Below are 57,671 nucleotides of genomic sequence, written 5' to 3'. Positions count from 1 at the left end.
TTCTTATGTCCTTTATCAGCAAGAAATTCGCGCTACGATTTTGCAACGGAATTCCGGTTTCCGGTACCACCACACCGGAGCAGAATCCTATGTAGTTCGACTGGACCATCGACATCATTATCCCCGCGGCGTCGGGGGCTGTCAGGTACACGGTGCCACCATTGGTGGGTGCTGGCGGATGCCGGTTTCGCCTGCTTGCGGTCGATCAGTGTCGCACGTTGTTTCATATACTCCGTATCCAACAGAGCGTTTTTGTCACAGCGAAATGTGGTCGATATCGGCTACATAGGCCTGCGTGTCGGTGAAAATCAGCTTGACTGCTTGGATTGTCCAGATGCACGATGTCGGCGGAATCTTCTGGAAAAGAAGACATGTCGAATTTTTACAGGATTCTCAGTGCTATCAATGCCACTGAATGCCACTGTCCCCTGACCGTTTGGCTGTAATTTCGTGGATACCGCATCCGCGTTCGGTTCTTTTGATTATGCCACTTCAGTTGGTGCGATGAGCCGCCAGACCACTGGAACACAAAATACCAACATTAACTGTAGCATATGCCTCGAGTCTGTACGCCAGTTCTCTGCGCTAGAACGTGTCACCGTGAGTTGAGCCGATCAGCTCGAGGTTGGCTGCTTGCTCGGGAAAATGAACAGCTCACCGGAGTTCGGCTACCGCCTGGACCGCAGAAACGCTTCGGTGAATCCCGGCTGGGCTATTAAACAGCGGTACCTGTGTCTCCCATTGCTCCGCGACCGTTGATGAGGCCAGAAAATTGTTGTGGCCGTGGGAGATCGTAAGCTCGAAAATCCTCTAGAATAATAGTTTCACAAAATTTAGCATGCAAATTCAACCCAGACCGGTGCCACTCCAGGCACGGTCACCGAATTCTATTTAAGATCAGGAAAACTATTGTCGCCGAATTACTTTGGCGTTTATGTAGCAAAAGAGCGATTCGAAGCGTTGATTCCGTGCAATTTCTGTCCCTCTCAGACGATGGCGAAGATGTCCGAGCTTATGTTATTTAGATACCGGTTCCACCGTGGTGAATCTGATGGCAGTGGCGGCTGCATCAACGGCGTTGCCGCCTTCGGTGAGCATCCGAAGACCTGTCTTAGCAAGTCAGCGGTTGTGACGTGCACACAACGTTTGCCTTTAGGACAGGCTTTCGTGGCCAGGTGTACAGAAGGGGGCGAGTCCTAAGGGAGCGCTTCACCGTCAGATTGTCGCGCGCTCTGCCCCGGAGCCCAAACGTCGGCGATTATGCAAGAGAGGCATCGTCCGTCCGGGAATTTGATATCGCATGCGCTATCAAATTCTCGAATGGCACACCTACATTCTACACGGTGCTGAAGTGCTAATTGTGATAGCGCCTTAGGCAATCGGCAGCGGTGCCGTCCAGGTCGGTTCGGCCGGCAGCTGTGAGCTCTAGCAGCCCCCCGTTGTGCCCGCCAGGAGAGAAACCTTCGGTAGGCGGGTGCGGCAATTGAGCTATGAACTATTTGGTTGCCTGGTAGAACTGATCGCTATCTTCTATCGTCGCAATCAACTCGGATCGGGATGGACGTCAGCGCGGGCAGTCTGAACACTGAGTTTGCCGACCAGTCATCGGGAACGTCGAATGCTCCGGGTGCTGCTGTTCTGAGGGACAAGTCACAATGCCGGGCCTACCGCCCATCGCTGCGGTACGTGCGGGTGTCTAACCAGCCACTGAGCAGCAGTGCCCCTTAGCCGCTGTTGACTAGCTCAAGAACGCCACCCGTGAGGTGTTGAGATGCCGCGTTGCCCGCAGTGGGATGAGTTCGTTTAGCACTCTAGTTCGGCCAGTTCTCGCCGGAAGCTTTTTGTGTCAGTAGATGCAGTTTCCGTCGATGGAGGCTACCACCAAAGGTGGTAACCCCGCGTTGACGGTTTGCGCCAGGCCTTGCTTTACGCCGCCGGCCATCACATTGGATGCGTTGCCGCCTAAGCCGTGCAGCGCGATCATCGGTAGCAATGCTGTGGTTTGGCCCGGCGTGCGGGCGATCGCCCAGTCGGTCGTTAGCCTGCCATGTGCCCGCTGACGCGAATGAGCTGGTAGCCATGGCGGGCGCTGTCTGAGTTGGTTCAGTTGACACCAGTTAAACCTAGCTGCCCGCCGTCGGTATCGGTATTGCTTCTGATGGTTAGGGCGGGGACAATACGTCAAGCCAGTATAAGCCGATCGCGCCAACGGCCACGTTGGCACCCAGACCGAGTACAGCGCTACGGATTAAATTTGGCATGCGGGCCATCTTCATGTTATGGCTTTTTGGTCGAAATGGCAATGCAGTATGGTGCTGACTGGCACCAGGGGGTGGTCATGACGGTATCAGGAACTCATAAAAGAACAGGAGAACGGCGACGGTGTGTGCTTGTTAGCTCCGCCGTCGAGCTGCTCGGCGAGGGTGGGTTCGAATTCGAAGCAGTGTGACATCGGGCGGCCGTGTGGCGGTCCGGGCTGTCGTTGGCGTCTAAGACTGAAACTGTTTTTGGTTTCCCGACGATTTGATTGCGTGAGCGGTTGGAATATATCGAGATGACTCGATATCGACCAGCTGCGGGCCCAGGCCAGTGTCTTGTCGTGGCTGTGTCGGGGTCCGAGACCACCGTTGGAAGTATATTTTGACTTGTTGGGGGATGTGTCGGGTTCAGGACTTGCCGAGCAATTGATCCCGCGATATTGAGTGCTATTTTGCTAGTGAACGTTTAGGCACGTTGCGTTGGACTTTGCGTCGCAACCTGTGGCAGCGCGTCGAAGCTGTGGTTGAGGCCATCGTAACGATCGGTTCATTCCGTGCATAGTCGAGCTGGTGTGCATGCTGATCTGCTGCGTGCGCTGGTGTTGTGGTCTTGGTGCTGGTGGAAGGACGGGATCCGTGTGCTGCTGCGCTGGGTATCATTATCTACTTTATCGACGTGCTCGCACCCGTCTGCCAGCGACCCGTGAACATCTGATCCGGCAGGTATACTGAATTGTATTTAGACTGTGGGCATTTATTGCCCGATTTTCGTCGCGGCATCGAAAACAATTGCGAAACATGCAGAAATCTGGGTGGATCTGCGAGATCTACCGGAAGATTTACTCCCTAACGGGATTGGGCGACCGGAGTAAATCCGCGGGCAGTGAAGATGTCACGATGTAGTTTGGTGGCTAAGTCTCCTTAAATCGTCACGGCGGGCAGTCAATGCTGAGCGTACAGCGTCACGTGAGCGCAAACAACAGAGTCGGCCGTATCCTCCGTTGCGCAGCTCGCTCTTGCGCTGCGCTCTCGACCATCTGCTGGCGCAGCTCGGCTCATGCATCGTAACTGGACCGATGACCGGCAATGTGCAACGGCACTACCGCGTGGCCAAGATCATCGACGCTGTCCATCAACAACAACAGCCCCGACTTGAGCTGGTCATGGCTGTGGCCGGGTTGGTCCTTGTGCTTAAATGTGCGCGGCAACCGGATCAATGCCGTGATTCCCCGGATGAGGCTAGACTGCGATAGCGCTGCAGATGACCAGGGAGCTATGTCAAGGTCCAAGTGCTTGTGCCAACCGCGCTCCGCGTTGGATGTCGGCGAATTCGGGTTTGCCGGTGTTGGCAGGGTGCGCGCAGGGGTCGAACCGGCGGAAGTCACGGTTGAGAGCGGTCTCGGTTGGTCGTTGGCCGGTGCGGTTGGTCACCATCAATGGCGAGTCGAAGGCGACCAGGTAATAGCCGGTCACGTAAGGCCGCAAAGCGGCTAGCATCTCGACGTTGTCGCGGACTGTGCCTACATGCACCAAACAGCTGTCGTGATCGAGTACCGCGATACCGGTTGGGTTGCGCTCCTCTCAGGTGAGGTTCACACCCGCAAAATACATCGGTCTATTAGAGTATCGGACGAGCTTGCATGGATGTTCCCGTTTTGCAGTGCGAACCCGACCGTAAGCTGTGCTTCTGTGAGCATTCCGAATGTTCTAGCCGCCCGATACGCCAGCGCTGAATTGGTCGCGATATGGTCTCCGGAAGCCAGGGTTATCGCGGAGCGGCAGTTGTGGCTGGCCGTGCTACGAGCACAGGCGGAACTGAGTGTTCCGATGCCTGTTAAAGCGATCGCCGACTACGAGCGGGTGCTTGGCGAGGTCGATTTGGCTTCGATCGCCGCCCGCGAACGTGTGTTGCGTCACGACGTCAAGGCGCGCATCGAGGAATTCAACGCGCTGGCCGGCCATGAGCAGGTACATAAGGGGATGACCAGCCGCGACTTGACCGAGAACGTGGAGCAACTGCAGATCCGGCGGTCGTTGGAATTGGTTTTCTGCCATGGTGTGGCCGTAGTAGCACGGCTGGCCGAATGCGCGGTGTCCTATCGCGACCTGGTGATGGCCGGACGCAGCCATAACGTTGCCGCGCAGGCCACGACATTGGGCAAACGCTTCGCGTCCGCGACGCAGGAAACACTGATAGCGTTGACTAGGCTGCGCGAGTTGATCGACCGCTACCCACTGCGCGGTATCAAGGGCCCGATGGGTACCGGGCAGGACATGCTCGACCTGCTTGGCGGTGACGCTGCGGCGCTAGCAGAACTTGAGCAAAGAATAGCTGAATTCCTAGGATTCACAAAGGTTTTAGCCAGTGTCGGGCAGGTATATCCGCGTTCACTAGACCACGATGTGATTTCAGCGTTGGTGCAGCTCGGTGCCGGCTCTTCCTCGTTAGCGCACACCATACGGTTGATGGCAGGTCACGAGCTCGTTACCGAAGGCTTTGCACCGGGGCAGGTTGGCTCGTCAGCGATGCCACACAAGATGAACAGCCGCAGCTGTGAACGGGTCAACGGTCTGCAGGTGGTGTTGCGCGGTTACGCCGCAATGGCAGCCGAACTAGCTGGCGCGCAGTGGAACGAGGGCGACGTTTTCTGCTCAGTAGTACGTCGAGTTGCTTTGCCAGACAGCTTCTTTGCCATCGACGGCCAGATCGAGACGTTTTTGACGGTGCTCGACGAGTTTGGTGCTTACCCGGCAGTGATCCGCCGCGAGCTGGACCGCTATTTGCCATTCCTGGCCACCACCAAGGTGCTGATTGCGGCTGTGCGTGCTGGTATGGGTCGCGAGGCCGCTCACCACGTGATTCGCGAACACGCGGTGGCGACGGCGCTGGCCATGCGGGAGTGCGGTGCCGAGCCTGACCTGCTGGACCGGTTGGCTGCCGATGGGCGGTTGCCGCTGGACCGAGCGGCGCTAGACGCCGCGCTGGCCGACAAGAAGGCGTTCACCGGCGCCGCGGCAGACCAGGTAGACGAGGTTGTCGCGATGGTCGACAAGCTAGTGGGCCGCTACCCGGAAGCAGCCAAGTACACGCCGGGTGCTATCCTGTGACGCTGGTTGGCGCGCTTTCGGAGATCGACTTGACCTATACTGGATAACTTTGCTAGCGGCTTCTCGCATGAGTTGTTTGCTATCCGTTGGCGGGAAGCGTCAGTTTACTGGCATGAGCCGACTGACAACACTCCCGACGCGGAAAGCTTCTGGTCCGTCGTTGTGTAGGCGGAAACGTTTGTGGTGCTGTTACAGGAATTGGTGGTCGCGGGCTAGGTACTCAACGTGATGGACGACCTGCGGCATTCGCAAAGCGGCATTAGCAAATTCAGAGACTCGTGAGCTTACGGACTGACACCGCAGTTGATCCGTCGCGTTGAGGACGATTTGCGGGCCCATACGCGCCGGCTACTGGACGTGGCGGTGTCCGGTGAACCGTTCGACTTCTGGTTGACATTTTCACCGAACTGTCAATGCAGGTGGTCTGCATTCTGCTGGGAATGCCGGATTCCGAACGACCTTGGTTATTCTAGGCGATCGAGCTCCAGTTCGATTGCGACAGATCGTGCAATGCATCTCTGTCGCAGATGTTCGTTTCGGCAAGTGGTGTGGAGGCCGGTTCACCGAATGTATATCTACGGTCACTAGTTGATCGCGTCGAGTCGAAGCGTACCGAGCTGACTGACGATATGTTGATCGGTAGTCGTGAACGAGAAGATGTACGATCCAGTTGTGTCGGCCCTGTCGGGTCTCGAGTTGCACTTGTATTCTTTAGTCTGCTGTTTAGCGTCGGTGCGGAAACAACGTGCAATGCGGTTGTGGGCGGGCTGCTGGTCCTGGCTGGTCATTCCAGGCAATTGTACGTTGCGTAAGAAGCTCGTCATGTTGTCAGCGGCGATTGAGTAGATAGTGTGGTGGACGTAGCCGTCGCCATCCAAGCGGCGCACCGCTACACGTGATGTCACGCTTAGGTTAATGCACACGAAGCGTGATCCCGGACGATTGCAGTTCGAGTGCGGCAAGACCGCGGATGGTGCCGGGGTCCTCACGGCGCCACCCGCCGACCGGATCTGCGCTCACGGCGGCTAGCTTGCTCGGCGACCGGAGAGTCAATGCGCGCAGCGCCAGGAGTTGTTTGCCGGCCGGGGTCGCGGCCAGGGTGGTCACCGTCCATTTGTGCCGGAAAAACCAGAACCGCAGGACCAGCCACGGCACCACCGCTACCAAGATCGGCAACGCGATGACTGCTAGCGCGAGTAACACCGCTAACCAGCTCGCTGTGGTGTTTAGGCTATGTCCGGCGTCTGCGATGTCGAGCGCTGCCGCGCTGGTCAACGTCAAGGGCTTGCTCACCGCATTGCCCAACACCGGGATGAGTTGCATGCCATGGCTTGCTGACGCCAGGTTGTCGGCGATCCCGTGTGCGCCGCTCTCGACTTGCGCGCCGGTGTCGGCGATTGTCGAGATGGTATTGTATACGGCTATACCGACTAGTACCCAGAACGTTGTCCACATGACGACGGCGATGTCGCTGAGCAGCTGGATCGTAAGCCGGCCGGGGCTAGTAGCGTAGGGTAAAAACCGTGAGTTCATAGTTCTGATCCCAACACAGAGCCAGTCTGAAAGCGCGTTTGGGGGTTCCGGATAGGCTAAGCCTTATGCGTCCCGCATTGTTCGACTACCGGCATTTGGCCAGCGGCAAGGTCCGCGAGATATACCGCATCGACGACGAGCACCTCTTAATGGTTGCGTCGGATCGGATATCGGCGTTCGACTACGTTCTGGACAGCACGATTCCGGACAAAGGCCGGATCCTGACCGCGATGAGTGTGTTTTTCTTTAGCTTCGTAGACGCTCCCAACCACCTGGCCGGGCCGCCCGACGACCCGCGCATTCCCGAGGAGGTGCTTGGCCGCGCGCTGGTGGTTCGGCAGCTGGACATGCTGCCGATGGAGTGTGTAGCTCGCGGTTACCTGACCGGTTCGGGACTATTGGATTATCAGGCGACCGGGAAGGTTTGCGGCATCCCGTTGCCGCCAGGCCTGGTCGAAGCCAGCAGGTTCGCCGCTCCGCTTTTCACCCCGGCTATGAAAGCTGTTCTAGGAGAACATGATGAGAACATTTCGTTTTCCAGGATGATTGAGATGGTGGGTGTGGTGCGTGCCAACCAGCTACGCGACCGGACTTTGCAGATTTACCTTCAGGCAGCTGATCACGCACTGAAGACCGGAATAATCATAGCTGACACTAAGTTTGAATTTGGTATCGACCGCGACGGCAACCTGCTTCTGGCCGATGAGATTTTCACACCGGACTCCTCGCGGTACTGGTCAGTCGACGACTACCGGGTCGGTGTGGTTCAGAGAAGCTTCGACAAGCAGTTCGTCCGTAACTGGCTTGTCAGTCCTGAGTCGGGTTGGGTCCGCGCTGGAGCATTGTCCCCGCCGTCGCTACCGGATGACATTATCGAGGCCACCCGTCTATGCTATGTCGAAGTTTATGAACGGATTTCCGGTATGAGCTTCGACGATTGGATCGGTCCAGGAGCATGACAAAGACATCCAGGGGTACACCCGTACCGCCCATCGCCAAGCGCGTGGAGACTCGCAGGGAGCGCCACGGAGACGTCTTTTTTGATCCGTATGAATGGTTGCGCGACAATAACAATCCCGAAGTTGTTGCTTATCTCGATGCTGAAAACGATTACGTCAACCAGATGACTGCCCACCTTGAGCCGTTGCAGCAGAAGATTTTCAATGAGATCAAGGCGCGTACTAAGGAAAACGACCTGTCGGTGCCGACTCGCCAAGCCAACTGGTGGTACTATTCCCGCACCTTCGAGGGTAAGCAATATCGCGTCCAGTGTCGTTGTCCGGTAGCAAGTCCCGATGACTGGACTCCGCCGGCCCTATACGAGAACACTGAAATATCCGGTGAGCAGGTTTTGCTCGATTCGAATGCTGAGGCGGAGGGCCATGCCTTTTTTGCACTGGGTACCTTCATGGTCAGTTTGGATTCCAATCTGCTAGCTTATTCTGTGGACTTCGTCGGTGACGAGCGGTATACGCTGCGGTTCAAGGACTTACGTACCGGAGAACGATACCCTGACGAGATTGTGGGTATCGGCGCCGGAGCGACCTGGGCTGCTGACAACCGCACCGTGTACTATCTGACTTTGGATGAGTCCCGGCGTCCGGATACAGTGTGGCGGTGTCGGCTCGGCTCCGGTCAGCCGTCGGAGCAAGTTTATCATGAAGCTGATGAACGGTTCTGGCTCGCGGTCGGCCTTAGCCGAAGTGAAGCTTACATATTTATAGCCGCCGGGTCGGCCATCACCTCCGAGTGGCGCTACGCGGACTCGACTAACCCGGATGCGCAGTTCACCGTCGTGTTACCACGGCGTGACGGCATCGAGTACTCGGTAGAACATGCCCCCAGCGGCCTAGTCGGGGGACAAGACCGGTTCTTGATTTTACACAATGACGGTGCGGTGAACTTCACACTGGTGGAGTCACCGGTTAGCAATCCAGAACAGCAGCGCACCCTGATTCCACATCGCGACGACGTTCGACTGGACAGTGCTGATGCCTTCGCTGGCTATCTGGTGGTCAGCTATCGACGTGAGGCGTTGCCCCGGGTTCAGTTGTGGCCTATCGACCCCGACGGGAGCTACGGAGAGCCGGAAGAGATCTCGTTCGAGTCTGAACTGATGTGGGTCAGCCTGGAAGCCAATTCGAACTGGGTTTCGCCCAAACTGCGGATCCGGGCAGGATCGTTTGTCACCCCGGTCCGTGTCTATGACGTGGATTTGGCTACCGGTGAGCGGACGTTGCTACGCGAGCAGCCCGTTCTCGGCGGCTACAAGCATGAGGACTATGTTGAACGGCGTGAATGGGCGCAGGCGGATGACGGCACCTGGATCCCAGTGTCGATCGTTCATCGCGCCGCTATCCGATTTCCTGCTCCGGCAGTGCTTTACGGCTATGGTGCATACGAGATTTGTGTGGATCCGAGTTTTTCCATACCGCGGCTGTCGCTGCTGGACCGGGGAATGATGTTTGTCATTGCTCACGTTCGGGGCGGTGGTGAAATGGGACGGCTGTGGTACGAGCATGGCAAGCTCTTGGAGAAGAAGAACACGTTTACTGACTTCATTTCGGTGGCAAAGCATTTGGTGGATTCAGGGCAGACACGATCACAAGAATTAGTAGCATTGGGCGGTAGCGCGGGAGGCCTGTTGATGGGAGTGGTAGCTAACATAGCACCGGATCTCTTCACCGGAATCCTCGCTCAGGTGCCGTTTGTTGATCCGCTGACCACTATGCTGGATCCCTCGTTACCTCTGACCGTAACGGAGTGGGATGAATGGGGAAATCCGTTGATTGACAGTGATTTTTACTCATATATTAAGTCTTATTCTCCCTATGAGAACGTCGAAGCCAAACAATATCCTGCCATCTTGGCTATGACATCACTGCACGATACCAGGGTCCACTATGTAGAGCCGGCGAAGTGGATTGCAGCACTGCGGCACACAAAGAGTGACGGGAATCCAGTGTTGTTGAAAACCCAGATGGCCGCGGGCCATGCTGGCATAAGCGGACGCTACAAGGCTTGGCAGGAAACCGCGTTCCAATATGCTTGGCTGCTAGCTGCTGTCGACGTCGATCAGTATGGCACCGCCACCGAGGTAGATGACCTCGGTGGCGGTGCGCAGGGGTAGCCGCGTCGTCATCGAATTAGGCGGATGGGGCATTTGCGCGGCGTAAACGTTGACTGGGAACATAGCCAGCATCAACGCCAGCAAGCACACTGCGGCTGCTGTGCGAATAGCGTTTAAGTAACATGCTCGTAGCGCCCAGTAGTTCGAGCACTTCGGTAACGCTGACCAGCAGATCAAACATGGACAACCTGGGCGGCATGATCGCGATCAGATCGCGTCGCATCGGTGGCACGAAGTGCGTCATCCCGATAAGCAAAAAATAGCTGCCAAGCTGACGGAAAGTGCCGCGGTCTAGTTGTTGACAAAGCCCACGCCTAGCTAGCCGACGGTCCTGGTGGCAACGCTGCCCACCAGTAGGGTGATAGATGGAGCCACCACAAATACTTCACCAATCCAGCCAACATAGTCATTGCCTAGTTTCTCCACGGCTTAAGTAGGCGGTCATGTAGCTACTGTCAAGTTTGCGTGTTATACCGGTAGCGTGGACCGTACGGCCTTACCATCACGGCGATCTGCGGGACCGTGATACTGACTGAAGCCGCCCTCCTGGCGGCTGAGCGCGGTGCCGGTCGCGTCTCGCTTCGTGCATTGGCGGCCGGGATGCGGGCGTGTCACATGCTGCGCCCACGTACCGTTTCACCGATCGCCGAAGTCTCTTCACCGCACTCGTGACGCAGGGATTTCAGCTATTCACCTAGGTGCTCATCGCTGCTCAGCCCCAATTCCCCGACGCTGCCGTGGACTATATGCAGTTTGCCCTCGAACACCCCGGCTACTATCAGGTGATGTTCATCAAATCTCTGCTGGATTCCTCAAACGATGAACTCGTCTCCGCCGACGCCTCTGCCGGCTACGAATTGGTTCGTGGCGTAGCGACGTTGCGGGACCGAAATGCACACACTGATCCGGTTTGCGCTAAGTTGGCGGCTTGGTCACTGGTACATGGTTTTTAGATGTTGTGGCTCAATGACGCGATCAATATTCAAGTGCGGTCGGTGGATCCGATGGACGTCGTCACGCTGATCGTGATGATGTTATCTATGGATAAGCTGGATTCATCGGTAAGCGTTACCGTTTAGCCCGGTGGCTTCTTCAGTAGAAAGACCGCCGGAATGATGGTCGTCGCCACTGAGACGACCGCCAGGGCGAACACAGTGGGATAGGAATATGGAAAAACTTTCCAGCACACTGCCAACGAAGTCTGGGGTGAGGGTTTGGATCGGAATTGCTTACGGGTCAATTGGTATCCAGCTTTGGGCGGTATTGTATTCTGCGAGAACGCAGCTTGCTTGCGGCGGTGATATTTTGCTTTAATTTAATTTGCTGGTCATCATTACCGACATGAGCCTGGTTCCCATCGAGCAGCCCACTTGCTAGTTGACGCTGTTCAGCGTCATTCCGCGGGCGAGCTGATGCGGGGTCAACGCCTTACACAGACGATCCGCAAGCGGTATTATTGTGCAGCCTACAACTCAGGCCCATGATTGTCAGCCTGGCCAGCAGTGTCGTGAGGTCGTCGGCCTGCTTGGCGACACCGAACGTGTCCAAAAAAACATATCAGACTGTGCCCAACAACACGCTCTTGCCCGGACCCGCTTATCCATTGAGTGTCCGGAAAATGGCATCGTCAGCATCGCCAAATTTCTGGGTGAATTATGTACACACCCGATTCCATCGGCGTTTGGTGCAGTGCTTGCTGGAAGTAGTGCGGAGGAAGCGGGCCTGTGTCGAAAATGCTACAGCGAATACAAGAATCGTGACATTGGCTCGGGTGACTACCTGGTTGCTGAACAATCGCAGGTCGATCAGTGGGTGATTGGCGCGGCACTAGGTGAGCAAGACGAAAGCGATGATTAGCACCAGGTCGGTGACCACCGATATCAGCAAATGGCGATCGGCCACAGTGCCGCGGCCCGGGATGGACGACACCCCGTACAAGAATGTCGCCACGTCGGGAGACAGCAGCAAGCCGACGCAGTCGAGTGTCTCCGATGGAACTGGACAATCTTTTCCGAACACTAGTGTCGCGAGAGCGAACGCACACAGCCCGACTGGCATGTTGATCAGGAGGATGCACTTCTAGCCGTAGGCGTCTATTAACTAACCACCCAGGATCGGCTCACCGATTGGGCCCAGCAACATAGGTACGCCCAGTACCGTTATTAAGTAGCCCAGCTGCGCTGATCCTGCTTCGCGGTTCATCATAATAAGTACCAGCGGCAACAGCATGCTATCGCCAATACCCTGATAAGCGCGAAATCTTATGATAAAGAGTATTTTTTGGCTTCACCTCATACAGCAGCGAGCGCAGCTTTAACGCTGCAAGTGAACCCATGAAAAGTCGTTTGGTGCTGAATCGATTAGCTTCCCACTCGGTGATTGGCATCACGGTTGCCAGTGCCAGGGTGTAGCCGGTCATGGTCTACGCGACGATGGCTTGGTTAGACGCGCACTGGACGATAAAAGCGCGTTGCGCGATGTTGAGGAGTGACATCCAGCACCGCCATGACCGAGGCAAGCACACAGACACCGGCGATCTGGAAGAGCCTGGCATCCAGACTGTCGGGCTAGTGACCGCTGCTGGCCTCAGCTGCTTGCGGGGTGGCGGATTGCGAAGCGTCGGACGATGCGGAATATGTGCCTTATCTATGGCGTTGCTGAACATTATTTGGTACCGGTTGCCAGCACTTACGTTTGGTAGAATTTTGCTGGCTGTACATGAATTTGGTTAGTCGATGGACCGAAATTCATGCTCGGCTCAACTTTCTTGCGCCAAGCCGACACCCTGCGCTGCAACAGGGTTGGATATAAGCTTGCTGTCCGCGTGTAGTTCATCGTCCCGACATGGCGGATCGGCACACTACAAGTGTGTCTGGAAAATTGACCGTGTCGGTCTCGGGGAACACACCCTGGCCAACTTCGATGCGTTCTGCACGCAGATGGATGCCCGTTGTTGGTGCTGGTTGCTCCCCGATTCAGGGGTTACTACTGGCTCGACCGCGATCCGTACACCGTCGAGTGGTTGATTGCTCGGCGATCCGGCTGCGACGCTATTCGTGCTGCACGGTTACGACGGTGCGGTAACCAAGAAGCGGCGTGGCGAGTTTGCAATACTGCGTGCACACTAGGATCACCTGCAGCTGGTAGCCGACGATCGGGTACTCGAATACTTTGGGCTCCGTACCCGGCTATTCGCGGTACTGGGCTGGGTGGTGTCGCCAGTTATAGGCAAGTTGTTGTAGCGGAATCATTTTGGTTGTTGACTGATTTTAACGAGTCACCGATTTGGCGCGGAACAAAACCGTCTGTGCCCGCGTGTTGGGTATCGGAGAAGGCTTCTTGGCGGAGCCGTGGTGGTGTCGTATGGTTGTACTGTCCACCGAGTGTACCGCGTGCCGCGACGGGGTCGTGCGCGTCGTCGTTGCTGATCGTCAACTGCGCAAGCCTGGGCCGCTACAAGCGATGCTGGACGCTGTCTTTTGGTTTCAATGAACGGTTGCACGGCAACGGTATACAAATGGCGGTCCGATAAGGTCGTGCTCGATGCCGTCTGATTGGAGAGGTCACTAACCCTGTACTGGCGAGCGATTCTTCCGCTAAATCGGCATGATTCTTAGGTGAAGCCATTGTTGTCGGCGCTGGACTCACTGGCCTAGTAGCTGTCTGCGAACTGGTGGACAGCGGGCTATGGGTGCTCGTCCTGGACCAGGAGACCAGTGCAAATCTAGGCGGATAAGGCATTCTGGTCATTTGGCATCCCGTTCTGCGTCAACAGCCCGGAGCAACGCTACCAGTGTATCCGCGACAGCCACAACTTGAGCTCCAAGATTAGCTGGAGACGGCGGCCTTTGATCGACTCGAGGATTATTGGCAATGGGCACATGCCTATGTCGATTTCACGGACGGAGAAAAGCGCAGTTGGCCTCGGCCTCGGGGCCTGAAAATTATTCCGATGGTAGGTTAGGCTGAGCGCAGCTGCTATGAAGGACAGGAGCACGGTAACTCGGTGCTACGCTTCCATATGACGTGGGGTACCGTGCCCGCTTTGGTCGAGATTTTCGCGCGTCAGCTGTGTGACCGTTCGACGGTGCGCGCAACTCACCATCACCAGATCGACGATCAAATCGTCTAGGGTGGCAAGGTAACTGGAGTTCGGAGCTCGTTTCTCGAGCCTTTGGCCCAGCAGTGCGATGCTACACGATAACAAAAACCCTTGGAATAAATCGAATTTGTTCTTCAGTCGTGATCGTGACCAGTGGTGGCATCGATAGCAACAACGAGCTGGTGCGTCAAAGGCCTGAGCGGATGGGCGTGTCACCGAGCAGATACTACGCAGGGCAACGGCTCATGTTGCCGGCAGGATGATCGGTATTTCTCAGAAGGCTGGTGCCCAGGTGATTAACCCGGACCGAATGTGGCATTACACCGAGAGCATCACCAACTACGATTCGATCTGGCCGCGCCACGGCATCCGGGTCCGTACGGGCCCGTAGCTGTTGTGACTGGATACAGCTAGCAAGCGGTTGCCGGTCCCGTTGCATCCCCGTTCGATACTTTCGGCACCTTGAAATACGTCATACAATCTTGCTACACCTAACCATTTTTCATATGGCACGCCAAGGTCCTTGAGAAGGAATTTGTGTTATCCTGTTAGGAGCAGAAGCCTGGTTTGACCAGGAAAAATGTAGCGGAGTTGCTGCTATCCTGATACGGCCTGCCCGGATCAGTGAAAGCCTTAAGTTGATCGCGTGCGACCGTGAGGTAGCGAGCAAGTTCAACAAAGATGGTTATGTTACGCGTGATTCGCTTTGCCCGCTGCTATCTAGACGACCGGTGAACCCGGGTGACAGCGCCGCACAGGTTTAGTTGATCCAAAGGCAGGATCGATGATTGCGTTCAAGTTGCACATCCTCGCTCGAAAGACATTGGATGGCATTGATACTGACTTCAAAGCAATGGCAATGACGGCCGATGGCACCGCTGCTTAGCGGGTTGTACGCGGCCAGGCGAGATAGGGCTGGGTTCAGCCAGGCGTCGTGCATTTCACCCAGTCCTTGGAGGGAACGCTCCTGGGTGAAATGCATCTTCTTCGGTCGGGCCTTTGACTGCGGGGCAGCCTATTACGTTACTTTAGCCACGGTTAGAAGGTAACTGTGTGTTCTTCGGGCAACACCGGAAAGTCGGTGCTGGTCATCTAGGTGAACCGGCTGTAGTAGATGCCCTTCGCATCAGGAGTGATTACCCCTGGTGGATGGGAGTTGCGTATGCCGATGCTATCCGGCCGCCGATAGTCAATCGCTTCGGAAATCTTCATCCACGTGACCACCGGTCGGATTGGTCAATACACCCACCAGCTCGTCGGTAACGAACAGTGCGTCATAGGGATGTATCAACCTGGCAGGAGGGTTGTCGTTGCCGATCAGATATTAATATGTCTTCATATTACAAGGGTGTCTGGATGGATCACAGCGTGCTGTCCACCGATGGCCCGAAAGGCCAATTCTCCGATCGACAACTCGTCGCCGACGTGCACAGTCTGGCACGGTGCACCCGGTTGCCCTCTGGTCTGCGTACAGTAGCGCGTCCGGGTTGGTCTCGAGCAGCGACGGCAACCGCGTGACATCAATGTGGTCGGGATATTGATGGGTAATCAGGATCACGGACAGTCCGGTGATTCCCTCTAAACGTGCTATTATGTATCGAAAATAAATTATTAAATTGGAGTATGGCTGTGTGGTCGAACTAGGCAATTAGGCAGGAATGTCTGAAATGCTTCGGTTGCATGTCAACGATTGTGTACGTTGGGGCGATACGGGTGATCTTGGTTGTGAGCCTGATTACTGGTGGCATAGCGGCAGGTGCCCTGGTGCTACCCGCGCAGTCAGGGCCGGACGGTTCGTCGGTAGAGTTAGCGTCGATTGGTGCGATCTGAGGAGGAGCGCCCGTGGCCCGCGCGGTCGTGCATGTAATGCTTAGAGCGGAAATTCTCGACCCGCAGGGTCAGGCGATTGCCGGTGCACTGGGACGGCTTGGTCATACCGGAATATCAGATGTCCGTCAGGGCAAGAGGTTTGAGCTAGAAATTGATGATACAGTTGATGACTCCGAGCTTGCCATGATCGCGGAGTCACTGTTGGCGAACACCGTGATCGAGGATTGGACGATAACTCGGGAGTCGCAGTGAACGCGCGGATCGGTGTTATCACCTTTCCGGGGACACTTGACGACGTGGATGCCGCACGCGCGGCGCGCCATGTCGGAGCCGAGGCGGTCAGCCTGTGGCATGCTGACGCCGACCTCAAGGGTGTCGACGCTGTGGTGGTACCCGGCGGGTTTTCCTATGGTGACTACCTGCGGGCCGGTGCGATCGCTAGATTATCCCCGATAATGACTGAGGTTGTCGATGCCGTGCAGCGCGGCATGCCGGTATTGGGAATCTGCAACGGTTTTCAGGTGCTCTGTGAGGCGGGCCTGCTGCCGGGAGCCCTGATACGCAACGTGGGGTTGCATTTCATCTGTCGCGACGTGTGGTTGCGGGTGATATCGACCTCGACGGCGTGGACATCGCGTTTCGAGCCCGAGACTGATCTGTTGGTATCGTTGAAGTCCGGCGAAGGACGTTACGTGGCATCCGAGAACGTGCTCGATGAGTTAGATGGTGAGGGCCGGGTGGTGTTCCGCTATCACGACAACATCAACGGCTCACTGCGCGATATCGCGGGCATTAGCTCAGCTAATGGCAGGGTCGTCGGGATGATGCCGCATCCCGAGCATGCCATCGAAGTGTTGACCGGCCCCTCCGACGACGGCCTCGGGCTATTCTATTCAGCTCTAGATTCCGTGCTGGCTTCCTGAGTAGAACAAATCAGCAGCATTGCGTAATTCGACAATGGAGAACGCTGAAACCGGGGTACAATAAACTGGCGTAGCGGAGCGGCGGCTGTGTTTCCGACGGTAACTTGCTAACCGTCGGAAACACAGCAAGCAGATCGACAGCGGCCACCAGGGCGTGGTCGAGGAAGGAAGCAAAGTCCTCGAATCGGATGCGATATCGGATTCGTTGGGAGCCGCGCGCATCAACACCAAATGTGCTGTGGATCAGGGGTTCCGTGCACGATTGTATTGACTTCGCGGTTATGGTTTTTCACGTATCGGCGAGATGCGCTAGTCGGTCGCTGTCAGTTGCGGGACAGAAGCATATGGGACAACTCGAGTCGCGAATATGTTGCTGGATTAGCGGGAGGCCTTAAGCTGCATATGCAGCTGCCAGGCATGGGCATTGGCGACAAAGAAGAATTCGCCATTGCTCTGGGCGCGGACATACTGCTGCCCGCGGGGGTGTAGGTCATTCTCGACCAGTTCAGCAGACAGCTACTTACCCACTAGTTCACTCATGGGAATTATGCTGACGTCGGTGCTTTGGCTGATTTTTGTGGTGTTGAGGTAGGGGCATCGAAGAATCTGTCGAGAATTCGCTGAGTGATGCGCACTCACACCACGGAGGTGCGTGCAATCAATTTGAGTGGCTAGTATTCTTTTTTATAGTGAATCATCGTCAGCTATATTAGCTACTAATCGTGTTATGCTTTAACGCCTCTACGCTCGAGGGAGCGGCTCTACTCATACCACTGCGCCACTTTGCGGGGTAGTCAGCGTAGCTGTTGTTCTAGCGCACGATGGGTCTGTCGACCGTCGGAATATCGATGGCTTCGTCGAATTCCTGCCGGTATGGCTTGCCGAGGTGAACGGCGGTTGGTGCGTCAATGGTGGTGTCCAGCTTCACCCAATCAATTCTTGCCCAGATAAGCTTTGCTCAGCGAGTGCCACGTCAGCGGCCGGACATTACCTCACCAAACGGGCCCTGATCTCCGGAGAAGGAAACTTCTTATCCGGGGAGCGCAGCGTCTGAAACGCGATGCGGGCGGGAACTTCTGCGGCGCGGGACAGCACGACAAACCAACTTGCCTTACCCATGCAAAAAGTGACATCATGCTCGATCACGTCGCTGGCGCGACAATTGCCCTGGGCGAGGTACCGAAACGACGCGAGGAGGTCATAGGGCAGGTCGCGAACGTAGTAGTAGAAGAAATCGGCGCTGTCGTTATCGAAGCCAACGTATGCACGAGTTGAGTGCGCATGGCGGTCGATGTCGATCCGGGCCATCTGCTCGTCATCACATCGGTCTGCCCGGGAGTCATCGAGCTGCTGCACATGGCCACTATCGCCGCAGCCGGACAGGTACCCATCGATCGGTTGTGACACGCCGTGCTGCGCGTTACCAGCCATCAGTGAGTTGCGGTTGAGACTTTTTGAATCCTATCATGATTCGTCTTGTGTCATCCATCGTCTTGTGTCATCCATCTAGGATGGGTGTTTCGGTCGGCAGCCAGCTGAAGAAGTGCTCATGGGAAGCTTGGATCGATTCCACCGTGACTTCGATTCCGCTGCTAAACCGCACAATCGGAGGGCTTGTGATGCTTTGCAGCGCTTACTGGTAGGTCCATCGATGCGTAGAAGTTTCTGATGGTTGAGACGCATGGGTAATCGAAAATCGTATCAGCCCAATATTATAACGGCGACTCGTTGATCACGATAATATGTACAAAATGGTGTCTGCTGGACTGACCCGGTTTTGCTGGTGATCGGTTGTTGTTGCCACGGAGTGAATTTTAGTGATCGCCTGAAACACGTGATAAAATAGGAACTCCATTGATTTACCGTTCTGTATGTAAGACTGCCCGTATTGCTGTTGGATGCTGAGATCTTCGTAGTGTGTTGCCCAAGTGCGTTGTTCACTGCCAAAAACTGTATCCTGTGCGGTTGTAAGCGATCTCCTGCGGAGACATAATCGTGTTATGCGCATCGGCATAGGTCTCGCAGAGACTCAAAGTCTGTTTACGGGTCTCAGTAGAGATCGGTTAGCCATTGCAAACGGCTCGGCCGCCCCGACTGCCTGTATAACCGACAGGTCTAACCAATGCTGTAGCGGCTTCAACCAATTGCTTGAACCAACCAAATATCAATATTAGGGATACATCTTTGTATGCACGCCCCATCCCACGTCTGGAAGGTAGCAAGCATCGCGCTAGGATCCGAGCCGGCGTGAGTGTGCCGCTGCGGTTGACGACCGGCAGCAAGTCGATTAGACAGCTTAGCTGTCGGTGATTTGAGTTGGCGGCGATGTTGAGCATCTGACTCAAGGGGTGTTTGGTGGTGAGCCGGTTTCTGGTGGACAAACCACTGGTGCCACGCAAAGACGTGTCGGTGAAGTCGGTACCGAAGTTCAGAGCAGTCTCGAGAACGGTCTTGTCAGCGCTGGCAAAATTTTGCTGGTGATGTGTCGTTGCGGTGACCTCACGATTTACTGCCTCAGCCAGCAAGCCATCGGACGCGTTCATTAGTTCATTAGAGTGCGTAGCCGTTCCATTAAGGGCGGTGACTACCAACGAAGTTAATCGCGTCCTACCGTCACCGTCGCGGTAAGGACTACAGCCAGCAGGGTCTAGTCCCACTGCGTCGGCGAGTGTGCGGTAGGCATCCAGTGCTAGCGTGTGGGAACGAGCTAAGTCAGCAGTGGCAGTGTTGGGCCTGTGCACTATCGAGTATAACTGAATTCGATTAGGTGCGATGTAACCTCGTCGATATCGGCGAGGTCCCAGCTGGGAGCCATTTCGGCGTTGGAGAACTGCGACGTGTCCACCTGTATCGAGGTCGGGGGTGAAGCCGCTGCGACGAACCCGCTGGGCTAGGTTGCCGGTGTGTGCTGCGTCGGCAAGCTAACTTTGCTGATCAGGTGGTGCCGCCGAGAAGGCTGGAATCACCTCCACCGATTAACATGATCAGTCCTGGCCTGCTGACTCGGGCGGGGATAACGATACGTGTGAAGAGCTGAGCATCGCGATCGAGCGTGAGCAGTGCCTGCGATCAGCAGCTTAGTGGTTGATGTGGGCTGTATCGGTGCCCGCTCGTCTTGCGTCCACAAAGAGCCGCCCGGTCATCGCGTGGCCACTTGGCCTGTCAAGTGCCTAATTCAGGGTCTGATAACAGGGGCGCCAGTGTGGCAGCGCGTCGACCGAGCCAGGGGCAGTCAACGCTCCGTCGGGGCTTACCAGAGTTGGCTTGGACCCTCCCTGCACTAGGGTATGGCAGTACGCCAATACTGCCGCCGCCGTAGCCGCTATCAGACCGGTCATCAGGCCTTTGCAGATCAGACCGATCAAGTGTTGGGGATCGGTTGACCAACTGAGTCCCACCGAGGCTATGACAGTCTAGCCCTATGCGGTATCTCGCATATATCCATGGCTAACAACCTCTATGTCTTGCGTCTGTACGTGTCACCGACCGACACAGATTTTGGTTTTGGTCGTGACGGGGTGGTCAAGCACGGAATCTGGCTATGCGACTATTTCGCTAAACCGGTTATAGTGTGATAGCCAATGTATATAACTGCTTTTAAGCAGGGTTAAGGAAGCACAATTATTGCCTGCAATGGACGTGGAAAGGTTCATTTGATCCGTAAACCTGATCAGGCATTTGCGCTACTTTAGCGCCGTCACCGAGCAAATGCTACTTTGGTCGCGCTGCCGACGCTTTGGGAGTGGACTCAGCCACCGGTTTCTCCGGGAGTGCGACGGCTGGAGTAGACGTTGGTTCTGTAACTATTCGAGCGCAAGCCCACCGGCGTCGTGGTGACCGACCATGGAGCTGTCCTTACTCTCGCACGCTTGCCTCGTTATCGGGTACACTGACCGGTTGTTCGAAGAAGCCGCTCGGCTAAGTGAGCCTACTGCGTCAGCTGCGAATTGGCTTCACGTCATTGTTGAGCTCGATGTCTTCCAGCTTGTTGCGGCAGATCACCGGTTATTGTATTGGTGACTGACAGGGACTCCCACGACCGTATGTCGTGAACTTAACTTCTGCGCGTTAACGTAGCATGAGCTGGCGAAGTCGGGATCTTCTTCGCCGATCGCGCTGGTGCTGATAACGATTGCATCGTAGGGGTTTTCGGTGCAGTCGACAAAAAACAACAGGTAGATTTTGTCCAAGAATTGGAAGCTGTGTACCGTTGTCTACAATGGTGACTACACTTGCCATTGACTTTCAGTTACGTGGCAGGCCAGCTCCAAACATACGTCCATCGTATCGGCACGAACGTCAAACAACATGTCTCCGTATGTCGCTGAGCAGGTGTGCTGTAGTCTGGCCAGTTCTGGACGAGTGGATGCAGTTCTGTGGGCCTAGAGCCGCCAAACAGTCGATTCCAGGCGTCAGAACAGATTCGGAGTCACCAGTGATAAGTGGTTGGTAGCTTCGCGGAAGCTATTACGCAGATTAATCCGGACCGTTCAGACAGCGTGTCGTGCACAGTTGCCTCGCCGCTAATGTCGATGGTGACTCCAAGGAAGATCGCGGTAGACGTCACCGGCGCAAGTATGGATTGCAGCTGAAACGGAGTTACTATGCCGACCCTTGCGTCGACCACGTCGTCACCGACAGCCATGATGTTGGGCATGCCGGCTAGCGCTGCAGACCTCTGCGAATTCATCAACGCGTCCCCCTCGCCGTTTCATGTCTGCGCTACCGTGGCCGGTCGGCTACTCGACGCCGGTTACGCCGAACTCAGTGAGGTCGAGCGTTGGCCGGACCATCCGGGCCGATACTTCATCGTCCGCGCTGGCTCTCTGGTCGCTTGGAGTGCGGGTCAGGGCGTCAAGGCACACGCCCCGTTTCGCATAGTGGGTGCGCATACCGACAGCCCGAATTTGCGAGTAAAGCAGCATCCGGACCTGCTGGTCGCCGGCTGGCGGGTGGTCGCATTGCAGCCCTATGGGGGAGCTTGGCTCAACTCCTGGCTGGATCGCGATCTGGGTGTCAGTGGGCGGTTATCGGTGCGCTCAGCGGGTAAAGGTTCCGAGATCACCGATCGGCTTGTTCGGATAGACGATCCGATTCTGCGGGTGCCGCAGTTGGCCATCCATTTAGCCGAGGATCGCAAGTCGCTCACCTTGGATCCGCAGCGTCATGTAAACGCGGTATGGGGTGTCGGCGACAAAGCTGGGTCGTTGTTGGAGTACGTTGCTGAGCGCACCGGAGTGGCTGTGGCCGACGTGTTGGCTGTCGACTTGATGACGCATGATCTGGTCCCGTCGATGGTGATCGGTGCCGATGCCAACCTGCTCAGTGCACCCCGGCTGGATAACCAGGTCAGCTGCTATGCGGGCATGGAGGCTTTACTGGCCTCGGTGCCGCACGACTGCCTCCCCGTGTTGGCGCTCTTTGACCATGAGGAAGTGGGTTCGACCTCAGACCGTGGTGCACGGTCAAACCTGCTGAGCACTGTTTTGGAACGTATCGTGCTAGCGGCCGGTGGCGGCCGGGACGACTACCTGCGACGGTTGCCCGCTTCGCTGTTGGTCTCAGCCGATATGGCGCACGCCACCCACCCGAATTACCCGGAGTGTCACGAACCCAGCCATCTCATTGAGGTCAACGCGGGCCCGGTGCTCAAGGTGCACCCGAATCTGCGGTATGCCACCGATGGGCGCACGGCAGCTGCGTTCGAGGTGGCCTGCCAGCAAGCCGGGGTCAGATTGCAGCGTTACGAGCACCGCGCCGACCGGCCGTGTGGTTCGACGATCGGGCCACTGGCTTCGGCTCGGACCGGTATTCCCACCGTCGATGTCGGTGCTGCCCAACTTGCGATGCACTCGGCACGGGAATTGATGGGTGCTCACGACGTGGCTGTCTACTCTGCCGCGCTGCAGGCGTTCTTTTCTGCCGATTTGTTCTAAAGGCATAGGTTCTGCTGATATAGCGCTCAACGTGGAGATGGTCACATTCCAGTGCGGCGATCCAGCGAAGGTAGCCCGTTGGGGTCGTGCACTAACGTGCAGCTGGCCGCACGTTAGACGACGGCGGGCCACTAATTAGAGGCCAAAGAGCGGGCGGCAGCCGTCGAAGCCCTGCACTTGCACTTCGACGGTGTAATGCTGCTGCCAATTGTCGTGGGTCAGTCGGAACCGCAGCTGCTCGGCCAGAGCTTCCTCGTGTGCTACGTTGTTGTCTTGTTAGCCGTTATGGCGCTGAGGTTACTATCTGCGTGCCGAGCCTGGAAAACACGAAATACAATGCAGTAGAATTTATTTCGGAGAATATAGCCTTGGTGTTGCTGGATAGTCTTAATCATGATCCGGACTATACTTTGTGAACGATCGGGATGTCCTTCGTGTTTAGGTCCTGGATGCCGACCGCTTTTCCTTCTATGACAACGGTGAGCGGCAGAGCCCGGCAATCCGGTTTGAACCCGGCCAGTTTCTGTCGAGGTGCGAGAGGGTGTTGAAAGGCACCTCCTCGCCAGGCATTTGCGTCCAGGGATCGAGAAATGGCATCAGTTCAGGGTTGTGCACTTCCTCGGGAAGGTGTCGATCAGCTGTTCACACAGCCTTCGTTAGGTAGCCGTAACTGTAATCGCTAGGTGGTCATCCGCAGGTCGAACAGTTGTCAGTGACGAGATATCGCTCCATTATCTGGACCACGCTGGGCAGTACCACCTGATTTTTGTTGCGGGTCTCCCACGCGAGCTAAGGCGACGGAGAATCTAGACTAGCTGCGTGACTTATCCGGTTTGGGCAGGCTCACACGCGTGATTGACACCGTTGAATATGCTGCTACCACCCCCGACCAGCCGCAACCGTTTGCTGAGCTGGGCCTCAGAGAGGACGAGTACCAGCGAGTTCGCGAAATTCTAGGTCGGCGACCTACGGACACCGAGCTGGCGATGTATTCGGTGATGTGGAGTGAGCACTGTTCGTACAAGTCTTCCAAAGTTCACCTGCGTTACTTCGGTGAAACCACCACCGAGGAGATGCGTACCGGAATGCTGGCCGGTATCGGTGAAAATGCTGGTGTTGTCGACATCGGTGACGGCTGGGCCGTCACTTTCAAGGTAGAATCGCACAACCACCCTTCTTATGTCGAGCCGTACCAGGGGGCCGCAACCGGCGTCGGCGGCATCGTACGTGACATCATGGCGATGGGCGCGCGACCTGTCGCTGTGATGGACCAGCTTCGGTTCGGTGCTGCCGATGCGCTCGATACCCGCCGCGTGCTGGATGGCGTGGTCCGCGGTATTGGCGGCTACGGCAACTCGCTGGGCTTGCCCAACATCGGCGGCGAGACTGTCTTCGACTCGTGCTACGACGGCAATCCTCTGGTGAATGCGTTGTGTGTCGGGGTGTTACGCCAGGAGGATCTTCATTTGGCGTTTGCCTCGGGTGCGGGTAACAAGATCATTCTGTTCGGCGCGTGTACCGGGCTGGACGGTATCGGCGGGGTCTCGGTGTTGGCGTCGGACACCTTCGATGCTGAAGGAGCGCGGAAGAAACTCCCGTCGGTTCAGGTGGGTGACCCCTTTATGGAAAAGGTACTCATCGAGTGCTGTCTGGAATTGTATGCTGGCGGGCTGGTGATCGGCATCCAAGACTTAGGAGGTGCAGGATTATCTTGTGCCACTTCGGAGTTGGCATCAGCTGGGGACGTCGGAATGGCGATTCAACTCGACACCGTCCCGCGCCGCGCGAAGGATATGACGCCCGCCGAGGTGTTCTGCAGCGAATCGCAGGAGCGCATGTGCGCGGTGGTTGCACCGGAGAACGTGGACGCCTTCTTGGCGGTCTGCCGCAAATGGGAGGTGCTGGCCACGGTGATTGGTGAGGTCACCGACGGCGACCGACTACGGATCACCTGGCACGGCGAGACAGTCGTCGACGTGCCACCGCGCACCGTGGCCCATGAGGGACCGGTGTATCAGCGACCCGTCTCCCGCCCCGAATCACAGGAAGCCTTGAACGCGGATTCATCGAAAGGATTGCCGCGACCGGTTAGCGGAGACGAGCTGCGTGCGACTTTGCTTGCACTGCTGGGTAGTCCGCACTTGTGCAGCCGGGCTTTCATCACCGAGCAGTATGATCGGTATGTGCGCGGCAACACCGTCTTGGCCGAGCATGCCGACGCTGGCGTGCTGCGTATCGACGAGTCCACCGGCCGCGGTATTGCGTTGTCGACCGACGCGTCTGGACGCTATACCCGGCTAGATCCCTATGCCGGTGCCCAACTGGCGCTGGCCGAGGCGTACCGCAACGTGGCTGTCACCGGTGCCACCCCGGTCGCGGTGACCAACTGCCTCAACTTCGGTTCACCCGAAGATCCAGGAGTGATGTGGCAGTTCGCGCAGGCTGTGCGGGGGCTGGCTGATGGTTGTGCGGCCCTGAAGATTCCTGTAACCGGCGGCAACGTCAGCTTTTACAATCAAACGGGGGCGGTGGCGATCTTGCCCACGCCGGTGGTTGGGGTGCTCGGCGTCCTGGATAACGTGGCTAGACGTATCCACACGTCCTTAGGCACTGAACCTGGAGAGATTCTGATGTTGCTGGGTGACACCTATGACGAGTTCGACGGGTCCGTCTGGGCGCAAGTGATGGCTGGCCACCTGGGTGGGCTGCCGCCCATGGTGGACTTGGCGCGTGAGAAGCTGCTGGCCGAGGTGCTGAGTTCGGCGTCGCGCGACGAGCTGGTATCGGCAGCTCATGACCTGTCCGAAGGCGGCCTCGCCCAGGCTATCGTGGAATCGGCGTTGGCGGGTGAAACTGGTTGCCGTATAGCGCTTCCCGAAGATGCTGATCCGTTCGTGATGCTCTTTTCCGAATCAGCAGGTCGGGTGCTGGTAGCTGTGCCACGCCCCGAAGAGAGCCGGTTTCGGTCGATGTGCGAGGCGCGAGGTTTGCCAGCTATGCGTATCGGTGTGGTCGATCAGGGTTCGGACTCGATAGAGGTTCGGGGTCAATTCACCGTGTCCCTGGCAGAACTGCGTATGACGTTCGAGGCGGTGCTGCCGCGATTTTTCGGATAAGTTGGGCCGCGAAAAATTGAGGTTAGCGTGGTGGAACGGCTTCAAGTGCCCGTAGTTGCTTGTCGGAGCAAGCTACACTGAATGTTACATTTATGTAAAGCCAATTAATCATGGAAGGGGTTGGCACCTTCGGTGCATAGACTCAGGGCCGCGGAGCATCCGCGGCCGGATTATGTTCTTCTGCACATCAGCGACACGCATCTTATTTCGGACGGCTCTCTCTACGGGGCGGTCGACGCCGACAGCCGGCTCGGCGAACTGCTCGAGCAGTTAAAGCACTCCCAACTGCGTCCCGACGCAATCATCTTTACCGGCGATTTGGCCGATCGGGGCGAGCCAGAGGCATACCGAAAGCTTCGATGCTTGGTTGAGTCGTTCGCTACCGAGCTGGATGCCGAACTCTTCTGGGTGATGGGCAACCATGATAACCGGGTAGCATTACGCACGTTGTTGCTGGATGAGGCGCCCTCCATGGCGCCGTTGGATGGCGTACGCAGGGTCGACGGACTACGGGTCATCACCTTGGATACGTCGGTGCCGGGACGTCATTACGGAGAAATCAGTGCATCGCAATTAGATTGGCTTGCCGACGAGTTGACAACCTCAGCACCGGATGGCACCATCCTGGCCTTACACCATCCGCCGATTCCAAGTGTCTTAGACATGGCCGTAACGGTGGAACTACGCGACCAGGCTTCGCTTGGGCGGGTGCTCAAGGGTAGCGATATTCGTGCCATTTTGGCCGGTCACCTGCATTACTCGACGAATGCCACCTTCGTCGGAATTCCGGTATCAGTCGCCTCGGCGACCTGCTACACTCAAGATCTAACAGTTGTCGCCGGCGGAGCGCGCGGTCGAGATGGTGCTCAGGGCTGCAATCTTGTGCACGTCTACCAAGATACAGTGGTGCACTCTGTTATTCCACTTGGGATCGGAAACATGGTGGGCACCTTTGTTTCTCCTGCGCAGGCGCGACGCGATATCGCCGAAAGCGGGCTGTTTATCGAGCCGTCTGGGCGGGATTCGCTGTTTGCCCATCCTCCAATGGTGCTGACACCGTCGGTGACGCAAAGTCTTGGCGATTGAAGTCCGTGGCGACCTTTTCCCAGGGTGCCGGTATTGGAAAGTAGCGTTCCAGAAAACTGACGACCCGTTCGGCACGCTCCGTTGCGGGGACTTCGGGGAAACTACCGTCGTTGAGGCAGAAAAAGTCGTAGTTGCGACGTTTCCGCAGTTCGGGAAGTAAGTTGAGGCCTGTGTACGAAGTGGTGTCCACGTACAGAACTTTGGCTTTTTCTTGTTGGACAGCGCGTCCAGTTATCAGCGCGTAGTAATGGTAGAGCGAATTGGTAACAGATATATCTGTTCCGGACCGGAACACACTTTCCTGGGTCCGAGCGAATTCTTCCGGGAATTCTTGTTCCATCTCGAACAGCACGCTCTTGCGTAGCGGAACCGTGGTGTGTTCTAGATGACGCGTAATCAGTTGTCCAAATCGCCGTAAGAGGAGTTGGCGGTTAACCCGGGCCGCATTCTCGAAGCCACTGCGCGTTGGATCGTTAGTGCCTAATCCTATACGGGTCTTGGCTTCGATGAACCTGGTCACTCCGCCCGGGGAGAAGAACATGCTTGCTTTGAGTGGGCGACCGAAAAACATGTCGTCATTGGAGTACAGGAAATGCTCGCTGAGGTCGGGTATCCGGTGTAGCTGGCTTTCCACCGCGTGTGAGTTGTAGGTTGGCAATGCCGACCTATCTGAAAAATGGTCCTCCGCGGGGACAATTGTGATCATTGGGTGATCGGCTAACCATGACGGCGGGATCGAATCTGTCGCGATGAAGATGCGCCGGATCCATGGAGCAAACATGTTCACCGACCGCAAGGCGTATTTCAACTCGTCGATCTGTCGGATCCGCGCGTCGGCGTCGTCGCCTTCACCTACTACGTGGTGCGACATTTCGGCTGCCCGACGTGCTCGAAATTCTGGATCACTACCGTCGACCCACGAGAACACCAGATCGATGTCAAACGTGACGTCACTCGCGTGCGGGGTGAACATCCCCTCAATGGTATGCCATTTGTACCCGTAGAGCTTGATGGTAGCCGGTGTTACTTCTTTGCGTGGTAGCACTTTGCGGGTCAGGGAGTTTTCCACCGGGCAGCGGATCAGGGTCTCCTCGAAGGACCAGAACTGCAGTTCGACACCGAACCTCGAACCGAACCGAAATCCTCCCGGTGCAATCCTTCGTCGATACAACCGCACGATGCGTGGATCGATCGACTGCGATAATTGACCTTTGGCCACTAGCACGGGAGAAAGCCCGCGTTCGTCTATTGTTTTGGCGTACATAGGTTCGCTGGCACACGCGGTGACGAGCGCGCGTTCGACCGCGGGGCGCAGTTTGATGTTGATGGCAAGAACGGGCCGGTTTTTGTGGTTGCGGATAAATAGGAAAGGAATATCAGCCCGGTTCAACGCCTTTCGCAGAAAGATCAAATCTTCGATCTGTGCTTCGTGCGGGGTCAAACTGGACTCGAGCCGGGCAACCTTTCCCTGCCGGGTAACAATGATGGGTTCAAGGGTGCGCCGCACGGGCCGATCGTCTTCGCATGAAACAATCTTGCTCATCGAAACACCGCCTTAGTGAAATAGTCTAACCACGGCACCGAGGGAATCTCACAGACCACACATCGGCGCAGGACTAGGTATTCTGGGGATACGCAGGCAACGGGGTCTCGCAATCTATATGGTGCCGGCTGGTCGATATCTCTTGCAAAACAGCAAGGCTTAGTTACCTGCGGGCAACCGTTCGGTTACAACTATGCCATATCAAATTTAGTTTCGAGTGGAAGAATTCTCGCTTCACTATCCTCAGTCTAGCGCAGGGGTATGCGGGACTGTCGTGGCAGTGGGTTGATGTACGCCAGGGCCCATGGTCTGGGTCTTTCGGGGGCGTCCAGATTCAGGCGTTATTGGCTTGTTACGGTTGAATTCGCCGCAGCATAGAAATTTTCACGGGTTGATGGTGTTTGTCACCCAATGGGCGGACCTACACGTATTCGACCGCTAGCGGTGAACCGGGCTCGAAGTGTGTTGTATGGGGCTAAGTTCACGCCGGTGTACGGCACGAGCAGGGGCATGCCAGGGTTCACGGGTGATCCGTTTGCCAACAGCTCGGTTTGCTACTGGAGCCACCCCCGGGCGTTGGTTCGGGGCAGGTTCTCCAGAGAGGTGTACGGGTTAAGCGACCCGGCACTGGCGCCCGAAGCGTTGGCTCCCAGCGCGTAGCTGTTATTGTCGAGCGTGTTGTGCACGCTTGGGCGCGACTTCGGCGAAATTGCGAATGGTGCAAAAATTTCGGGACCATACCATGTTAGGCAGCTGGCTGAAGATGCCCAGATCGAGGGTACCACGCGCCAGGTATGACTCGCTCTGTTCGAATATCTATTCCGCCCATGTTGCCGAATCCGGTAGCCGCTAACAGCACGTCATCCAGATAGCGTTGCTGGTGGTTGATGGTGTGCGCCGTGGTCATTGCCTGGCTAATAGCAACCCACACGTCCGGTGCGGCGTTGGGGTAAATGGTCACCCAGTTCCGCCAGCCGTTGTTTTTTTAGCCTGGTTTTGGGGTAGCTGGAGGTTCACGTCATCGAGGAGCACGTTGCCGTCGATGAGTGTGGCACCGACCTTGTCGCCCAGCCTGCTCGGTGCTTCGGCGGCTGCGTTCAGTGTCAGGTTCAGCTTGACCGGATCAACCTTCTCGATGATTTCCGTTGACGTATCGAACAACCTAATTGATCTCCGTGGTGGTCGACGTCGCGTCAATCACTTGGGGTGGAGTGATGGGTAGCAGCGGTGCGGACTGCGGCGACGTGAACGAAACGTACTTACCACCGAACACGGTGGCTACCTTGATGTTGACCACGAGGTTCCCTGGGATTAGCCCGAGGTTCTTAGGATCCATCTCCAGCATGAATTTGGTCGCCAGGTACCGTCTGGTTCTCTCTCGGAGATGCTGGTCACCCGGCCGATCTCGGCCTTGTGGTAGGTGACTGTATGAATCTGGAGCTATCATCAAACTCGCCCGTGAATCCACTGCCGTCAACTGCGTCTTCAGCGTCACATCCTCACGAAGTCGCAAATAAATGTACGCTCAGCACGATAAATGCTATCATTTTAGTGACACTAGGCCGATGCCCTTGTATGGATTGGGTGCGACCCCAAACAACGACGCATCCATGATGCTGAGACTCTAGGCTATGGCCGTTTGTGATAGAGCCGATCCGGCAAAGACTCGGCAAGCCGTCCTTGCGCTTGCGGACTGGCTGAAGGACAGAACCTTGCCGGCGCCCGACCGGGACGCTGTGGCTACGGCGGTTCGGCTTACTGTGCGCACCCTGGCGACGCTGGCCCCCGGGGCCAGCGTCGAGGTCCGGATCCCGCCGTACGTGGCGGTGCAGTGTGTTTCTGGACCCAGCCACACTCGTGGGACGCCACCCAATGTCGTCGAGACTGATTCGCGGACGTGGCTGCTGGTTGCGACCGGGCTGATGCAGCTAGTGGAGGCGGTGGCGACCGGTGCGCTGCGTATGTCTGGCTCGCGTGCCGGTGACATCGAGGTGTGGATGCCATTAATCAATCTACGCTGTACGTAGTTGGCTAAACTGTGTGTTTGGCTGTCGGGGTAGGTGTCCGGGCACCTAAACACGTGCCACAGATTCGTCGACTGGGCCGTGCTGGCCGTAGACTCCGTTGCGTCACCAACTGCGCCCTAGGGAGCTGCCCAATCGTGACCGTCCAGCAACCCGGGCGGGATTTCAGCTCGCCCCGCGAAGAGTGCGGTGTGTTCGGGGTCTGGGCTCCGGGTGAACTAGTCGCCAAACTCACTTATTTCGGTCTATACGCGTTGCAGCATCGCGGCCAGGAAGCTGCGGGGATCGCTGTCGCTGATGGATCGCAGGTGTTGGTCTTCAAAGACCTTGGCTTAGTTAGTCAAGTGTTCGACGAGCAGACATTGGCGGCGATGGAGGGTCACGTTGCCATCGGTCATTGCCGCTACTCCACCACCGGCGACACCACCTGGGAAAATGCCCAGCCTGTTTTCCGCAACATCGCTGCCGGATCCGGGGTTGCGTTGGGGCACAACGGAAACCTGGTCAACACTGCCGAGCTTGCCGCACGTGCCCGCGACGCGGGGTTGATAGCAAAACGCTGCCCGGCCCCAGCGACAACGGACTCCGACATCCTGGGCGCGCTGTTAGCCCACGGTGCGGCCGACTCGACCCTGGAACAGGCTGCGCTGGAACTGCTGCCGACCGTGCGGGGTGCGTTCTGCCTGACATTCATGGACGAAAACACCCTCTATGCCTGCCGGGACCCGTATGGAGTACGGCCGCTGTCGCTCGGACGACTGGATCGCGGCTGGGTGGTGGCTTCTGAAACGGCGGGGCTCGACATTGTCGGCGCCTCGTTTGTCCGCGACATCGAGCCGGGCGAATTGCTGGCGATCGACGCCGACGGAGTACGGTCCACTCGTTTCGCCAACCCTACGCCCAAGGGTTGTGTTTTTGAGTACGTTTACCTGGCACGGCCCGACAGCACGCTGGCCGGACGGTCGGTGCACGGCACTCGGGTGGAGATCGGTCGTCGACTTGCCCGCGAATGCCCGGTCGAGGCCGACTTGGTGATCGGTGTGCCCGAATCAGGCACTCCCGCCGCAGTGGGATACGCGCAGGAATCCGGCATCTCTTACGGGCAGGGTCTGATGAAGAATGCATATGTTGGACGCACATTCATCCAACCGTCGCAAACCATCCGTCAACTGGGCATCCGGCTGAAGCTCAATCCGCTTAAAGAGGTAATCCGCGGCAAGCGGCTGATTGTTGTCGACGACTCGGTTGTGCGGGGGAACACCCAACGCGCTCTGGTGCGGATGCTGCGCGAGGCCGGTGCCGTCGAGCTGCACGTGCGCATCGCTTCACCACCGGTGAAGTGGCCCTGTTTTTACGGCATCGACTTCCCATCGCCGGCCGAATTGATCGCTAACGTCGTCGCAGACGAGGAGGAGATGCTCGAGGCGGTACGGCAGGGCATCGGTGCCGACACACTGGGCTACATCTCGCTGCGGGGCATGATTGCGGCTTCCGAGCAGCCCGCTTCGCGGCTGTGTTACGCTTGCTTTGACGGTAGGTATCCGATCGAGCTGCCCAGTGAAGCCATGTTAGGCAAAAATGTCATCGAGCACATGCTTGCCAATGCGGCGCGTGGAGCCGGGCTACGCGATCTTGCTGCTGATCAGGTCCCAGTCGATGCGGACGAAAATTGCGTTTGGCGTTGACACGATGTGAGTCCCGGCAGCACGGGGTGCTTGGTGGGCAACCGTTCAAATGTAGTACCTGATTCCGACTGTGAGTGACGACCGGTAGCCTTTATCGCGATGATGGATCCCGGAAAAAGCCCCGGAGGCCAGCTGGGCAATCATGGCATCACCTATGCGTCGACAGGGGTGGACATTGAAGCCGGTGACCGCTCGGTCGAGTTGTTCAAGCCGATGGCAGTTAAGGCCATCAGAACCGAGGTGCTTGGAGGTCTAGGAGGATTCGCTGGGTTGTTCGCTCTACGCAGCGGCTACCGCGAACCGGTGTTAGCGGCTTCCACCGACGGTGTTGGTACCAAGCTGGCAGTCGCTCAGGCGATGGATAAGCACGACACCGTTGGCTTGGACCTGGTGGCGATGGTGGTCGACGACCTGGTGGTCTGTGGCGCTGAGCCACTGTTTTTGCAGGACTACATTGCTGTCGGCCGAACGGTGCCGGAACGACTGAGCGCGATCGTCGACGGTATTGCCGAGGGGTGCATGCTCGCGGGCTGTGCGTTACTGGGTGGTGAGACCGCAGAACACCCTGGTCTGATGGAAGTCGACCACTACGACATCGCGGCGACCGGCGTCGGTGTTGTGGAAGCCGACGATACCCTGGGGCCAGATCGTGTCAAACCCGGTGACGTAATCATCGCGCTGAGGTCTTCGGGTCTCCATTCCAACGGATACTCGCTGGCTCGCTCGGTCCTACTCGAGATCGATCGGATGAACCTGGCCGGTTATGTGGAGGAGTTCGGTCGCACCCTGGGCGAAGAGCTATTGGAGCCCACCCGCATCTACGCCAAGGACTGTCTGGCATTGGCGGCCGAAACTCACGTCCGTACCTTCTGTCACGTTACCGGCGGCGGGCTGGCCGGCAATCTTCAACGCGTTATCCCACACGGATTGGTCGCCGAAGTTGACCGCGGCACGTGGACACCTGCACCGGTGTTCGCCATGATAGCCCAGCGTGGCAGGGTCGCGCGTGAAGAGATGGAAAAGACGTTCAACATGGGCGTCGGCATGATCGCCGTGGTCGCGCCTGAAGATACTGACCGTGCTTTGGCGATATTGACCGCACGTCACTTGGACTGCTGGGTGCTGGGCACTGTCTGCAAAGGCAGCAAAGTAGGCCCACGGGCAAAACTGGTCGGACAACACCCGAGATTCTAATGAACTGCGCTTAACTGAAACGAACAGTAACACTAAAACTAACACTAACACCGTGCCGATGCGGAATACATCGGCACGACAGAGTTGGGAGTGCTAGCGGCGCCAGGCGTCCTCATCCCATGAGTCTTCACTCACCCGGTCGTCTCCGTCCAGCTGGCCGGGATCGGCGGCACCTGTACTTGATAGCTCGCGCTGAAGCCGCTGGAAGTCGGTCTGCGGGGAGCTGTATTTAAGTTCTCGAGCAACCTTGGTCTGCTTCGCCTTAGCACGTCCTCGGCCCATGGGGGAACCCCCTCGCGTCGCGAAATAACGGAACGGTCTAGCAAGTAGACGGCTCCGATCACTTGGTGTCGTTATTATTGTCCTGCCGACAGTTTACCGTGCCTTGCGGCAGGGCGTTGCCGTCCCCTCCCCGCGTTGTGGCGGACGACTCCAAGTGTAGTCTTGAACTCATCGTCCGCGTAACCGCTCGATGGCCAGCCGTCCCACGCCAATCTCGTCGGCTGCTGGCAATGAGTCGGGATCGATCACCGCTGCGACTGACCCGTCTTGCGGGCCTTCCAGTTCGATAGTCAGTTCGGTGTCGGTCGGCAGCCCACGTTTCAGCAGCGCCAGCGCCACCGGTCCGAGGTCCACGTGCTCGACTACGGTTCCGAGTCGTCCGACGGCGCCACTGTTGGCCAGCACCGCATCGCCCGTCGAGGTCCGTTCCACCGAGCCGTCGAGATGTAACAACACCAGCATCCGAGGCGGTTTGCCCAAGTTTTGCACCCGTGCGACGGTCTCTTGGCCGCGATAGCAGCCTTTGTCCAGATGCACGGCACCTTCGCCGGGACCACCGATCCAACCCACTTCGTGCGGTATGGTACGCTGATCGGTGTCGACGCCGAGCCGTGGGCGGAGCGCTGCTACGCGGTGGGCTTCATAGGCCCACATCCCGGCGGACCGGACGCCCACCCCCGCCAAACGGCTCTGCCAGTCGGCCGACTCACGACGCGGTACCAGTAGGTCCAGTTCGATCTGGCCTGCAGGGGCGCCGGGTATCCGGCGCACGAAGCTCCCAGCGGTCAGCGGAACCGCCGTCGACTCGTCGGGCAGCGCATCCAGATAAAGCGCATTGTGCACCGCTTGCTCAGTCAGTCGTGGACCCAGAAGTGACAGCATGGCCATGTCGGCGCTGCCCGGGGTTACCTCGGACCAGAACACCATCTTGCGCAGGTACTCCAGCAGCGGCTCACCCCGCCAGGGTTCGGTATCGAGATAAGTGGTACCCCCCAGTTCAGTCTGTATCCAGTGGTCCTCAACCCGGCCTTGACTGTCAAGGCTGAGATTCTGCGTGCTAGCACCATCGGGGAGTGCACTTACATGCTGGGTGGATATGCTATGCAGCCAGGTTTGCCGGTCACTGCCTATCAACGTGAGCGTCGCTCGGTGTGAGCGGTCCACTAGCACAGCATCGGTTTCAGCCGACCGTTGTTCGCCCAGCGGATCGCCGAAGTGCCAGATAGCGCCCGCGTCGGGTCCGGGATCGGGTGCGAGGACTGCGTTCACGTGCGTCGCTCTCCCCCGCAAGCGGGAAGTACCCCCACCTCATCGCTTCGCTTTGCATCGTCGTCGGCGCGGTTCACGCTTCAAATGTACAGGCTGGCCGACGAGCGTGAAGGCTAGCTACCCGTTGTGGTTGACGCACTTGCAGTTCGCCGCACGTGCGCGGTGCGGGCCATTTAGACTCCAAAATTAATTATTTCATTTTATTAATGTTATTTTTGTTTCACGTCGGGTGTGATAGTCGCGTTGGACGGCGAGATCCATACGCCGGGAACGTTGCTGTTGCACGCCGACGAACTCGCCGTAGTGTGCGGTTACGGGCGTCTTTGAGACGCTGTATGTTCCGCGACGGCCTGGCTTGTCTGGTCGAGCCGCATCTGTAGCGGCTCACTTGATGGACCTACCCGAGCTGGACTTGCCGCACTGGCGGCATGCGATCGACGTGGCCGCGCAACGATGGATTGTGACTATTGTATTATTTTGTATTATTTTATTTATGAAGGTGCGCTGTGATTGATCTACAGCCACGCAGCCAGGAGATCGGCTCTGCGCTGACGACCTACGTAGTGGTTAACCCTCTGTTTGGTCGCGGGTGGAGGCGTTGCGGCGCGCCGGGGGGTGGCGGTCACATTGGATCGTGGGTTGCCCGCCACTGGCGCCGCCGCAACGCTTTGGTTGCTGGTCAGTGCTAAACACTGTCGTACGCAGCAGAATATGGCTGCTCTGCGCGCACGTCGCTCGACGGTATGCTGGTGACGTTATTTTCGTCAGCTCGAATGGACTACGTCCTGAAAGGCCGCACTCGACGGTGGTGCTAGCCACGAGTGTTGCAGGCAGGACGGACGGTAATTTTTGCCTGCTGAAGCCGGGGTGGTATCCCATCGTCCGGCGTACTACTCAAACAGCTCCTCTTCGAGCTGGTCCGCGCCGAGTGGTACGACTGTGACTATCGAACGTTACAGATCGCCGACCTCCATGAATCACGGGGATCTGGTTGATATCAAGCATGACCTTGATTGCCTGAGGATACACACTTGACGGCCGACGACTGCCGTGCTCACCGATGGCTGCAGCATTCGTCGAACTGATCGACAGCGCTATCGTCTAGCCACCGCTTAGGCGGTCAAATTCTCTTGTGAGTAGAACCCCGGTGTGCGGGTACGGTCGGCCGTAAGCTAGGAAGTTAGGTAGCCCGCGAAATTGATAGCTTCATGGATATATGCGCTGGCTGCATTAGCTTGCGAAGAGCTGGCATCGGCGCGCTGGCGAATGCCCCGCAGTCAGTCGCCCCCGAGCTTCCGGTCTTGTCCAACCAGTAGTTACGCTAAGAGACCGCTCTATTTATTTCATGGATTCGTAAGGCGAGAGATGCGCTATTGTTTGACGTTGATGGCCATCTTTTGAGCTGTCTGACTGTATTGGTTGGTAACATTCACAGCGCAGGTCTCGACATCGAACACCGCATTAAGCACGCGTTGGCAGGAGGGCCGAGTGGGACTGCCGGGCATGTGGACCTGAGTAATTGTGAGGGGCGTCTCTAGTGAGGTCACTGAACGTCCAGTGAAAGTCCTTTGCCTTGTTCGGTGGCCGGCATCGGGGTTTGGCCGGAGCAAGCCGCGGCCTCGTAGACCCGTAGGGTGTTGTCCCGCAGCGTGCAACTGCTGGCTGCGTACTGCCTTGTTGTTGCTGCTAGCATAGACACGTGCTTAGATGGTAGGTTCGAACGCGTCGAGGCACTCCAGGTTTGACAAGGTTCCGGCGGTTGCGCCCAGCTACTGGGTCTGGTTCATGATTTCCATCGATGCGATGCTTGTGTAACGGCGACGACGTCTGTTGGAATAAGAAACGATTCCAGGCGGCCAGGAGCCGGCGCTGTTGTAGTATGTGCTGACCGAACGTCGACGGCCTCTTGGGGCGATGCTTGGGTGAACGAGCACAACCACCACCATGATTGCAACGATGGCGGCTAGGCTCGCGACGCCGATAGTCATCAACCGCTTGTTGGACGCGGTACCAGTTGCCACTGGCAGTCGGTACGTGAGGAGGCCGATGCACCGGGTCGGCTAACACCCGGGGTGCTCCCGCCAAGCTGCGTAGGGCTCGTGGGCTTGTTGTCGGAAGTCTGAGTGGCCTGTGGTTGTCCCTTGGCATCGGACAGTTCGGCTGACTCGATGGACGCCAACACGTGGTCGATCTTGGTTCGGGTGCGATAGGTCACGTCGTGTCGAAACCGCAGTATGCGCAGGAGTTGGCCGATATCGCTTCGAACGCTGGGGTCATAGCCGTCCTCGACAAGTCCGATCGTGAGTTCGACCAGCAGTTAAATCTGTTGCTGAGGGTTGAGTCCTTTTTCCGCCAGAGTGTTACCCAACCGCGTTTTTGTAGCAAAAGGCACCGGCGGCTCGTCGGACAGCTGGTCCGGTAACGGCACGGGGGTGGCACGTAGCGCGTGCACCGCGGTCACTAATTGAATCTTGTTGAATCTTGAATGCCGGCGTCAACGGTGGGGTTGGCGTAGTTGATGATCTGCAACGTGGTAAGGGGATTCACGCGCATGTTGTCAACCGAACCAATCCGAACGGGAAGGGAGAGTGGCCGCTTCAAAGCTTGTGTAGATTGTAGCCAGTCTGACTGGGCTTGTATTGTAGCCAATTACTTGACAGCGCGACGATGAACACGTCGTTGGATTAGGATCTGCGCGCGGAGTATACTCCATCAGAATAAGACGTCGTCACCGGTGAGCTCGTGGTCGCACCAAGCCTGTTGTTGGCTCCGCCGAAGTAGTGGTGTGCGGTCCTCCACTGTTGACCTGTCGTGAATTCGAGTAGCTGATAAACAGCGCCATAACACTCTCCTAAACAAGGCGCAGCAAGCACGGCGAATACGTGATTTGATGCTGGGCATGGTACTCCGCGCAGTAAATGGCTTCGGCAATTGCCATGCCCGATTCCGCGAGCAGGTCATCAGCTAATCACAGAGTTGGATCCATTACCTCTCAATGTGGTTTAGCGTGTGGCAGGAATTCGACGTAGCGACGTGCGCACTCGTCGCTGGGAACGGACCATTGTTCGTTGTTGTGGACCCCGTGCCACTCAGTCTCTGTCCGCTGCGGTAAGTGGCCTGACGGTCTCCCCGGCCTGCACTGGGTTCGTTCCGGCACCACTGGCTGTCGCTGGCCTACTTTGTAGTTAGGTGTCGCGGAAGAGGTCGTCGCGCACTGACCATATCTTGCCGTCGTCCTGAACCGTACAGTCTCCGGCGTCGGTCCGCATCGTGTGTACGGAGTTTGATCGCCAGGTCCACGGGGTGTCTGTCGCCGCTATTCGGTTAGCGTCCCGACTCGAGTGAAGGATTGCCACAGTGAACGTGGCCGAAAGCTGAGTTGGCGCAGGCTCCACAGGCTAGCTGCCAAACTGTGTACTGCGGCCTCGACAAGATCCGGCTTAACTTTCCGACCAAGATCCAGTCACCAGCTTGTCATGGATTCGGGGGCATTGTAGCGGATAGGACCATACTTTCAGCTGTTGTGCCGGTAGTAGCGACCCCAGTCCTCGTGTTCAATGCGTGCTCCGCTCATTGCGGAGTAGGGGGCAAAGGCCCATGATAGAAAGTTGTCCTCGTGTGAAGCATTCGGCCGACCCCTTTTCCTAGACTATCGGCTGCTCAGACGTCGAACAGTACACACAGCGTTATCGTGTGAAGGTGTCTTCTTCCTAGCTGGCCAGGCCGCTATCCGGCGAATCGGTACAGTCTCGCCGATAAATTTGGCACCAATCCGCCGTCGGCATCCACTCGTTCTTCGACATAGGCGAGGTCGCCACCTTCGACGATACCGTAAAGCCGTTTGGCGCCGCCGACGAGCACGCCGGATTTGCTGCATGCTAGGGCATCAGTGACCAATTCCCACGATGATGCGTTGCGTGGCCGCCCGTAAAACAATTCTACGTAACCAGCCGAATGGGCTAACAGCAATTCGATCGCCTGAGATTCGGTAGGATCATATGGATCGCTGACAAAACGCCAGAAACCCGTCTCACGTAAGCTAGTTTCCTGGTATTCGCCAGCGTCGTTGAGCCGCCAGGACCTGGCTTCCCAATTCAGGTAGTTACCACCGTCGTGCGAGACCACGATCTGCTGGCCGAAGTGGTAGTCGCCATTAGGTCCACGACCCTCCCCTTCACCGCGCCACACACCGACCAGCGGTAGCAGTGCCAGCAAAGTGCTATTGAGGTTAGCGCCTTCGCGTAGATTCGCGGTGTCGGAGGGAACTGGCAAGTCGTCGAAAGCCGGGATGTTGCGGGCTGCGCTCACCGTAGATCGCTTGGCCGCTTGAAACATCCCAGCGGCCGTACACTTGTTGCCCTTGCTGGAGTCCGCCGGACTGCCCGCTCCGTCACGGACCTCGTCGGAGGTCACGTGCACCGCTCTCCCTCGCAAGCGGGTGGAGGTACCTCCCACTTGTGGGGGCCGACCACCACCTTATCGCTGCGTTCTACATCGTCGCCGGCGCGGGTCACGACTCGTCAGTGACGAGCCGGTACAGCGTATAAAGCGTGAACCATGAGATGACCACCACTGCCACAACCAGCATGATCTCGAAAAAGAGTACCACGGGGACGATTCTATTCGTCTTATTGGTCGATGGTGGTTTCCGGGGCAGGTCTGTTGGGCTGGTCAGGTGATCTTGACGTCGACCTTGTGGATGCCTGTTCCCGAAGGTGACATCATGGCGTCGCCATTACCTACTGAAGACAGCGCGCGCAGTGTCCAGGACCCCGGCGCGGCGAAAAACCGGAAGTCACCGGTGGCCGAGGTGACCACTTCGGCCGTGAACTCGTTGGACGAATCCAGCAGGCGGACGAACGCCCCACCCACGGCTTGCCCTTTGCGATCGACCACGCGACCGGTGATCACCGTTTCTTTCTCGAGGTTCACGTTGGCGGGCAACGCCAGTCTTTGTTTAGGCTCAGAGCACATGTCAGCTTCCCAATTCGATTGGGACACCCACCAGGGAGCCGTATTCTGTCCAACTGCCGTCGTAGTTCTTGACGTTTTGATATCCGAGTAACTCGCGCAGCACGAACCAGGTGTGTGATGATCGTTCACCGATTCGGCAGTAGACGATTGTCTCTTTCAACCTATCCAGGCCGGCGTCGGCATACAGCTTGGCTAACTGCTCGTCGGATTTGAAGGTGCCGTCCTCATTGGCCGCCTTGCTCCAAGGTATGTTTATCGCACTGGGGATGTGGCCGGGTCGCTGGCTCTGCTCCTGAGGTAGGTGCGCAGGTGCCAGGAGCTTTCCGGAGAATTCGTCGGGGGAACGTACGTCGACGAGATTTTTGATCTTGATGGATGCTATGACCTCGTCCCGAAAGGCCCGGATAGTGTTGTCCGGTGCTGCAGCAGCGTAGGAGGTCGCCGGCCTGGTGACGGTGTCGGTGGACAGCGGGCGACCGTCGAGCTCCCACTTCTTGCGGCCACCGTCAAGCAATTTGACTTTGTCATGCCTGTACAGCTTGAAATACCAATACGCATAGGCTGCGAACCAGTTGTTGTTGCCGCCGTACAGAATCACGGTGTTGTCATTGGAAATGCCTCGGTCACCCAACAATTTGGAGAATTGCTGGGTGTCGATGAAGTCGCGCTTGATCGGGTCTTGCAAATCCGCACGCCAATCCAACTTGATGGCGCCGGCGATGTGATCGCCGTCGTAGGTGCTTGTGTCCTCGTCCACTTCGACGAAGACGATGTTCGCGCTGTCGAGGTTGCTCTCGGCCCAGTCGGCAGAGACCAGGACATCAGAGCGTGCCATGGTTAGAGTCCTTTCACTTACCTTGGGGTGGTCAACCAGGGTTACGGTTACGTGGAGCGGCAGTGCGTCGAAACCACACCACAACCGGGTAGAGCTGACAGCCCAGACAGATGCCGAACGCTGCGTTGAGGAAAGCGGCCACTAATGCAGCTGCCGTAGCGATGACTCCCACCAAGAAAGCGCCGGCGGCGAATCCGGTAACACCGCAAACCACGAAGACGAAGCCGAGCAGTTGGGCGAACTTTAACGGTGGCACCGGTTCGCGCTCTTTCACCGGACCCAGCCGAGGCGCCACGAGGGCGGCGAACACCCGTCCGTATGGGTGCCGGCGCGGGCCGCCGAGAGTGCCCGTGGCAAAAACTACGGCCTGCAGGACCAACAGTAACGCGGCCGCCAGCGGACTGACCACCGAAATGATCAGGACGGTCTGCAGAACTGCGGCCGTAACCCATGCAGCAAATCGTGGTCCGCGAACATCGACGACCTCTACTCCGGTGGTGGTGTTATTGATCGTCACTGTTCTACTCCTAGGTACTCCTGTTGCACGTGTTGCACGGACAAAGTGGGAGACAGGCCACGGTAGGCTCCGAGTGCGGCGCGAAAGAGCTTGGCTACTTCAGCAGCTACAGGAACAACCCGTGATTTGGCACAGATGGACTGCGCAACGCTTGGTGAGCCTGGGCTCGAGGCAGGTTGACACGTTAGCCAGCTTACCCAATGACACGCTAATTAAGCCAACAATGGTTCGAGTGTGGATAGCAGATCAAAGGCCTTGGGGACTCCCGACGTCCGGTATCGTTGCTGTCCGTCGGTATCGAAAATCAATGTGGTGGGCAGCGAAAGCACCGAAAATCGGCGCACAGCCGCAGGGTTAGTGTCCAAATCGATCTCGATATGGGCTACGTCGGGCAGGTCTTTGCAGACTTGATAAACCACGCGACGGACCCGGTCGCACGGTCCGCACCACGGCGCGCTGAAATGTACGATGGTTGGCCCAGTACGCGACAAGCCGAGGTCAGCGGTGTCTGTGCCAGTGCCTTGGCCCGGCCCGGAACAAATTTCGTGAACGTTTCCTGAGTGTCGAGTCAGCCACCGTCCGGTAAAGGCTGTCAGCATGCCCACCGTTATTGTCGCTACAATCGCGGTCATCATGAGTGTTGCTCTCCCGGTGTTTCCACCCACTTGTAGAGGACGTGCCCCCACGTCATCGTCATCGCTTTGCTCTGCATCGTCGCTGGCACGCATCATGATTGCTTAAACCCGTCGAGGGTGATTGTTACTCCCTGTGTGATGCCTTCGATGATCACATCCGAGCCACGCGCTCCCTCGCTGGTCGGTGCTACCCCGAATGGAAGCCGCTGGTCGGACATCCTGGCGCTGAAGGCACGTAGTACGGGGTTTCGTTTGTCATCCGGAACGGGTTGGTTGGCGGTGTCGGGTCCGGTCGCAATGCCTGTAGGGGTAAACACCAGCGTAGCCTGATCTTCAGGGGCGATGGAGAGGTCCACCAAGACGCTGACCCGGTGGTCGAAGTTGGCCGATTTCGGTGTGCCGCTAAGTACCAGCCCATGGCCGCTGGAGATCCCAGACTCGGTGGTACCGCCGGTGGCGTTGTTGGTTTCCCGGTGTGGTGCCTCGACCATGAGGTCGCTGATGCCTAGATACTGGCCCAGGTGCATCGAATCGATGATGATGCGACTCTCTAGCCTGTCTACTGGGAGCTTCGCATCGGGCTTGATCAGCCAGGACGCGTAGGTCAGGTCGATCGAGTACATGGTGGCTTCGAGGGAGGCCTTGCCGACCATGGCGTGGTCGACTGCGTTGGCCTTGATTTCCAACTCGGTGTAGTGGTCCCGCATCGCCTGCGGGATGAACGGGAACGCCAGTATGGCGACAAATGGGTCCGACCCGAGATTTGCTGCGTTGCGCACGTTCACTGACAGGAGGTATTCGGCGTAGATGCTGGTTCCGTAATCGATGCCGAGGACACCGACAACGAGCACAGCCATGGTGACCACCGTTGCGATCACACTGGTTAGCACCTTGCGCATACGCATATTGTGACGTACCTTTATGCAGGTTGCATCTTTAACCATCTCCGACCAGCGGCATGATTATTCCCGAAACGCCTTGTCGTCGGGTCTATAAGACTTAGTGGCACGTTATTGTGCTATAGACCTAGCACTCAAACAGTGCGTGTCACTATGCGGTTTGGGAAATTCCTTTTCCACGACACTTGGGGTTGTTGGAGCTACTATATATTGTATTGATCTCGGAGATACATCCCGACCCGGTGTGCCGTCGTTGTCGCTGCTGCCCCACACCGTGCGGACGGTGCTGGCAGGACCGTCCTCGTTGCTTAAGGACGGAGCAGCGGATGCCGTGCTCGTCGACACGCTACAATATTATTGTTTGCACGCGGTTTGTCTTGCCTGCTGAGCAGGGCGAGCCGCTCGGCCTTGATCTTAGCGTTGGATGAGTGAAGGCCGGCTGGTGGCGATCAGTCCTACTTGGGGGCTGGAAGAGATCCTCTTGCCCAGTACCGGTTCCGCGAAGATTGATGCCCAGTTATGGCTGGTTGTCTGTTGCCGTGGTAGATTCTCCGACCAGGAGACCGCGGGATAAAGTCAGCCTGGGCGAGCTGGTCGTCGATGAAGGCGATATACACCGCACGACTGCCTGGGTGCCCACTTCATCATCTCACTTCCAAAGAGTTCGAGCTGCTGGAGTACTTGGCACAGTTAGCCGGCCGGGTGTTCACCCCCGCGCAGCTATTGCATGAGGTGGTGGGGTAGGACTTTTTGGCGGGACCCGGGCTGTCGATGTGTACGTGCGTTGACTGTGGGCAAGACTTGGGCGCGAACATGAAGCACTGATCGGTATGGTACGCAATGTGGGTTACAAGGCGGTCCAGCCGGTGCTCGGCTGTGCGACGATCGCGGGGCCCTACGATCAGGACATCAAACCTGACGATTTCGATCACCCGATGGTCGACTCGTTACATAGTCAGTGATGGTACTTAACTGGCGTTTCGCACTTTCCGCCGATGAGCAGCGGTTAGTGCGCGAGATTATTTCGGCGGCAACCGAATTCGATGAGGTATCACCCGTTGGAGAGCAGGTGTTGCGGGAACTCGGCTACGACCGCACCGAGCACCTTCTGGTCACGGATTCGAGACCCTACGCACCGATTATCGGCTATCTCAATCTCAGCTCGCCACGTGATGCGGGCGTTGCTATGGCCGAGTTGGTGGTGCATCCGCGGGAGCGCCGTCGCGGTGTTGGCGCCGCAATGGTACGTGCGGCGCTGGCGAAGACCGGGGGGCGCAACAGGTTTTGGGCGCACGGCACGCTAGCATCGGCCCGGGCAACTGCGTCTGTGCTGGGTCTGGTACCGGTACGTGAACTGGTGCAGATGCAACGTTCGCTGCGAACTATCCCTGACCCGATGGTCCCCGATCAGTTGGGGGTGTGGGTACGGACCTACGTGGGTACGGTTGATGACGCTGAGTTGTTACGGGTCAACAACGCCGCGTTTGCCGGCCATCCGGAACAGGGCGGTTGGACTGCAACCCAGTTAGCGGAGCGCCGCAGCGAACCGTGGTTTGACCCGGCGGGCTTATTCTTGGCTTTCGGTGACTCCTCGAGCAACCAACCGGGCAAACTATTGGGTTTCCACTGGACCAAGGTGCATGCAGCTCACCCAGGCCTAGGTGAGGTCTATGTCCTAGGCGTCGACCCGTCCGCTCAGGGCCGTGGCCTGGGACAGATGTTGACATCGATCGGTATCGCTTCGCTGGCGCAGCGGCTTGTTGGGCCTTCGGCCGAACCCACCGTGATGCTCTATGTGGAATCGGACAACGTCGCCGCGGCGCGGACCTACGAGCGGCTAGGCTTTACCACGTACAGTGTTGACACTGCTTACGCACTAGCCCGGATCGATGACTGAGCGAAAGCCCAGTTTCATGCAGTATTCACCGGTGTTGTTCACCCCAATAGCGATGTTTCTGGGTTCCTGCGGTGCATACTTTCCGGGTGACCAGGCCACTTTGCGCTCGGCCAGCGGTGCGGGTGTGCGTCGAAAGTGCGCTGAGAAAGCGAGATCGGTGAACCACGACAAGGTATGCAGGGCGTTTGCGATGGTGTTGACGACGGCGGTCACCGCCGGGGTGTTATCCGCGTGCGGTAGTGACGTCAATCGCGGCCATACTGCGACAACATCCATCTCAGGGAAATCGGCTGACACCGCGGCTTGCGGCGGCAAAAGAACAATGACGGCTGAAGGGTCGACCGCTCAACAGAACGCGATCGCATTGTTTAATCAGATTTGGGGAAAGTTGTGCCCTGACAAGACCGTGTCATACAACCCGACTGGGTCGGGTGCTGGTCGTGAGCAATTCATTGCCGGCCGTATCGACTTCGCTGGCTCGGACTCACCGCTGCTTGCGGATCAACTCGGCCCGGCCGCCAAACGCTGTAAAGGCAACCCGGCCTGGGATCTGCCGCTGGTGTTCGGTCCGGTTGCGTTGGTTTACAACCTGCCAGGCGTTCAAATGTTGACCGTCAATAGTGACGTGTTGGCCAAAATCTTCAGTGGCGTGATTACGACATGGAACGACGGGATACTGGCGGCTCTCAATCCAGGTGTTGTCCTGCCCAACCTCAGGATCATGCCGATCTATCGGGCGGATGCATCGGGAACCACCGACAACTTGCAGAAGTATTTGACGACCGATGCACCACAGAGCTGGGCCAAAGGGGTCGGTGCCGAGTTTCAGGGCGGTGTTGGCGAAGGGGTCCAGAAGTCGGCTGGTGTAATCCAGGCGGTGCAGACTACTCCAGGCGCCTTTGGTTATGTTGAGAAGAGCTTCGCTGATCGGGCTGGATTGCCGTTCGCCCAGATTGACACCGGCAGTGGCGGCGTACCGCTTACCGACGACACGGCACGCAATGGCATAAACGCAGCCAACTTCGTGTCCGTCGGCAACGACCTAGTACTGGACCTGAACGCGATGTACAGCACCGAACAGTCTAATGCTTACCCGTTGGTCTTGGCCACATATGAAATCGTCTGCTCGAAAGGCTACGATCCGGACACGTTTGCGGCGATCAAGTCATTCCTCACCGTGGCAGCCAATGACGGTCAGGCCGGTCTTGCAGCGGTCGGCTATGTCCCGCTGCCCGATACAATTAAAAAACGACTGGTCAGCGCGATCAATGCAATGCAGTAGCAAATTGTCTCTGTGCGACATCTTTTCTCAAGCGGGCAACAGGCGGTTTAAAAGTGACGGCAGAAATAACAGGGATGGGATTACGGTTACAACGCCAACCTAAGCCTATGCGGGTTCGGTGGTATCCATGCCCCTCTCGAGTTGCCGATCGCACTAATAAGCTCGTGGGCGGCGGCCGAACTTGGGAGACCAGAGATTTCGCAGGCTGTTGTGGAGGGTTCCGGAGTCCGGATTGTGGTCATAGCCGTGGTAGGCGCGTTATTGCTGTGTCGCGCGATACCCGCGTTGCGGCGCGACAAAGAGAACTTCTTCAGCTACAGCGGCACGTGGGTCATTGCCGATATCTCCGTGATGAACTTCGGAATCTTTGATCTGCTGCAGGTGACGGTGTTGGTGTCACTGTTCGCATTGATCTTGGTGATGTCGACTGCTTCGGGAGTCGCTCTGTTCATCACCCAGTATGCACCGCGGCGGGTAGTCGGCGCGGTGGCTTATTCGGTCGATTTGTTGGCCGTAGTGCCCTCGATCATTTGTGGTGTCTGGGGTTGGTACGTACTGGCACCGCAGCTGTGTCCGATCACAACTTGGCTCGATCGAACTCTGGTCTGATGCATTCTCTTAGCCAGTGGCAATATGTCATTGGCAGGTGTCGGCACTATCTTCACCGCTGGTTATTGTTTTGGCCACGGTCGTATTGCTAGGCCTAGTACGCGCCCTGGGGGCGATGGTCGCACTGCTGATCATCTTGCACAGCACTCAGAAAACGTTTGGTTAACCGCCATTCCATGGCGGTTACACCTTTGCAACCCAGATTGTCGCCATCGCATCGGCATTCGATGATCGATACAAGGCTGGTCCTTATATTGCTGCCCGGCTGGGGCTTTTCATTAGTCGCCTTCGTGATCGATGTCTCAGTGCGTAGTGTTGTCGCCGGAATTAGAAGACGAAATTGATGACTTCGATCCTGGACCGGTCGTTCAAGGAAGGGACGTTCTCCGGGCTTGGTCGATGTCGTCGAGTTGTGAACAGCTTCGTGACTGTAATCGTGACATTGCTCGTCTTGACGTAGTTCGTGGTTGGCGGTGGCGCGTATCACGTGATCGTCGGCACCTTGTTGCAGGGATTGATATGCACTGCAATTTCCATGCCGATTGTCTTCATGGTCGGGATCTATCTGGTTGAATACGGTAGTGGTACAACGCTGGCGCACGCTAGCTACATCCATGATGGATATCCTAAGTGTTCTATTCTAGATCGTGGTGGCACTGTTCTCATATACGTACTGTGTGTGGCGACGTTGGGTCTTGTTTGTGCCAAGTTCATGATGGCGTTGGTGTTGTTGATGCTCCCGGTAGATCGACTGGGCTACCGAGAAAATGCTGCAAATCGTTCCGATGGATCTGCACGAGGCCAGTTACACTCCAAAGGTTCCGAAGGGAAAAAGATTGCTATAATTGTGATTCCGAAGTCGCTATCTGGAATTGTTACCGAAATCATGTTGGTGTTAGCTCGAGTGATGGGGGAGATGGCCCCACTGCTGATCCTGGTTGGCTATTCGCAGGAAATCAACTTTGGCATTTTCAGAGGGTTCATAGGGTCACTGCCCGGCATGATGTGTGACCAAACTTCGGCCGATGTTGACAACAACACGGTTAACACGGATCGGCTGTAGGGCGCCGCGCTGACCCCGATAATCGTTGTGCTTAATTAATACTTAAATATCGGGTCCAGAGTAACCGAGAAAATGTTCGTCCCTAAGAAATTGTAGGCAGGAGAACCAAGTGGCCAAGAGATTGGATCTCAAAGGCGTCAACATTTATTACGGATCTTTTCAAGCAGTTTTGGATGTGTCGCTGGCGGTACTGCCCAGAAGCGTGACGGCGTTCATCGGAGCCTCAGGCTGCGGCAAGACGACGGTGTTGCGCACCTTAAATCGGATGCATGAGGTCGTCCCTGGCGCCCGTGTTGAGGGCACCGTGTTACTCGACGATGAAGACATTTATGCCCCGGGTATCGATCCCGTCGGTGTGCGACGGGCGATCGGGATGGTGTTCCAGCGGCCCAACCCGTTCCCCGCCATGTCAATTCGCGATAACGTGGTGGCCGGTTTGAAGCTGCAAGGCGTGCGTAATCGTAAGGTGCTTGATGATACCGCAGAATACTTTTTGCGCGGTACGAATCTGTGGGATGAGGTCAAGGACCGATTGGATAAGCCTGGCGGTGGACTGTCCGGGGGGCAGCAGCAACGGCTGTGTATCGCTCGGGCCATTGCCGTGCAACCAGACGTGTTACTCATGGACGAGCCGTGCTCCTCGCTCGATCCCATTTCGACGATGGCTATCGAAGAACTGATCGGTGAATTGAAACAGGAGTACACCATTGTAATAGTTACCCACAACATGCAGCAGGCGGCGCGGGTGAGCGATCAGACTGCGTTCTTCAACTTGGAAGCCGTAGGAAGACCCGGCCGGCTGGTGGAGATAGATGACACCGAGAAAATCTTTTCCAATCCGACCGAAAAGGCCACTGAGGACTACATCTCCGGCCGCTTCGGCTAGTTCATAGAAACGGCCGGGCAAACCACTTAGCGTGAGCCTGGCACCGTGTCGTCTTCCGGAAAACTGCCGGTAGCCTGGAAGATGACTCGGCGTGCCACTTCAACGGCGTGGTCGGCGAAACGTTCATAGAACCTGCCTAGCAACGTCACGTCGACGGCGGCCGCCACGCCGTGCTTCCATTCGCGATCCATCAGCACCGAGAATAAATGCCGGTGCAGCTCGTCCATCGCGTCGTCTTTTTCGCGGATCTGGGCAGCTTTCTCCGGGTCGCGGGACAACACCACTTCTTGTGCACCGTTACCCAATTCGACTGCAACTCGACCTATTTCGGCAAAATATCCATTGACCTCTTCAGGCAACACGTGCTGAGGGTGGCGCCGGCGTGCGGTCTTAGCAACGTGTAAGGCCAGCGCACCCATCCGATCAATGGCAGCCACCATCTGGATGGCGCTCACGATTGCTCTGAGGTCACCGGCCACCGGCGCTTGTAAGGCCAGCAGTACGAAAGCGCTCTCTTCGGCGCGAGCGCTGCGGGTCGCGATCTTTTCGTGGTCGGTGATCACTTGTTCTGCAAGCATCAGATCGGCTTGCAGCAATGCTTGGGTGGCCCGCTCCATGGCGATTCCTGCCAGCCCGCACATCTCGCTGAGCCGCTCAGATAACTCCGAGAGTTGCTCATGGTAGGCGGTTCGCATGTGGTTAAGCCTACGTTCTCGAGATCGAAAACGGTGGCGAAACCACGTCTAGACGACTATCCGCAGGTCGTGTCGGCTGCGTTGGTCAACGTCAGGTCCTAAGGCAGTTTAGTTGACGGGTTGTTGGATTTGCGGTCTATCTGCACGGTGACCGATGTGCCGTTGGGCGAGGGGAGTGATCACAGCATTAAAGTCTGGGACGAGGACAACGTGAACTACGTTGCCAATTCCGTTAATTTGCTGGACTTTTGAAATTGGAGAACGTCGATACCACGGTGGTTAAGGCCTGCTCGATTCCGGGCGAGAAGAAGACCGTAGTGGCCCTAGGTGAACCCGAGTAGTCTTCTTGACGTCATAACAGTTGAAGTTGGCCTGCTTGAGTTTGTTGGCTGCGGTGGTTGCCAGACTTGGTCGGTTGGTTTACTTGAACACCTGCACGGGTCATGCCTCGCGGCGAGGTTATCGTCATCTGCTTATGCTGAACCTCTGGGGCGGGGTTGTTCAGTATCGCCTTCTTGGGGGTAGGTGTAGTTGTCGGTGTCATCCCCGAACTTTGCGTATTCTGATTGTTTTCGAGAGGTAAGGGGTCATCATTGATGATGGCATCGAAAAGCACCCGCATGTCGGCCGTGCGTGGTGGTTCGTTGCCGTTTCCGTCTGTTACGCCGGTAGGCACGGTAACAAACGTAATGTGCCCGGTCGCCATGCCCTGCAATGACATGCCCAGCTGGGCTAAGTCTTTGGTCTTGACATTGTCGACGTAGCTCTTGCTGATGAACATGTTGACGAGGTTGTTGAGCTTATTCAGGTTGAATAATGTATCCGACAAGATCGTAGAACTCAGCAGCGACGACAAGGATAATTGCTGTCGTTTGATGCGGCGGTAGTCCCCAGTGAAGTCGGTAGTGACCTTACGGGCTCGCACATAGTTCAATACTGTTGCCCGGTTGACAACCTTGCGTTCGCGGTAGTCTAGCACCGCGCCTAATTCGTAGTCTTGTGTCGGAGTTTTCCTGCACACCTCTTCTCGTTGTAGATGGGTCCGTATTTGCCGGTTTCAGGGTCCCAGATGTCTCACGGTATCGGGATGATCGTCAGGTTGCGGGGAGGGGGGGAACGAGATCACCACCATGCGTTTGCGGTTTGCCAGGATGTTCATCAGCATCACGGTGTCCGACCGTATGCTGTCGACGTCTTCGGTGTAGTTTGCGCCCATGTTGGCGTTCGCCCCTGCGCGTGAATCCATACCGCCGATCAAAAATTCTCGTTGCCGTGCCGCCTGCTGGGGTCGGCGATATTGTGCGAGCCCGAGTCAAGCGCGCTGACGGTGTTCAGGTGGTTTTTCTTCGAGGCTTTCCACCGGCCAAGCCGCGTCGGTCAGGACCAGGATTCAGCACTGCAAACAACCCCGACAGTATGCGTCCGGCCAGCAACATCGGTCGGCGGCTTAATTTAGGTTGTTGTTTGCGGGTCTTAAGGGCCTCGGGCGCTGAGGTTCCGCCATTTGGCGCGGGCAGCACCTCGTGTGATGGGGGTTGGCGTATGTACGCTGTCGTACGGATAGTGGGCCGTTCCGAGATCGGGAATCGCTAAAACGATCTCCGAGGATTAAGGTCGGTATGTCGATGAACTGGGTACCTTACTCGTCGTCGGGGTAATCGGTGACATCGGCTAAGACATCGGGTGGTTTGATGTCCGGGGTTTGGTGGTGGGCTATATATTAGGGGTGACTGGACCGCTCGGGAGTGTAAGCGCCAATTTTGGCGATTAAATCGGTGACGGTATATTAGGCCGACGGCATGAGATCCGGTCTTTTTGGTGTCGACGGGCGATTCGTCCGGCCATCGGTAGGACACATGATCGTGTTCGGATGCAAAATCTGGGCTCTTACAGCGCGGCGTTAAACGTTCGCTGCGCGTCGGGGGTAATTCGTTGATCATCGCTGTCGGCACCGTATCCGCGTCGATGGTCAAGAGTGGCGCTATTCTCGCTCTAATTCACGTCCTGCCGGTTTCCGCAGCTCTGTGCGGACGTCACACCGTGCAAAATGGTCAATGCACCGCTGGTATTATCAGCGCTACAACTGCCACTTAAGGGCATATGGTACTGAATTATCGATCGAGACGCGGTTTTGGCAGAGTTTCGATTCAGCCACCAGATTCCATGATGTCGGCGCCGATCGGCACTGTGCAGTCGTCAGGGTCAGTCAGCCAGCTGTCGGGCAATGCCACCCAGGCGGGTGAACCCTGCCTACCCCGGGGTCCGATCGCGGCATCCGGGAACGGAACAGCTCCGTCCAACCGGTTTAATAGGCAGTCAAGTTCATCGAGCGTTTTGACCAGTGCCAGTGCGTTTCGCAATTCGGATCCGGCGGGAAAGCCGTGCAGGTACCACGCGATGTGTTTGCGGATGTCGCGCATGCCTTTGTCTTCGCCGAAATGGGCGACTAGCAGTTTGCCGTGCCGACGGACGATTTCGGCGACTTCGCCGAGTGTGGGCGGGGCGGGGGCAGGTCTGCCGGTGAACGCGGCCGACAGCTCGGCGAACAGCCACGGACGGCCCAGGCAGCCGCGGCCGATGACCACGCCGTCGCACCCAGTGACGGCCATCATGGCCAGCGCGTCGCTCGCGTCGTAGATGTCCCCATTGCCGAGCACAGGAATCGTCCTTACCTGCTGTTTGAGTTGGGCGATCTGTGCCCAATCAGCGGTGCCGGAGTAGCGTTGAGCCGCCGTCCGGGCGTGCAATGCGACCGCGGCTGCGCCCTCAGCTTCGGCGATACGGCCGGCATCTAGGTGGGTGTGATGCTCGTCGTCGATGCCGATGCGGAACTTGACGGTCACCGGTATTTTGGTGCCTTCGGTAGCACGCACAGCGGCAGCGACGATCTGGCCAAACAGTCGCCGTTTGTATGGCAGCGCTGCCCCGCCGCCGCGTCTGGTGACCTTGGGCATCGGGCAGCCGAAATTCATATCGATGTGATCGGCCAAACCTTCGTCAGCGACCATCTTGGCGGCCGTGTACGTGGTAGCCGGGTCCACGGTGTAGAGCTGCAACGACCGGGGCGACTCGTCCGGTGCGAACGTGGTCATGTGTATCGTGACTGCATTTCGCTCGACTAGTGCACGCGCGGTCACCATTTCGCAGACGTACAGTCCGCTGATGGTGCCTACCTGCGATTGTTCTAGTGGCGATCGCAAGTGCGGTGGAGCTGGGCGCAGCAGGTTGCCACGCGTTGAACCAAATTCACGGCACAGTGTCCGGAATGTGACGTTCGTTACTCCGGCCATCGGAGCCAACACAACCGGGCTGGTAAGCTCTATCGGGCCGATGCGCAATGGTCAACTACCGCCCACTCATCCTCAGCGTGCCTTCGGTAGATAGCACCTTGCGTGCGGTGATTTTCTCAGTCCGGCGGGCTTCGCGTTCAATGTAGCGCTGCTTGGAGACTTCGAACTTGTCGCACGCGGCCTCAAGCTCTGTAAGATGCTCGCCGATTTCGTCACGCAACCGTGTACCCTCGCCGCTGAAGTCTTCGCGCTCCAAGATCCGCCATTTTTTGAGCACCGGCATGACCACCTCGTCAAGGTGGATCCGAATGTCGTAGACGCCACCGACGGCAATTATCACGGCCTTACGCCGGAACTCAGGAACCAGGAATCCCGGCATCTTAAAGTTGTGCAGGATCTTGTGCAGTGCCTTGATCGCAAGGTTGGGTGCGAGCTCTATGCCAGCTTCGCTGACGTCCCGGTAGAAGATCATGTGCAGGTTTTCATCGCTCGATATTTTAGCGAGCAGCTGGTCAGCGATCGTCTCGTTGCAGGCCTTACCCGTGTTGCGGTGCGAGACGCGGGTAGCCAGCTCCTGGAATGTGACGTAGAGGATCGAGTCGAACAGGGTGTCGGCGAAGAGTCCGCCTTGGTGATTCTGGCCCGGGCTGAAACCCCGGTTGACTACCTCGATGCGTAGTTTCTCTAGCTCCACCGGATCGACCGCGCGGGTCACCACCAGATAGTCGCGCAGCGCGATTCCGTGCCGGTTTTCCTCGGCTGTCCAGCGGTTGACCCACTGCCCCCATGCACCGTCCATGCCCATGGTCATCGCGATTTCTCGGTGATACGACGGCAGGTTGTCCTCGGTGACCAGGTTCTGTACCATCGCTACTTGGGCGACATCGGAGAGCTGGCTCTGCTCGGGGTCCCAATCCTGACCGCCGAGAGCGTAGAAGTTCTTGCCATCCGACCACGGGATATAGTCGTGCGGATTCCAGTTCTTGTGTAGGCGTTCATGACGGTTCATGTACTTCTCCACGACCGGTTCGAGCTCGTGCAGCAGCTGTAGGTCGGTCAGCTCGGCTGACATGGCTCCTCCAGTTATCTGTGTCTATTGGTTGCAGTCAACATATCTGTGTATCTCGGTAGCATCAAGTTCCCTTCCGGCATGCCACGTCGTGGGGTTACCGGCCGCATCGGCTGGCCAGCTCATCCTTCGCGTAACCCTCGAAAACAGGACTGCAGGGAACTTTGTAGCTCCCTGCCGGGCAACCCCAGTCACACGTCGTGGAATGCACCGATCGCTCGATTTCCTTCAGCTTGTCCGGGGTACGCATGTGGCAGCCGTATTTAGCAGCATCCCCAGTGCAGTAGTCGATGAACTATTCGCGTGTGGCCCCCGGCAGTCCGTGCAGATACGCAGATACTAGGTGGTGAACAGACCGGTGAGGTCTCCGGTCAAGCTGGCGGCGACCATTTTTTGTAAGACAGGGTCGCTGCTGATCCAGGATAACTTGTATTGCGGCAACGCGATGAAGTTGGGCAGCCATTCCGCGCCGGACTTAGCCAGCACGGGCTTGACTGTTAGGTGCCAGTAAGCAGCACGTGCCAGCGCATCAGGTTGTCGACCAAAAGCGCGACAAATTGGTTTGACGGTCTTCTTGAGGGGTCTTCGCCGAGACGAGGGTTGTCATGGCCCGCGTGCAGACGTCGTCGTAAACCACACGCACAAAATTTGTCTTCGTCACGGTCAGGAAGTGTTCGGAGGAGTACCTTTTGGTCAGCTCGGCTCTGGGGATACCGCGTGGATGGTCAGCACCGATCCGCTGTAGCTGCCGAGTAATTGCGTACCGGCAGCGATCAAGTTATCGCGACGTACAGCTAGGCAACTTTCCAGTGCGACGCCAGACTAACAGCCCCATCGTTGATGGGACTGCGCACCACTCCCTAGAGTTTCAAAGCGACAACGTGTGTAGTCAGAATGACTCAACATCTACAGAAACACGTCAGTGACTCAAGATTCGTCGGCCGCGTGCCCGTTTACCAGCGCTAAAGATCACGATGGTGTGGTTGGTTGCTGTCCGGTGTCGTCACTGGCTACAACGCGCCGCCACTCCCGCTTCGCTCAGAATCGCTGACGTGGCGGTATTTCGGCGATTAGCGTGGCCTGTTGCAGGGGCCAGGGCGCGATCGATGCAGAATATTTATCCTCTAGCTGGGCGCGGTGGTCGAAGATCATTTGACCCTTTCCGGGAACACTGGCAGCGGCTGCTGCGGTCGTTTTACCAAATTGGCGCTGTTGTTTTCGATGACGACCATACCTCGGTGACCGCCGCTAAGGTGCATGATATCATCTTACCGTCAAATGCGTCGACGCTGTTAACTGTCGCTACCATGCATCATACTTCCCGCTATAATTTTACTAGGTGTATGCCACGTTCTTTGTTGGAATTTTGCATTTAGCAGGACGATTGTACAGCGGCCTGATCGAAGGCCAGAAGCGTCATCTGTTCGATGAACACATCGCGTGGTATCAGATATATATATATATATATATATATATATATATATCTGGAATGAATATGCGCCCGGCGCAGACGTCTTGGAGGAATTCCGGGTCTACTGAGATCGAGTGTGTCGCAGCATGTTGGAGAATAATCAGGAGGCAAGTGCCGTACTCGATATGATCGAACTATCTAAACCTGCTTTCTTTCGCTCAATGGGTTCCGGATTGGTTGTGGGCAGCGTAGCAGTAGATTACTGGCCCTGTTCTTTGTTTTGGCTTACTGTCGGTCTTTACGATCCACCGGTCCGGGAGTCGGTGGGTTACCGGTGGTTGCGTAGCGACGAATGGTTGCACAGGCGCTTTGGCAGCTTTGTCCGCTTGAGTCTTCGCGTTGGTGCCGCACCGGTTGTAGAAGCGTCCGTGGGCCAGCGCCGACTGGGATCGTGCGACTGGGCGCGTGCCCGCTGACACGCATCGTTGGTGCAGGCGTCTGTGCGCAACCGGTTGTCCCAGGATGAGCGGGACAACCACGATGCATTACTGCTCTGAATCCTGACTAACCTCTGCGGTTCGGGCCGAGTGGGACACCATGCCATGGTGGTGTTCATGCGCATGCGGTGCGTCGTGAGTTTGCTGCTTGGTGATCTCGTTATCCGCCGCCCTAGCGGGTGGGTGGCGTTGCGGATTCGTGGGCTGGCTTCAACCCACCCTCGGCGCGGTGATGACGCGTAATCCCTGGGCGTGTTCGGCGTTAAAGACGGCGTCGATGACCAACTGGCGTACGTGATCGTTTTTCAGATTGTAGAAAATTGTGGTGCAGTACGGCGGGTGCGCACCAGACGTGTCATCCGCAGTTTCGTCAGGTGCTGGGAGACCGACGATGTTGGCTTGTCCACATGTTCGGCGGGTTCGTTAACGGACATCTCACGGTTCGTCAGCGACTACAACACTGGCACCCGGGTGGTGTCGGCCCACATTGGTAACAATTCGATCACTAAACTGGCCTGATCACCGGGTAATCAACCGCGACTACCTAATACTATTCTATAATCTGTATATATATATACAGTATAGTAGTGCTGTCGCCAAAGTGTGGGGAATTGGTCTTGCGACAGTAAATAGAATAAACTATATCCATTCTTGAACATTTATTTCTGCATGTGTTTGTGGTTAGGTATGGTAGCGTTTTGTCTCGTACCGAACGTGATCGTTGAGATCTCGCGATGAGCGTCGAGGTGACGGCGACCACGGTTGCCGCTTAGCGAGTGCTGGTCTCTGACGAAAAGCTCATACGCTGCGCTGCTGGTTCATGCTGTTTGATTCGACGTCTACACGCGACTGGTCATCGGCCGTATTTCTGTGTTGACGAGAATTCCGGATTTAATCCGCAACAAATGGCCCGGGGGATGGCTTACCGCACCAGGTTCTATGATAACTTTGTTGATGTGACAAAGAGCGGCGTCGGCCAGGAGTGATTTTCGTGGCAGGTTTCAATGCGCAACTATCGGTTAACGTCGCCGGCGGGTACCGTGGTCTACGAGGGTCACATACCGAAGGTGACGAATTCAAGACAGTGACATTGAGTGATCTAGGCGCCGAGCCGAACCGCCGAGTGGCGCAATGGTCGCGGTCGACTTGCGCGATGACTGGACTGCGGCGCTGAAGACGGCGGGATTCGGCTCGCAGGCTGTTACGGCGTGGAGAGTACCGAAGGGTTGCTGGTCTACTTGCCGGACGTGGCCCAGGATGCCCTGTTCGATAACATCGCCGCTTTGAGTGTCCCGGCAGTTGGCTGGCTTTTGCGTTCGTGCCCGCCATTGCTATCGTTCATGAACGAGCGGTAGCCCAATTCACTCATCCTCGGATGAGTGAATTGGGCTTCAAAGTCGATCTCAACGATCTTGCCCACCATAGTCAACGCCGTCACATCGTCGACTATCTAAGCCAGCGCGGTTGGCAGACATCGTCCACGCACGGTCAAGGACCTTCGTGCGGCTAATGGCTTGATCTATCCCGAAAACGCCATCGCCGAGGACTTCGCTGCTATAATCTATAGCGGTACTCGTCCGTTTATGCGATACCGTCAGGAGCGTGCGAAAGCCTAGTGGTGCAGAAGGTTATTTTTCATGTAATTGGTGAGCAAGTCCTGAAATACTGCACGAACTGGTGTGTACAAATCGTGATAATTGTAGCCAGCATATCCCTGTCGTACTTCGGAATAGGCTTGTTGCGTGTCCAGAAGCTGGGGTCGATATCCGTTAGGAAAAATGGTCTAGGTTTGGGCCCTATGACCCGGTGCAGATGGGAATTAGAATCGACCGCCTGACCGATATTCCTGGGCCGTAACGGAGAATGAGTGATTTGCCTCGCTGCGTTTCGCGGGTGGCATCGGTGCTGTGCCAGAGCCACCATCTTGCAAGCCACGTTTTGAGTCTGACGTTTGATTGGCAACTGATGGCAAACCGGTGTTGCAGCTCCTAGCCGGATGATTCGGTTCGGGAATCAGTTGCCGGGTGACGGATTTCCAGTGTGACCAGGGCAACGGGCCTGGTTAAGGTTGACTCCATCGCCACTTATTCAGG

The 57,671-nt window shown here is 57.0% G+C and carries 41 protein-coding genes and 16 pseudogenes (1 of these 57 cut by a window edge); 29 read left to right on the top strand and 28 right to left on the bottom strand.

Annotation, left to right across the window (positions count from 1 at the left end):
* The 3 genes and pseudogenes from ML_RS17585 to ML_RS16695 form a co-directional block, all read right to left on the bottom strand.
* Positions 1-151 carry the 5' portion of a gamma-glutamyltransferase gene (locus tag ML_RS17585; RefSeq protein ID WP_269147029.1) on the bottom strand. The gene continues 74 nt to the left of window position 1, outside the view, so only the first 151 of its 225 coding nucleotides appear in the window; the start codon lies at positions 149-151; its stop codon lies beyond the left edge, outside the window.
* Between the two features lie 1,220 nt (positions 152-1,371).
* Positions 1,372-2,261, bottom strand: a pseudogene (locus tag ML_RS11410) (alpha/beta hydrolase).
* A 1,275-nt stretch (positions 2,262-3,536) separates the two neighbouring features.
* A complete protein-coding gene (locus ML_RS16695; protein WP_231846623.1) occupies positions 3,537-3,788 on the bottom strand; it encodes a DUF429 domain-containing protein in 252 nt (83 codons plus the stop codon).
* Positions 3,789-3,947: 159 nt separating this feature from the next.
* On the opposite strand from ML_RS16695, the gene purB reads away from it, so the two are divergent.
* Both purB and ML_RS16690 read left to right on the top strand, forming a co-directional pair.
* A complete protein-coding gene (purB, locus tag ML_RS11400; protein WP_010908778.1) occupies positions 3,948-5,366 on the top strand; it encodes an adenylosuccinate lyase in 1,419 nt (472 codons plus the stop codon).
* Positions 5,363-6,227, top strand: a pseudogene (locus tag ML_RS16690) (cytochrome P450 family protein); the annotation flags it as partial. The gene purB and the pseudogene ML_RS16690, both read left to right, overlap by 4 nt.
* A 51-nt stretch (positions 6,228-6,278) precedes the next feature.
* On the opposite strand, the gene ML_RS11390 reads toward ML_RS16690, so the two are convergent.
* Entirely contained in the window at positions 6,279-6,899 is a 621-nt protein-coding gene (locus ML_RS11390; protein WP_010908777.1) for a hypothetical protein, read from the bottom strand.
* A gap of 65 nt (positions 6,900-6,964) precedes the next feature.
* On the opposite strand from ML_RS11390, the gene ML_RS11385 reads away from it, so the two are divergent.
* Positions 6,965-7,858, top strand: coding sequence for a phosphoribosylaminoimidazolesuccinocarboxamide synthase (locus tag ML_RS11385; protein WP_010908776.1), 894 nt, complete (start codon positions 6,965-6,967; stop codon positions 7,856-7,858).
* On the top strand, positions 7,855-10,029 hold the full coding sequence (locus tag ML_RS11380; RefSeq protein ID WP_010908775.1) for a S9 family peptidase: 2,175 nt from the start codon (positions 7,855-7,857) through the stop codon (positions 10,027-10,029). The genes ML_RS11385 and ML_RS11380 overlap by 4 nt, the downstream gene beginning before the upstream one ends.
* Here the strand turns inward: ML_RS11380 and ML_RS11375 are convergent.
* A pseudogene (locus ML_RS11375) lies at positions 9,955-10,404 on the bottom strand (DoxX family protein). The gene ML_RS11380 and the pseudogene ML_RS11375 sit on opposite strands and share 75 nt — an antisense overlap.
* Before the next feature lie 95 nt (positions 10,405-10,499).
* Between ML_RS11375 and ML_RS11370 the strand changes: the two are divergent.
* From ML_RS11370 to ML_RS16675, 4 genes and pseudogenes are all read left to right on the top strand, one after another.
* Positions 10,500-11,108 (top strand): annotated as a pseudogene (locus ML_RS11370) (TetR/AcrR family transcriptional regulator).
* Between the two features lie 379 nt (positions 11,109-11,487).
* Positions 11,488-11,886, top strand: a complete 399-nt coding sequence (locus ML_RS16685) for a hypothetical protein (RefSeq protein ID WP_231846622.1) — start codon at positions 11,488-11,490, stop codon at positions 11,884-11,886.
* 1,011 nt (positions 11,887-12,897) lie between these two features.
* Positions 12,898-13,583 (top strand): annotated as a pseudogene (locus tag ML_RS16680) (DUF2334 domain-containing protein).
* Positions 13,584-13,654: 71 nt separating this feature from the next.
* A pseudogene (locus ML_RS16675) lies at positions 13,655-15,054 on the top strand (FAD-binding protein); the annotation flags it as partial.
* A 169-nt stretch (positions 15,055-15,223) separates the two neighbouring features.
* Here the strand turns inward: ML_RS16675 and ML_RS18170 are convergent.
* A pseudogene (locus ML_RS18170) lies at positions 15,224-15,756 on the bottom strand (MBL fold metallo-hydrolase).
* A 55-nt stretch (positions 15,757-15,811) separates the two neighbouring features.
* Here ML_RS18170 and ML_RS11350 point away from each other — a divergent pair.
* The 4 genes from ML_RS11350 to ML_RS11335 all read left to right on the top strand — a co-directional run bounded on the left by ML_RS11350 (position 15,812) and on the right by ML_RS11335 (position 17,373).
* The gene (locus ML_RS11350) at positions 15,812-15,961 is read left to right on the top strand and encodes a hypothetical protein (protein ID WP_156511850.1); all 150 of its coding nucleotides are present in this window, start codon (positions 15,812-15,814) and stop codon (positions 15,959-15,961) included.
* A gap of 12 nt (positions 15,962-15,973) precedes the next feature.
* Positions 15,974-16,213 (top strand): phosphoribosylformylglycinamidine synthase subunit PurS, encoded by a 240-nt coding sequence (purS, locus tag ML_RS11345; protein WP_010908774.1) that lies wholly within the window; start codon positions 15,974-15,976, stop codon positions 16,211-16,213.
* Positions 16,210-16,884: a phosphoribosylformylglycinamidine synthase subunit PurQ gene (gene purQ / locus ML_RS11340; RefSeq protein WP_010908773.1), complete on the top strand. Its 675-nt coding sequence runs from the start codon at positions 16,210-16,212 to the stop codon at positions 16,882-16,884. Before purS ends, purQ begins: the two co-directional genes overlap by 4 nt.
* Before the next feature lie 327 nt (positions 16,885-17,211).
* A complete protein-coding gene (locus ML_RS11335) occupies positions 17,212-17,373 on the top strand; it encodes a hypothetical protein (RefSeq protein WP_156511851.1) in 162 nt (53 codons plus the stop codon).
* Positions 17,374-17,698: 325 nt separating this feature from the next.
* On the opposite strand, the pseudogene ML_RS18165 reads toward ML_RS11335, so the two are convergent.
* A pseudogene (locus ML_RS18165) lies at positions 17,699-18,114 on the bottom strand (transglutaminase-like domain-containing protein); the annotation flags it as partial.
* A gap of 48 nt (positions 18,115-18,162) precedes the next feature.
* On the opposite strand from ML_RS18165, the pseudogene ML_RS16665 reads away from it, so the two are divergent.
* A pseudogene (locus tag ML_RS16665) lies at positions 18,163-18,394 on the top strand (hypothetical protein); the annotation flags it as partial.
* 553 nt (positions 18,395-18,947) lie between these two features.
* Here ML_RS16665 and ML_RS19550 read toward each other — a convergent pair.
* Together ML_RS19550 and ML_RS19545 are read right to left on the bottom strand one after the other, a co-directional pair.
* Positions 18,948-19,427, bottom strand: a complete 480-nt coding sequence (locus ML_RS19550; RefSeq protein ID WP_145985212.1) for a D-alanyl-D-alanine carboxypeptidase — start codon at positions 19,425-19,427, stop codon at positions 18,948-18,950.
* A 1,683-nt stretch (positions 19,428-21,110) separates the two neighbouring features.
* Positions 21,111-21,236, bottom strand: a complete 126-nt coding sequence (locus tag ML_RS19545) for a Dyp-type peroxidase domain-containing protein (protein WP_368730488.1) — start codon at positions 21,234-21,236, stop codon at positions 21,111-21,113.
* Between the two features lie 303 nt (positions 21,237-21,539).
* Here ML_RS19545 and ML_RS11320 point away from each other — a divergent pair, with 303 nt between their 5' ends.
* From ML_RS11320 to ML_RS11310, 3 genes are all read left to right on the top strand, one after another.
* Positions 21,540-22,820 (top strand): M18 family aminopeptidase, encoded by a 1,281-nt coding sequence (locus ML_RS11320; RefSeq protein WP_162618338.1) that lies wholly within the window; start codon positions 21,540-21,542, stop codon positions 22,818-22,820.
* A gap of 851 nt (positions 22,821-23,671) precedes the next feature.
* Positions 23,672-25,936, top strand: coding sequence for a phosphoribosylformylglycinamidine synthase subunit PurL (purL, locus tag ML_RS11315; RefSeq protein WP_010908771.1), 2,265 nt, complete (start codon positions 23,672-23,674; stop codon positions 25,934-25,936).
* A 132-nt stretch (positions 25,937-26,068) separates the two neighbouring features.
* Positions 26,069-27,022, top strand: coding sequence for a phosphodiesterase (locus tag ML_RS11310; protein WP_010908770.1), 954 nt, complete (start codon positions 26,069-26,071; stop codon positions 27,020-27,022).
* On the opposite strand, the gene ML_RS11305 is transcribed toward ML_RS11310, so the two are convergent.
* The 4 genes from ML_RS11305 to ML_RS16655 form a co-directional block, all read right to left on the bottom strand.
* The gene (locus ML_RS11305) at positions 26,937-28,565 is read right to left on the bottom strand and encodes a stealth family protein (RefSeq protein ID WP_010908769.1); all 1,629 of its coding nucleotides are present in this window, start codon (positions 28,563-28,565) and stop codon (positions 26,937-26,939) included. The two genes, ML_RS11310 and ML_RS11305, sit on opposite strands and share 86 nt — an antisense overlap.
* Positions 28,566-29,310: 745 nt before the next feature.
* Positions 29,311-29,472: a hypothetical protein gene (locus tag ML_RS19540; RefSeq protein WP_414085566.1), complete on the bottom strand. Its 162-nt coding sequence runs from the start codon at positions 29,470-29,472 to the stop codon at positions 29,311-29,313.
* Between the two features lie 50 nt (positions 29,473-29,522).
* Positions 29,523-29,726 (bottom strand): MCE family protein, encoded by a 204-nt coding sequence (locus ML_RS17570; protein ID WP_269147026.1) that lies wholly within the window; start codon positions 29,724-29,726, stop codon positions 29,523-29,525.
* Position 29,727: 1 nt separating this feature from the next.
* Complete coding sequence (locus ML_RS16655; protein ID WP_231846620.1) at positions 29,728-29,910, bottom strand: Mce/MlaD family protein; 183 nt, start codon at positions 29,908-29,910, stop codon at positions 29,728-29,730.
* A 286-nt stretch (positions 29,911-30,196) separates the two neighbouring features.
* On the opposite strand from ML_RS16655, the gene ML_RS11295 reads away from it, so the two are divergent.
* The 3 genes from ML_RS11295 (at position 30,197) to purM (ending at position 33,468) form a co-directional block, all read left to right on the top strand.
* Positions 30,197-30,592 (top strand): sterol carrier family protein, encoded by a 396-nt coding sequence (locus ML_RS11295; RefSeq protein WP_010908768.1) that lies wholly within the window; start codon positions 30,197-30,199, stop codon positions 30,590-30,592.
* A 134-nt stretch (positions 30,593-30,726) separates the two neighbouring features.
* The gene (gene purF, locus ML_RS11290) at positions 30,727-32,274 is read left to right on the top strand and encodes an amidophosphoribosyltransferase (protein ID WP_041323246.1); all 1,548 of its coding nucleotides are present in this window, start codon (positions 30,727-30,729) and stop codon (positions 32,272-32,274) included.
* Between the two features lie 99 nt (positions 32,275-32,373).
* Positions 32,374-33,468, top strand: a complete 1,095-nt coding sequence (gene purM, locus ML_RS11285) for a phosphoribosylformylglycinamidine cyclo-ligase (protein ID WP_010908766.1) — start codon at positions 32,374-32,376, stop codon at positions 33,466-33,468.
* Positions 33,469-33,561: 93 nt separating this feature from the next.
* Here the strand turns inward: purM and ML_RS11280 are convergent, their stop codons facing one another.
* Together ML_RS11280 and ygfZ are read right to left on the bottom strand one after the other, a co-directional pair.
* Positions 33,562-33,750, bottom strand: coding sequence for a DUF3073 domain-containing protein (locus ML_RS11280; RefSeq protein ID WP_010908765.1), 189 nt, complete (start codon positions 33,748-33,750; stop codon positions 33,562-33,564).
* 168 nt (positions 33,751-33,918) lie between these two features.
* The gene (ygfZ, locus tag ML_RS11275; protein ID WP_012634445.1) at positions 33,919-35,019 is read right to left on the bottom strand and encodes a CAF17-like 4Fe-4S cluster assembly/insertion protein YgfZ; all 1,101 of its coding nucleotides are present in this window, start codon (positions 35,017-35,019) and stop codon (positions 33,919-33,921) included.
* 231 nt (positions 35,020-35,250) lie between these two features.
* Here ygfZ and ML_RS16650 point away from each other — a divergent pair.
* Positions 35,251-36,124, top strand: a pseudogene (locus ML_RS16650) (aminodeoxychorismate lyase).
* A 1,212-nt stretch (positions 36,125-37,336) separates the two neighbouring features.
* Here the strand turns inward: ML_RS16650 and ML_RS14435 are convergent.
* The 7 genes from ML_RS14435 to lmeA form a co-directional block, all read right to left on the bottom strand.
* The gene (locus ML_RS14435; protein ID WP_172591922.1) at positions 37,337-37,480 is read right to left on the bottom strand and encodes a hypothetical protein; all 144 of its coding nucleotides are present in this window, start codon (positions 37,478-37,480) and stop codon (positions 37,337-37,339) included.
* 1,265 nt (positions 37,481-38,745) lie between these two features.
* Positions 38,746-39,432 carry a heme-binding beta-barrel domain-containing protein gene (locus ML_RS11265; RefSeq protein ID WP_010908762.1) on the bottom strand — a complete coding sequence of 229 codons (687 nt, stop codon included), beginning with the start codon at positions 39,430-39,432 and terminating at the stop codon, positions 38,746-38,748.
* Positions 39,433-39,690: 258 nt separating this feature from the next.
* Entirely contained in the window at positions 39,691-39,993 is a 303-nt protein-coding gene (locus ML_RS11260; protein ID WP_010908761.1) for a DUF1416 domain-containing protein, read from the bottom strand.
* A 1-nt stretch (position 39,994) separates the two neighbouring features.
* Positions 39,995-40,828 carry a sulfurtransferase gene (locus ML_RS11255; protein ID WP_010908760.1) on the bottom strand — a complete coding sequence of 278 codons (834 nt, stop codon included), beginning with the start codon at positions 40,826-40,828 and terminating at the stop codon, positions 39,995-39,997.
* 31 nt (positions 40,829-40,859) lie between these two features.
* On the bottom strand, positions 40,860-41,345 hold the full coding sequence (locus ML_RS11250) for a DUF4395 domain-containing protein (protein ID WP_010908759.1): 486 nt from the start codon (positions 41,343-41,345) through the stop codon (positions 40,860-40,862).
* A 212-nt stretch (positions 41,346-41,557) separates the two neighbouring features.
* Entirely contained in the window at positions 41,558-41,977 is a 420-nt protein-coding gene (locus tag ML_RS11245; protein ID WP_172591976.1) for a thioredoxin family protein, read from the bottom strand.
* Between the two features lie 95 nt (positions 41,978-42,072).
* Positions 42,073-42,885 (bottom strand): mannan chain length control protein LmeA, encoded by an 813-nt coding sequence (gene lmeA, locus ML_RS11240; RefSeq protein ID WP_041323235.1) that lies wholly within the window; start codon positions 42,883-42,885, stop codon positions 42,073-42,075.
* 188 nt (positions 42,886-43,073) lie between these two features.
* Between lmeA and ML_RS11235 the strand changes: the two are divergent.
* From ML_RS11235 to pstB, 6 genes and pseudogenes are all read left to right on the top strand, one after another.
* A pseudogene (locus tag ML_RS11235) lies at positions 43,074-43,841 on the top strand (winged helix-turn-helix domain-containing protein).
* Positions 43,838-44,776: a mycothiol synthase gene (gene mshD / locus ML_RS11230; RefSeq protein ID WP_162618286.1), complete on the top strand. Its 939-nt coding sequence runs from the start codon at positions 43,838-43,840 to the stop codon at positions 44,774-44,776. Before ML_RS11235 ends, mshD begins: the two are co-directional and overlap by 4 nt.
* A 190-nt stretch (positions 44,777-44,966) precedes the next feature.
* The gene (gene pstS / locus ML_RS11225) at positions 44,967-46,058 is read left to right on the top strand and encodes a phosphate ABC transporter substrate-binding protein PstS (protein ID WP_172591975.1); all 1,092 of its coding nucleotides are present in this window, start codon (positions 44,967-44,969) and stop codon (positions 46,056-46,058) included.
* A gap of 141 nt (positions 46,059-46,199) precedes the next feature.
* Positions 46,200-46,667 (top strand): ABC transporter permease, encoded by a 468-nt coding sequence (locus ML_RS18155; protein WP_306455891.1) that lies wholly within the window; start codon positions 46,200-46,202, stop codon positions 46,665-46,667.
* Between the two features lie 343 nt (positions 46,668-47,010).
* Positions 47,011-47,769, top strand: a pseudogene (locus ML_RS11215) (ABC transporter permease family protein).
* A gap of 70 nt (positions 47,770-47,839) precedes the next feature.
* On the top strand, positions 47,840-48,616 hold the full coding sequence (pstB, locus tag ML_RS11210) for a phosphate ABC transporter ATP-binding protein PstB (RefSeq protein WP_010908754.1): 777 nt from the start codon (positions 47,840-47,842) through the stop codon (positions 48,614-48,616).
* 26 nt (positions 48,617-48,642) lie between these two features.
* On the opposite strand, the gene phoU is transcribed toward pstB, so the two are convergent.
* From phoU to ML_RS14425, 5 genes and pseudogenes are all read right to left on the bottom strand, one after another.
* Positions 48,643-49,311, bottom strand: a complete 669-nt coding sequence (phoU, locus tag ML_RS11205; protein ID WP_010908753.1) for a phosphate signaling complex protein PhoU — start codon at positions 49,309-49,311, stop codon at positions 48,643-48,645.
* A 98-nt stretch (positions 49,312-49,409) separates the two neighbouring features.
* Positions 49,410-50,777 (bottom strand): annotated as a pseudogene (locus ML_RS19535) (LCP family protein); the annotation flags it as partial.
* A gap of 681 nt (positions 50,778-51,458) precedes the next feature.
* Positions 51,459-52,649 carry a tRNA dihydrouridine synthase DusB gene (gene dusB, locus ML_RS11195; protein WP_041323230.1) on the bottom strand — a complete coding sequence of 397 codons (1,191 nt, stop codon included), beginning with the start codon at positions 52,647-52,649 and terminating at the stop codon, positions 51,459-51,461.
* Positions 52,650-52,656: 7 nt separating this feature from the next.
* Positions 52,657-53,673: an acyl-ACP desaturase gene (locus tag ML_RS11190; RefSeq protein ID WP_010908751.1), complete on the bottom strand. Its 1,017-nt coding sequence runs from the start codon at positions 53,671-53,673 to the stop codon at positions 52,657-52,659.
* A gap of 292 nt (positions 53,674-53,965) precedes the next feature.
* A pseudogene (locus ML_RS14425) lies at positions 53,966-54,480 on the bottom strand (TetR/AcrR family transcriptional regulator).
* A gap of 164 nt (positions 54,481-54,644) precedes the next feature.
* Here ML_RS14425 and ML_RS19530 point away from each other — a divergent pair.
* Complete coding sequence (locus ML_RS19530) at positions 54,645-55,046, top strand: oxygenase MpaB family protein (protein ID WP_111481077.1); 402 nt, start codon at positions 54,645-54,647, stop codon at positions 55,044-55,046.
* Positions 55,047-55,227: 181 nt separating this feature from the next.
* The gene (locus ML_RS18150; RefSeq protein WP_064430370.1) at positions 55,228-55,557 is read left to right on the top strand and encodes an oxygenase MpaB family protein; all 330 of its coding nucleotides are present in this window, start codon (positions 55,228-55,230) and stop codon (positions 55,555-55,557) included.
* A 193-nt stretch (positions 55,558-55,750) separates the two neighbouring features.
* Here ML_RS18150 and ML_RS11180 read toward each other — a convergent pair.
* A pseudogene (locus ML_RS11180) lies at positions 55,751-56,084 on the bottom strand (ArsR/SmtB family transcription factor).
* Positions 56,085-56,312: 228 nt separating this feature from the next.
* Here ML_RS11180 and ML_RS11175 point away from each other — a divergent pair.
* Positions 56,313-57,194, top strand: a pseudogene (locus tag ML_RS11175) (SAM-dependent methyltransferase).
* Positions 57,195-57,671 lie beyond the last annotated feature (477 nt).

The organism is Mycobacterium leprae TN, assembly GCF_000195855.1.
Lineage (GTDB): Bacteria > Actinomycetota > Actinomycetes > Mycobacteriales > Mycobacteriaceae > Mycobacterium > Mycobacterium leprae.
This window is presented reverse-complemented; position numbering and strand designations above follow the sequence as displayed.

Bases quoted from the DNA above. Each gene is read 5' to 3' on its own strand.
- ML_RS11390 (WP_010908777.1), bottom strand. From the start codon at position 6,899: ATGAACTCACGGTTTTTACCCTACGCTACTAGCCCCGGCCGGCTTACG.
- ML_RS11385 (WP_010908776.1), top strand. From the start codon at position 6,965: ATGCGTCCCGCATTGTTCGACTACCGGCATTTGGCCAGCGGCAAGGTC.
- ML_RS11380 (WP_010908775.1), top strand. From the start codon at position 7,855: ATGACAAAGACATCCAGGGGTACACCCGTACCGCCCATCGCCAAGCGC.
- ML_RS11350 (WP_156511850.1), top strand. From the start codon at position 15,812: ATGTCAACGATTGTGTACGTTGGGGCGATACGGGTGATCTTGGTTGTG.
- ML_RS19550 (WP_145985212.1), bottom strand. From the start codon at position 19,427: ATGAACGCGTCCGATGGCTTGCTGGCTGAGGCAGTAAATCGTGAGGTC.
- ML_RS11320 (WP_162618338.1), top strand. From the start codon at position 21,540: ATGCCGGCTAGCGCTGCAGACCTCTGCGAATTCATCAACGCGTCCCCC.
- ML_RS11305 (WP_010908769.1), bottom strand. From the start codon at position 28,565: ATGAGCAAGATTGTTTCATGCGAAGACGATCGGCCCGTGCGGCGCACC.
- ML_RS19540 (WP_414085566.1), bottom strand. From the start codon at position 29,472: ATGACCACGGCGCACACCATCAACCACCAGCAACGCTATCTGGATGAC.
- ML_RS16655 (WP_231846620.1), bottom strand. From the start codon at position 29,910: ATGCTGGAGATGGATCCTAAGAACCTCGGGCTAATCCCAGGGAACCTC.
- ML_RS11295 (WP_010908768.1), top strand. From the start codon at position 30,197: ATGGCCGTTTGTGATAGAGCCGATCCGGCAAAGACTCGGCAAGCCGTC.
- purM (WP_010908766.1), top strand. From the start codon at position 32,374: ATGATGGATCCCGGAAAAAGCCCCGGAGGCCAGCTGGGCAATCATGGC.
- ML_RS11280 (WP_010908765.1), bottom strand. From the start codon at position 33,750: ATGGGCCGAGGACGTGCTAAGGCGAAGCAGACCAAGGTTGCTCGAGAA.
- ML_RS11260 (WP_010908761.1), bottom strand. From the start codon at position 39,993: ATGTGCTCTGAGCCTAAACAAAGACTGGCGTTGCCCGCCAACGTGAAC.
- ML_RS11255 (WP_010908760.1), bottom strand. From the start codon at position 40,828: ATGGCACGCTCTGATGTCCTGGTCTCTGCCGACTGGGCCGAGAGCAAC.
- ML_RS11245 (WP_172591976.1), bottom strand. From the start codon at position 41,977: ATGACCGCGATTGTAGCGACAATAACGGTGGGCATGCTGACAGCCTTT.
- lmeA (WP_041323235.1), bottom strand. From the start codon at position 42,885: ATGCGTATGCGCAAGGTGCTAACCAGTGTGATCGCAACGGTGGTCACC.
- pstS (WP_172591975.1), top strand. From the start codon at position 44,967: ATGGTGTTGACGACGGCGGTCACCGCCGGGGTGTTATCCGCGTGCGGT.
- phoU (WP_010908753.1), bottom strand. From the start codon at position 49,311: ATGCGAACCGCCTACCATGAGCAACTCTCGGAGTTATCTGAGCGGCTC.
- ML_RS11190 (WP_010908751.1), bottom strand. From the start codon at position 53,673: ATGTCAGCCGAGCTGACCGACCTACAGCTGCTGCACGAGCTCGAACCG.
- ML_RS19530 (WP_111481077.1), top strand. From the start codon at position 54,645: ATGGTGTGGTTGGTTGCTGTCCGGTGTCGTCACTGGCTACAACGCGCC.
- ML_RS18150 (WP_064430370.1), top strand. From the start codon at position 55,228: ATGTTGGAGAATAATCAGGAGGCAAGTGCCGTACTCGATATGATCGAA.